General features: G+C 44.1%; 53 protein-coding genes, 3 pseudogenes and 1 other annotated feature (1 of these 57 cut by a window edge). Of the genes and pseudogenes, 8 read left to right on the forward strand and 48 right to left on the reverse strand.

Annotated features, from left to right (window positions below; all coding sequences use genetic code 11):
- From D5281_RS03705 to D5281_RS03760, 12 genes and pseudogenes are all read right to left on the reverse strand, one after another.
- Positions 1–640, reverse strand: partial view of a sugar transferase gene (locus tag D5281_RS03705; RefSeq protein ID WP_160558799.1) — the start only. Its footprint begins 779 nt before the window's first position; only the first 640 of its 1419 coding nucleotides appear in the window; the start codon lies at positions 638–640; the stop codon falls past the left edge of the window.
- Between the two features lie 52 nt (positions 641–692).
- On the reverse strand, positions 693–2012 hold the full coding sequence (locus D5281_RS03710; RefSeq protein WP_160558800.1) for a sedoheptulokinase: 1320 nt from the start codon (positions 2010–2012) through the stop codon (positions 693–695).
- A 240-nt stretch (positions 2013–2252) separates the two neighbouring features.
- Positions 2253–2519, reverse strand: coding sequence for a glyoxalase (locus D5281_RS03715; RefSeq protein ID WP_160558801.1), 267 nt, complete (start codon positions 2517–2519; stop codon positions 2253–2255).
- Positions 2520–2610: 91 nt separating this feature from the next.
- Positions 2611–3408: an HAD family hydrolase gene (locus D5281_RS03720; protein ID WP_160558802.1), complete on the reverse strand. Its 798-nt coding sequence runs from the start codon at positions 3406–3408 to the stop codon at positions 2611–2613.
- Between the two features lie 48 nt (positions 3409–3456).
- Complete coding sequence (locus D5281_RS03725) at positions 3457–4113, reverse strand: Maf family protein (protein WP_160558803.1); 657 nt, start codon at positions 4111–4113, stop codon at positions 3457–3459.
- Positions 4106–6247 carry an RNA degradosome polyphosphate kinase gene (locus D5281_RS03730; protein ID WP_160558804.1) on the reverse strand — a complete coding sequence of 714 codons (2142 nt, stop codon included), beginning with the start codon at positions 6245–6247 and terminating at the stop codon, positions 4106–4108. Before D5281_RS03730 ends, D5281_RS03725 begins: the two co-directional genes overlap by 8 nt.
- A 74-nt stretch (positions 6248–6321) precedes the next feature.
- Positions 6322–7866, reverse strand: a complete 1545-nt coding sequence (locus tag D5281_RS03735; RefSeq protein WP_160558805.1) for a Ppx/GppA phosphatase family protein — start codon at positions 7864–7866, stop codon at positions 6322–6324.
- Entirely contained in the window at positions 7857–9182 is a 1326-nt protein-coding gene (locus D5281_RS03740) for an ATP-binding protein (RefSeq protein WP_160558806.1), read from the reverse strand. Before D5281_RS03740 ends, D5281_RS03735 begins: the two co-directional genes overlap by 10 nt.
- Before the next feature lie 110 nt (positions 9183–9292).
- Positions 9293–10417 carry a prephenate dehydratase gene (gene pheA, locus D5281_RS03745; RefSeq protein WP_160558807.1) on the reverse strand — a complete coding sequence of 375 codons (1125 nt, stop codon included), beginning with the start codon at positions 10415–10417 and terminating at the stop codon, positions 9293–9295.
- A 155-nt stretch (positions 10418–10572) separates the two neighbouring features.
- The gene (locus D5281_RS03750; RefSeq protein ID WP_277935154.1) at positions 10573–11406 is read right to left on the reverse strand and encodes an ABC transporter permease; all 834 of its coding nucleotides are present in this window, start codon (positions 11404–11406) and stop codon (positions 10573–10575) included.
- Positions 11390–12181: an ABC transporter permease gene (locus tag D5281_RS03755; RefSeq protein ID WP_160558808.1), complete on the reverse strand. Its 792-nt coding sequence runs from the start codon at positions 12179–12181 to the stop codon at positions 11390–11392. The genes D5281_RS03750 and D5281_RS03755 overlap by 17 nt, the downstream gene beginning before the upstream one ends.
- A 107-nt stretch (positions 12182–12288) precedes the next feature.
- Positions 12289–12963, reverse strand: a pseudogene (locus D5281_RS03760) (ABC transporter ATP-binding protein); the annotation flags it as partial.
- Between the two features lie 769 nt (positions 12964–13732).
- On the opposite strand from D5281_RS03760, the gene D5281_RS03765 reads away from it, so the two are divergent.
- On the forward strand, positions 13733–14767 hold the full coding sequence (locus D5281_RS03765) for a DUF5050 domain-containing protein (RefSeq protein ID WP_160558809.1): 1035 nt from the start codon (positions 13733–13735) through the stop codon (positions 14765–14767).
- Positions 14768–14850: 83 nt separating this feature from the next.
- Here D5281_RS03765 and D5281_RS03770 read toward each other — a convergent pair whose 3' ends face one another.
- Both D5281_RS03770 and D5281_RS03775 read right to left on the reverse strand, forming a co-directional pair.
- Positions 14851–15048, reverse strand: coding sequence for a DUF6472 family protein (locus tag D5281_RS03770; RefSeq protein WP_277935162.1), 198 nt, complete (start codon positions 15046–15048; stop codon positions 14851–14853).
- A gap of 70 nt (positions 15049–15118) precedes the next feature.
- The gene (locus tag D5281_RS03775) at positions 15119–16402 is read right to left on the reverse strand and encodes a bifunctional folylpolyglutamate synthase/dihydrofolate synthase (protein WP_160558811.1); all 1284 of its coding nucleotides are present in this window, start codon (positions 16400–16402) and stop codon (positions 15119–15121) included.
- Positions 16403–16494: 92 nt separating this feature from the next.
- Here D5281_RS03775 and D5281_RS03780 point away from each other — a divergent pair, with 92 nt between their 5' ends.
- Positions 16495–16881 carry a putative ABC transporter permease gene (locus D5281_RS03780; protein WP_277935156.1) on the forward strand — a complete coding sequence of 129 codons (387 nt, stop codon included), beginning with the start codon at positions 16495–16497 and terminating at the stop codon, positions 16879–16881.
- Positions 16882–16911: 30 nt separating this feature from the next.
- Here D5281_RS03780 and D5281_RS03785 read toward each other — a convergent pair whose 3' ends face one another.
- From D5281_RS03785 to D5281_RS03820, 7 genes and pseudogenes are all read right to left on the reverse strand, one after another.
- A complete protein-coding gene (locus tag D5281_RS03785) occupies positions 16912–17286 on the reverse strand; it encodes a PH domain-containing protein (RefSeq protein ID WP_160558812.1) in 375 nt (124 codons plus the stop codon).
- 209 nt (positions 17287–17495) lie between these two features.
- Complete coding sequence (locus tag D5281_RS03790; RefSeq protein WP_160558813.1) at positions 17496–17660, reverse strand: hypothetical protein; 165 nt, start codon at positions 17658–17660, stop codon at positions 17496–17498.
- A 62-nt stretch (positions 17661–17722) separates the two neighbouring features.
- The gene (locus D5281_RS03795) at positions 17723–18082 is read right to left on the reverse strand and encodes an integrase core domain-containing protein (protein WP_160558814.1); all 360 of its coding nucleotides are present in this window, start codon (positions 18080–18082) and stop codon (positions 17723–17725) included.
- Entirely contained in the window at positions 18046–18474 is a 429-nt protein-coding gene (locus D5281_RS03800; protein WP_330584809.1) for an IS3 family transposase, read from the reverse strand. The genes D5281_RS03795 and D5281_RS03800 overlap by 37 nt, the downstream gene beginning before the upstream one ends.
- 18 nt (positions 18475–18492) lie before the next feature.
- The gene (locus D5281_RS03805; RefSeq protein WP_160558816.1) at positions 18493–19461 is read right to left on the reverse strand and encodes an aldo/keto reductase; all 969 of its coding nucleotides are present in this window, start codon (positions 19459–19461) and stop codon (positions 18493–18495) included.
- 12 nt (positions 19462–19473) lie between these two features.
- Positions 19474–20244, reverse strand: a pseudogene (locus D5281_RS03815) (aldo/keto reductase).
- A complete protein-coding gene (locus tag D5281_RS03820; RefSeq protein ID WP_160558818.1) occupies positions 20180–21337 on the reverse strand; it encodes an MATE family efflux transporter in 1158 nt (385 codons plus the stop codon). The pseudogene D5281_RS03815 and the gene D5281_RS03820 overlap by 65 nt, the downstream one beginning before the upstream one ends.
- 187 nt (positions 21338–21524) lie before the next feature.
- Between D5281_RS03820 and D5281_RS03825 the strand changes: the two genes are divergently transcribed.
- Positions 21525–22109, forward strand: a complete 585-nt coding sequence (locus D5281_RS03825; protein ID WP_160558819.1) for a TetR/AcrR family transcriptional regulator — start codon at positions 21525–21527, stop codon at positions 22107–22109.
- Between the two features lie 763 nt (positions 22110–22872).
- On the opposite strand, the gene D5281_RS03830 is transcribed toward D5281_RS03825, so the two are convergent.
- Positions 22873–24447 carry a M56 family metallopeptidase gene (locus tag D5281_RS03830; RefSeq protein WP_160558820.1) on the reverse strand — a complete coding sequence of 525 codons (1575 nt, stop codon included), beginning with the start codon at positions 24445–24447 and terminating at the stop codon, positions 22873–22875.
- A 402-nt stretch (positions 24448–24849) separates the two neighbouring features.
- Here D5281_RS03830 and D5281_RS03835 point away from each other — a divergent pair, with 402 nt between their 5' ends.
- The gene (locus D5281_RS03835; RefSeq protein ID WP_160558821.1) at positions 24850–25410 is read left to right on the forward strand and encodes an FUSC family protein; all 561 of its coding nucleotides are present in this window, start codon (positions 24850–24852) and stop codon (positions 25408–25410) included.
- Between the two features lie 9 nt (positions 25411–25419).
- Here D5281_RS03835 and D5281_RS03840 read toward each other — a convergent pair whose 3' ends face one another.
- On the reverse strand, positions 25420–26745 hold the full coding sequence (locus tag D5281_RS03840; RefSeq protein ID WP_160558822.1) for an MATE family efflux transporter: 1326 nt from the start codon (positions 26743–26745) through the stop codon (positions 25420–25422).
- A gap of 256 nt (positions 26746–27001) precedes the next feature.
- On the opposite strand from D5281_RS03840, the gene D5281_RS03845 reads away from it, so the two are divergent.
- Positions 27002–27628, forward strand: a complete 627-nt coding sequence (locus D5281_RS03845) for a hypothetical protein (protein WP_160558823.1) — start codon at positions 27002–27004, stop codon at positions 27626–27628.
- 16 nt (positions 27629–27644) lie between these two features.
- Here the strand turns inward: D5281_RS03845 and D5281_RS03850 are convergent, their stop codons facing one another.
- The 6 genes from D5281_RS03850 to D5281_RS03875 form a co-directional block, all read right to left on the reverse strand.
- Positions 27645–28118: a DUF4143 domain-containing protein gene (locus D5281_RS03850; protein WP_160558824.1), complete on the reverse strand. Its 474-nt coding sequence runs from the start codon at positions 28116–28118 to the stop codon at positions 27645–27647.
- A complete protein-coding gene (locus D5281_RS03855; protein WP_160558825.1) occupies positions 28106–28285 on the reverse strand; it encodes a hypothetical protein in 180 nt (59 codons plus the stop codon). Before D5281_RS03855 ends, D5281_RS03850 begins: the two co-directional genes overlap by 13 nt.
- 166 nt (positions 28286–28451) lie before the next feature.
- Positions 28452–29108, reverse strand: a complete 657-nt coding sequence (locus D5281_RS03860; RefSeq protein WP_160558826.1) for a precorrin-2 dehydrogenase/sirohydrochlorin ferrochelatase family protein — start codon at positions 29106–29108, stop codon at positions 28452–28454.
- A 21-nt stretch (positions 29109–29129) separates the two neighbouring features.
- The gene (locus D5281_RS03865; protein WP_160558827.1) at positions 29130–29750 is read right to left on the reverse strand and encodes a thiamine diphosphokinase; all 621 of its coding nucleotides are present in this window, start codon (positions 29748–29750) and stop codon (positions 29130–29132) included.
- Positions 29751–29752: 2 nt separating this feature from the next.
- Positions 29753–30403, reverse strand: coding sequence for a TetR/AcrR family transcriptional regulator (locus tag D5281_RS03870; RefSeq protein WP_277935157.1), 651 nt, complete (start codon positions 30401–30403; stop codon positions 29753–29755).
- The gene (locus tag D5281_RS03875; protein WP_160558828.1) at positions 30400–34725 is read right to left on the reverse strand and encodes an efflux RND transporter permease subunit; all 4326 of its coding nucleotides are present in this window, start codon (positions 34723–34725) and stop codon (positions 30400–30402) included. Before D5281_RS03875 ends, D5281_RS03870 begins: the two co-directional genes overlap by 4 nt.
- Positions 34726–34975: 250 nt before the next feature.
- Here D5281_RS03875 and D5281_RS03880 point away from each other — a divergent pair, with 250 nt between their 5' ends.
- On the forward strand, positions 34976–35680 hold the full coding sequence (locus tag D5281_RS03880; protein ID WP_160558829.1) for an ABC transporter ATP-binding protein: 705 nt from the start codon (positions 34976–34978) through the stop codon (positions 35678–35680).
- Between the two features lie 28 nt (positions 35681–35708).
- Positions 35709–39344: an FtsX-like permease family protein gene (locus D5281_RS03885; protein ID WP_160558830.1), complete on the forward strand. Its 3636-nt coding sequence runs from the start codon at positions 35709–35711 to the stop codon at positions 39342–39344.
- Between the two features lie 66 nt (positions 39345–39410).
- Here D5281_RS03885 and sigH read toward each other — a convergent pair whose 3' ends face one another.
- The 18 genes and pseudogenes from sigH to D5281_RS03980 all read right to left on the reverse strand — a co-directional run bounded on the left by sigH (position 39411) and on the right by D5281_RS03980 (position 55249).
- Positions 39411–40037 (reverse strand): RNA polymerase sporulation sigma factor SigH, encoded by a 627-nt coding sequence (gene sigH / locus D5281_RS03890; protein ID WP_160558831.1) that lies wholly within the window; start codon positions 40035–40037, stop codon positions 39411–39413.
- Between the two features lie 51 nt (positions 40038–40088).
- On the reverse strand, positions 40089–41762 hold the full coding sequence (locus D5281_RS03895; RefSeq protein WP_160558832.1) for an SGNH/GDSL hydrolase family protein: 1674 nt from the start codon (positions 41760–41762) through the stop codon (positions 40089–40091).
- Positions 41763–41766: 4 nt separating this feature from the next.
- A complete protein-coding gene (gene rlmB, locus D5281_RS03900; protein ID WP_160558867.1) occupies positions 41767–42504 on the reverse strand; it encodes a 23S rRNA (guanosine(2251)-2'-O)-methyltransferase RlmB in 738 nt (245 codons plus the stop codon).
- Positions 42505–42624: 120 nt separating this feature from the next.
- On the reverse strand, positions 42625–43077 hold the full coding sequence (locus tag D5281_RS03905; RefSeq protein WP_160558833.1) for a Mini-ribonuclease 3: 453 nt from the start codon (positions 43075–43077) through the stop codon (positions 42625–42627).
- The gene (cysS, locus tag D5281_RS03910; protein ID WP_160558834.1) at positions 43062–44471 is read right to left on the reverse strand and encodes a cysteine--tRNA ligase; all 1410 of its coding nucleotides are present in this window, start codon (positions 44469–44471) and stop codon (positions 43062–43064) included. Before cysS ends, D5281_RS03905 begins: the two co-directional genes overlap by 16 nt.
- Before the next feature lie 2 nt (positions 44472–44473).
- Complete coding sequence (gene epsC, locus D5281_RS03915) at positions 44474–45160, reverse strand: serine O-acetyltransferase EpsC (RefSeq protein WP_330584805.1); 687 nt, start codon at positions 45158–45160, stop codon at positions 44474–44476.
- Between the two features lie 279 nt (positions 45161–45439).
- Positions 45440–45679, reverse strand: a binding site (T-box leader).
- A 113-nt stretch (positions 45680–45792) separates the two neighbouring features.
- On the reverse strand, positions 45793–47088 hold the full coding sequence (locus tag D5281_RS03920; protein WP_160558835.1) for a type II restriction enzyme: 1296 nt from the start codon (positions 47086–47088) through the stop codon (positions 45793–45795).
- Positions 47081–47923: a DNA adenine methylase gene (locus D5281_RS03925; protein ID WP_160558836.1), complete on the reverse strand. Its 843-nt coding sequence runs from the start codon at positions 47921–47923 to the stop codon at positions 47081–47083. Before D5281_RS03925 ends, D5281_RS03920 begins: the two co-directional genes overlap by 8 nt.
- A gap of 635 nt (positions 47924–48558) precedes the next feature.
- Positions 48559–49089: pseudogene (ispF, locus tag D5281_RS26860) on the reverse strand (2-C-methyl-D-erythritol 2,4-cyclodiphosphate synthase); the annotation flags it as partial.
- Between the two features lie 221 nt (positions 49090–49310).
- On the reverse strand, positions 49311–49499 hold the full coding sequence (locus D5281_RS03940) for a hypothetical protein (protein ID WP_160558837.1): 189 nt from the start codon (positions 49497–49499) through the stop codon (positions 49311–49313).
- A gap of 255 nt (positions 49500–49754) precedes the next feature.
- Positions 49755–50339, reverse strand: a complete 585-nt coding sequence (locus D5281_RS03945) for a hypothetical protein (RefSeq protein ID WP_160558838.1) — start codon at positions 50337–50339, stop codon at positions 49755–49757.
- A 281-nt stretch (positions 50340–50620) separates the two neighbouring features.
- Entirely contained in the window at positions 50621–51001 is a 381-nt protein-coding gene (locus tag D5281_RS03950) for a YcxB family protein (protein ID WP_160558839.1), read from the reverse strand.
- A 207-nt stretch (positions 51002–51208) separates the two neighbouring features.
- Positions 51209–51424, reverse strand: coding sequence for an aspartate dehydrogenase (locus D5281_RS03955; RefSeq protein ID WP_160558840.1), 216 nt, complete (start codon positions 51422–51424; stop codon positions 51209–51211).
- Positions 51425–51447: 23 nt separating this feature from the next.
- Positions 51448–51852, reverse strand: a complete 405-nt coding sequence (locus D5281_RS03960; protein ID WP_160558841.1) for a lipoprotein — start codon at positions 51850–51852, stop codon at positions 51448–51450.
- 12 nt (positions 51853–51864) lie between these two features.
- On the reverse strand, positions 51865–52098 hold the full coding sequence (locus D5281_RS03965; RefSeq protein ID WP_160558842.1) for a HEPN domain-containing protein: 234 nt from the start codon (positions 52096–52098) through the stop codon (positions 51865–51867).
- Between the two features lie 3 nt (positions 52099–52101).
- On the reverse strand, positions 52102–52407 hold the full coding sequence (locus D5281_RS03970) for a nucleotidyltransferase domain-containing protein (protein WP_277935158.1): 306 nt from the start codon (positions 52405–52407) through the stop codon (positions 52102–52104).
- Positions 52408–52502: 95 nt separating this feature from the next.
- A complete protein-coding gene (locus D5281_RS03975; RefSeq protein ID WP_160558843.1) occupies positions 52503–53675 on the reverse strand; it encodes an alpha/beta hydrolase-fold protein in 1173 nt (390 codons plus the stop codon).
- Positions 53672–55249, reverse strand: coding sequence for a L,D-transpeptidase family protein (locus tag D5281_RS03980; RefSeq protein WP_160558844.1), 1578 nt, complete (start codon positions 55247–55249; stop codon positions 53672–53674). Before D5281_RS03980 ends, D5281_RS03975 begins: the two co-directional genes overlap by 4 nt.
- Positions 55250–55642: 393 nt before the next feature.
- Between D5281_RS03980 and D5281_RS03985 the strand changes: the two genes are divergently transcribed.
- Positions 55643–55975, forward strand: coding sequence for a winged helix-turn-helix transcriptional regulator (locus D5281_RS03985; RefSeq protein ID WP_160558845.1), 333 nt, complete (start codon positions 55643–55645; stop codon positions 55973–55975).
- Between the two features lie 112 nt (positions 55976–56087).
- Here the strand turns inward: D5281_RS03985 and D5281_RS03990 are convergent, their stop codons facing one another.
- Positions 56088–57503: an MATE family efflux transporter gene (locus D5281_RS03990; protein WP_277935159.1), complete on the reverse strand. Its 1416-nt coding sequence runs from the start codon at positions 57501–57503 to the stop codon at positions 56088–56090.
- Positions 57504–57671 lie beyond the last annotated feature (168 nt).

A 57671-nucleotide genomic window follows, 5' to 3' on the forward strand; every position in this document is an offset into this window, starting at 1 on the left:
CCACAATGATTTCATCCAGGGAAGCCCCTTTGCAGTATTCCACCAGATGTTCTTCATCTGTTACCACCTCAACATCCTCAAGTTTCTCCAGTCTATCCTCCATTCCCACCAAAACAATTCCGGTAATCTCATACCGGAAATCCTTCATGCCTTTCATGTCCTGTATCAGGGCCGCCGCATATTCTTCATCCGCCACCATCAAAAGCTTTCTGGTCTGTCCAAAATGCACATAGAGAAAAGGCAGTATCTTTTTCCAAAGCTGGTGCAGCAAAAACATCAGCCCACAGTCAAGTAACAGGAAATACATAAAAGCAAGACGGGAATAGGCATCTATCAGATTCAAAAAATACAAAATAGTTGCCGCGCCTGCAAACATAAGAATATTGTTTTGTATAATATGGACCACCTCATGCAAAGGCCCTCTCAAAAAGATATCTCTGTTTGTGTTGCGGAACAGATTCATTGCAAGAAAAACCGTCAGACTGGCTCCGAGAAGCATCCCAAAGTCCATGCGGGCATTATCACTGACAAATAACCTGCCATTCCTAATATAATTGGCCAGAATCAAGCTGACCGTAATACAGATACAGTCCAGCATGAGTATGATTAGACTTTGCAGTCTTGATTTTCTCTGATACATCTAGACACCCCCATACTTCCCATCACCGGCAAATGGCGTAACAGGCGCAAACTTATTCCGCCCTTTTTCTCTTATATAAACTGCTAATGGCTGCGCCGCTGGCGGCTTCTTCCTTATATTTTGCCAAATGCAGACTGGCTCCAAACATTTCTTCAAAAATATACTGTAACACCGTATTTTTCCGCACTCCGTTTCCGGAGGCAATCAGCTCATCCGCCTTGATACCCGTATGTTTTTGAATCACCTCAAACATATCGTACAGTTCTCCGGCAATCCCTCTTAAAACTCCATAGATAAGGCTCTGTGGTGTAAAATTATCTTTGCTTATGTTCCCAATGCTCCCCCTAAGCGCAGGGTCTGTGCGGGTGCCATTAAAGGTGGTTGTTACCACCATGCCATCCTGCATCTTGATGCCTTTTCCCGCCAGCTTTTCCATTATATCATATTGGGCGGTATCTTCAAAACCTGCCGCCACCATGTAGCTTCTAAAGAAATTTTCCAATATGGCGTAGGCCCTTCCGCCACAAAGGGATGAACCTGCCAAAAGGAACTTATCCTCCGTCAGCGGTCTTGCTTCGATACCATCCGTCTCAAAAAACCGGTCGGACATTACAGAAACCTGGGCGCCAGTCCCTACATTGAGCAAAACTGTGTTTTTCTGAAAGCCTACTGCCCCAAGAAAGCTTGCCTGATTGTCCCCAATTGCAATCGTCACCGGCCTCCCCTGATAGGTGCCAATCACTGAAAAAGCATCTGACACCTTCGGCAGCACATCCGTATGCATGCCCAGTCTGTTAAGCTTATCCTTTTGAAATTCCTTTTTCCTTCCATCAAAAAAGCCAAGGCTGGACGCCATACTGATATGTAAAAGCGGTTCCTTCCTGCCTGTCATTACCATTCCCAGGTAATCGGAAATGGTACAAAACGATACGCCCTTTTCAGGGAGCAGTCCCTTTTTACATTGATACAAATAGGTTACAAGTCCATATCCGGTAAAGACCTGTGCGCCGCTTTGCTGCCTGATCCATTCTACCAATGACAAGCCGTCAAACTGTGTAAGATTTCCACGCTGATCCTGCCATGTATAAAGGGGGCTGCAGCATTTCCCCTGGCTATCCACATACAAGATACCATGCATCTGCCCCGTAAGTCCAATGGCTGCCGCATCCGGATGTAATTGCAGCAGCTCATCCAATACATTTTTTGCTTTTTCTATTATTATATCTACATCCTGAATCCGTTCCCATTCATGCTCTGTGTGAATAAAGCTTCCATTTTCAATCGTGCGGGCATCAAGTACTTTTTCCTGTACATCATCCAAAACCACTGCACTGATTGTAGTCGTACCAATATCAATCCCTATTGCTTTCATCTTAATCCTCCACACTTTCCGCCATGATGCTTTGCGGCACGTACAATAAATCATTCAAATGAATCGCCACAAGGCATCCCTATCAATTGGTCAACAGTATAAAAATTGAAAAGGTGTAGAGTCCTATCATTTCATGAGACTTTACACCTTGTTTGTACGGTTACTATATTCAGTCATCACTTTATTTAGCCAATATCAGTAAGAATAACATTTATCTGTGAAAAATTTATTTTCACAGTATTATCCCTCAACAATCAAATACCTGCCATCTCCAATATCAAACACCTCATTGGCTTCAAGGATTTCATCCCCTCTTGCTCCGTCCACATCAACCCCCGCTTCTTCAAAGTAATCCCATACCTCATCAATAGAATTCACCACCACTGCCAGACATTCCTCAAGAAATGCTTCAGCCTCTTCCAAATTAGAAGCTACATCCTCCTCTGGAAACAACTGACCCTGATTGTCTAAAAAGCACTGTAATACAGCATCATCAAATTCATGCATACCCGTTCCTCCTATGACAATATTTATTGGTATTATTATCGTTTGAACTGTTATCATTATTATGCTGTACTACCTCTATATAAGTCAATACTTACTGAAAAATTTTTGCTTTGATGATCTGGTAAACCCCCTTTTCACGCCACCCAGGACAAATCGCGCCTGCCGCTCTCTTTACATGCTCCGGCGCCGTCTCCACTGCATAGCTCTCACCTGCTGCCTGCATCAAACCTAAATCATTGTCATTGTCTCCGAAAGCCATGGTCTCCTGCCTGTCGATCCTCAGATGCTCCTCCAGGATTTTAAGCCCATTTCCTTTATCCACCGACTTGTCCATGAAGTCCACCCATTCTTCCCCAGCCATACATGCCTTAATATTTTGCTCCCAGGCAGGGATAAAACAGCTCTCCCCCAGACTCCGAATGCTGCCTTTTTTATAAACTGCAATTTTTATAATCTCATCCTCCTGCGAGAGGACATCATTCACCTGCCTAAAAGTATTGTGATACCCATAAGTGATCAGGTCAATGAACGCCTGATTCTTACTTTCAACCAGGCTCCCATTAGGCGTAGAAATGATTGTCTCACATTCCCCATAATAAGGGCGCAGCATTTTCATAATTCCTTCGACATACTCCCGCTTCATGGGTGTTACAGAAATATTTTTATGCTGATAACGAATATGCGCACCGTTTTCTGCAATGTAGGCAATATCATCCGCCACATTCCGGAACACATTTTTAAGACTTTGATACTGCCTGCCGCTGGCGGCGCAGAACAAAATTCCTTTTTCTTTTAATCTCCGAATCATCTCCTCCATCTCCGGATACAAATTCGGAGTAGAGTCCTGAATCAGTGTTCCGTCCACATCAGATGCTATCAATCGAATCATTTTTTACCCCCTGTATACGATACCAAGCCTTTTACCATATATCTCAAACTATTCTTGCGATGCTGCATTCATATCCCCTCTGTGTTCATGTACCAGCGATATTTTTTTCATCTCCTGATACAGCCTTGCAATGGGCAGCCCCACCACATTATAAAAATCTCCATTTATCTCTTTCACATAAGCGGCACATTTTCCCTGTATGCCATAGGCGCCGGCCTTATCCATCGGCTCTCCGCTCTCCACATAAGCGCAGATTTCCTCCTCACTCATAGGATACATGGTCACGTCCGTCCTCTCATAAAAAGAGGTCTTTCCCATCTCCTCACCCTCTGTCTGCTGGGCGTGTTCCTTCCATATTAAAGTAACGCCCGTATAGACCTGATGGGTCCGCCCCTGCAAAAGAGAAAGCATCTCCTGGGCTTCCTTCTCATCCTTAGGCTTTCCCAGTATTTTGTTCTCCACAGCCACCACCGTATCGGCGCCCGCCACCACAGCCCCGTTTCTTTTTTCCGGGGAAAGCCTGTGAAAAATGTCCCGGGCTTTTCTTGCGGAAAGCTCCATCACCATCTCATAAGGCACTGTGCTTTCCATCTTTTCTTCCACACCGCTTGGCATTACCTCAAATTCCATTCCAATCTGGTCAAGCAGCTCCCGCCGCCTTGGGGAGGCGGAGGCTAAAATCAACTTATAACCCAATTTATTCATGATGCATTTCCGGGATAAAAACCCTGCTATTTACCAAAAGCTCCTGCTTTTTGGCAGCCTGGACCGCCATATTACAGAACTCTAGCTGAGAATTAAAATATCCCTTTCCTCTCTTATCTACTTTTTCATATGCGCCGCTTGGGGTAAGGATATGGGCCTTTACCGTATCCCGAAGCTGCATCTGAAGAATTGTCATCAGCTTCTTTTGTAATTCCGGGCGGTCTATGGGGAACATAATCTCCACACGGCGCTCTAAGTTTCTGGGCATCCAGTCGGCGCTGGCGCAGTAATATTCCGGCTTGCCGCCGTTTTCAAAGTAAAAAATACGGCTGTGCTCTAAGAAATTTCCCACGATGGAGCGGACGGTAATATTCTCTCCGATTCCGGGCAGCCCTGTTTTTAAGCAGCAGATTCCTCTGATGATCAACTCAATTTTTACCCCTGCCGCTCCGGCCTCATATAAAGCCTCTATCACATCCTTATCGCATAAACTGTTGATTTTGGCGATAATATGGCCTTCTTTTCCTGCCAGCGCATTTTCCTTTTCCCTGCCTATCAAAAATAAAAACCTGTCCTTAAGCCACAAGGGAGCCAGGGACAACTTATTCCAGCTAAGGGGTTCCGAATAGCCTGAGAGCATGTTAAACACTGCCGTTGCATCCTCTCCTATGTAGGACGCACACGTAAAGAGCCCTACGTCTGTGTATAGTTTCGCCGTTGCATCATTGTAATTGCCGGTTCCCAGGTGTACGTACCGCCTGATACCGTCTTCTTCCCTTCGCACCACCAACGTAATCTTACTGTGGGTTTTTAGGCCCACCAATCCATAAATCACGTGGCATCCTGCCTTTTCCAGCTTCTTCGCCCACACAATATTATTTTCCTCGTCAAACCGTGCCTTTAGCTCTACCAGCACAGAAACCTGTTTACCGTTCTCCGCCGCCTGGGCAAGGGCCGCGATAATAGGAGAATTGCCGCTGACACGGTAAAGAGTCTGCTTGATGGCAAGCACATCCGGATCCCCTGCCGCCTGTCTGATAAACTCCACCACCGGACCAAAGGACTCATAGGGATGGAACAGCAGCAAATCCTCTTTCCTGATTTGTTCAAAAATATTGCAATCCGCAGGAAGCTCCGGTACCGGCTGGGGACCTGCATAAGCCTTTTCCTTTAAATGGTCAAAGCCGGGCAGACCATACATTTTCATAAGGAAGGTCAAATCCAAAGGTCCATCAATTCTGTAAATATCCTCCTGTCTTACATGAAGGTCCTCTACCAATATCTTTAAGAGCTTCTTATCGATCCCTTCCTCCACCTCTAAGCGGATCGCCTGGCCCCACTGACGCTTTTTCAGCTGTTTTTCAATTTCTTTTAATAAATCCTCCGCCTCGTCCTCCTCTATGGACAGGTCCGCATTCCGCATAATGCGGAAGGGATGGGCGCATACAATGTCATAATTAAGAAACAGCTTATGAATATTCCTCTCTATCACTTCCTCCAAAAGAATAACCGCCTTTTCCTGCGTATTCCCGGAAGGGTTCTTTGTATGAATCTCCACGATTCTTGAAAGGACGCTGGGCACCTGCACCGTGGCAAACTCAAGCTCTCCCTTCCCATCTTTCTTTCTCACCAGAGCGCCAATATTCAGTGTTTTATTCCGAATCAGCGGAAAAGGCCGGGAAGAATCCACCGCCATGGGCGTTAACACAGGATAGACATTCTCCTCATAATATTCATCCACATAGGCTGCTTCTTTTTCCGTCAAATCCTCATGATGGGCAACCACCCTAAGCCCGTTTGTCTTAAGCTGGGGAATAATGGATCGGTTATAAACCAAATATTGCTTATCCACCAGATCATGGGTGGCTTCATTTAAAGCTAAGAGCTGCTCAGTAGGCGTCATACCGGCAATATCAGGCTTCGTATATCCTGCATTCACCATATCCTTTAAGGACGCCACTCTGACCATAAAAAATTCATCCAAATTAGAAGCCGTAATGCTCAAAAACTTAAGTCTTTCAAACAACGGATTGTTTTTATCCCTGGCCTCACTGAGCACTCTCTTATTAAATAACAGCCAGCTCAATTCCCTGTTGCTATAATTTTCCGGGTTCTCGTACCCCGCCTTGCTCATGATTCCCTACCTCCCCTTACTTAAATTTTTTATCTAAGAATCAATGAAAAATTTTTGTTATGAAAACATCTCCCTTACGGTATCCGTTTTTTCCTGATAACAGGTCTGACATGATACACCTCCTGGAAAAAATCAGCCCTGGCCCCAAACAACCCTTTTTCCAACGTAATATCCGCCTCTGTGTCTACCGTGATAAACAGCTCATCTTCTTTCAAAGCAATCTTCACATTCCTGAATTTTTGCTTATGAGTCCTGTCCAGCCCATTTGCCATACGCAAAATTGCCGTCAGCTTCGCAATTTTTAAATAGGAATCCTCATCTAATGTGCTAAGACTCCCGCTTTCCTCATCATAATCAAATTCTAGATGATTATATTTCACCACATTTGCGACAATCTCTCTCTCCATATGGGACAAGCCGATAATTTCCGTTGCCATAATAATGCTGTAGGAGCATTCCCCTAAATTGACCATACTGATATACTTCCCACAGTCATGCAAAATAGTGGAAATCTGTAAAAGAAGCCTTTCCCTTCTGCCAAGGCCGTGCACCTTTTTCATACTGTCAAAAATAGTAAGCGCGATTTTCTCAAGCGTCTCGCTTCTTTTCTTACTGCCCCGGTAACGCTTGCTTATGTTTTGGGCGCAGGCAACAATATCCTTCTCGAAGTCGTGTGTGGATGTGATGATTTTATTTTTTTCCGCATACTCGTAGGCAATGCCATCGCAGAGCGTCACCCCCGGCACCCAGAGCTGCTCCGCCCCCATATCGTCCATGATACTTTTCACAAGCTTAAGGGCAATGAACAAATGGGGCATATTTTCTTCCGGCGTATCAAGGGCCTTTGCCAGTTCCGTCAGGGTTTTGGTGTGGCAGATTTCCAAAAAGTATTCCATTTTTTTCTTATCCACAAAGCCGTTTGCCACACCATCGTTCATCTTATGTTTTACCAGCGTAGAAATATAGTCATCCACGATAATGATGCTTTTGATCTGCCGGTCTTTCAAATACAGCTTTTTGTACACATTCATCTGGGGGGCCAGCATTTCCTCCACCAGCCTGTCGTAATGGCGAATGCTTACCCCCAGCTGATTTAAATGTTCCTGTATCCGCAAGACGCCAAGCTTCATATTTTGTGTGGAAACCAGCGTATCATTGTCAAAAAGAGAAATCTGAATACTTCCTCCTCCGATATCCAAAATAGCGGTTCCGCTTTCGATGATTTTTAAAAAGCCTTCTCCCTGAAAGGCAATGGATTTATAGTCAAGAAAACGCTGCTCGGAATTACTGAGCACATTTATCTGTATTCCCGTTCTTAGCGCAATCTGGTTTAAAAGAATCGACCTGTTTTCAGATTCCCGGATGGCGCTGGTGCCATAGGCCACATAATCCTCCACCTGATAAGACTTCATGATATCGGCGAATTCCCGCAGCACACGGCACAGCTCACCTACCCTTTCATGGGACAGCTTTCCTTTCGTATAAGTTTCCGTTCCCATATCAATGCCGTGGCGTACATGATCAATCTCCCGCATTCCCCTTACTTTGGAAACCTCGAATATTTTCATGGCCAGCTCATAGGAACCTATGTCTATGGCGGCAAAAGTTTTTACTGACATGCATACCCCTTCCTTCCAAGTAAATAATCAATAAACTGCTGGGCGCATCTGCCGGAAAGCCCTCCGTGGGCAAGCTCCCACTTATTCGCCTCAAGCAAAAGCTCCTCCCTCGGCATGGTAAGATGATGACGCTTCGCAAGTACCTCCACTATATTTTGAAATTCCTTTTTGTCCGGCGCTGCAAAATAGATGGTAACGCCAAAGCGGGCGGATAGTGAAAGCTTCTCCTGCACAGTATCTTTGCCATGCAAGTCATCCCTTCCTTCTCCCTTATCTGAAAACTTCTCCCGTATCAGATGACGCCTGTTGGAGGTGGCGTAAATCAGCACATTAGGCGGCTTCTTCTCCAAACCACCTTCTATCACAGCCTTCAAATATTTATACTCTATTTCAAAATCCTCGAAGCTCAAATCATCCATATATATGATAAATTTATAGTTCCTGTTTTTAATCTGGGTGATCACTGCGTTCAAATCTTGAAACTGGTGCTTGTACAATTCTATGATGCGAAGCCCCTTTTCATAATACGCGTTGACGATTCCTTTTATGCTGGATGATTTACCCGTCCCCGCATCCCCAAAAAGCAGGCAGTTATTGGCTTTTCTTCCCTCCACAAAGGCCTCCGTATTTTCAACCAGCTTTTGTTTGGGGATTTCATAGCCTACCAAATTCTCCAGGTATACGTGGGCGATTTTTTGTATGGGCACGATCTCTACGCCCCTTTCCCTATGCGCTACTCTGAAGGCCTTATGCAGGCCGAATTTTCCCACGCCATATTCTTTATAAAATTCGGTAAGCGTATCCTTCATTTCTTCTGGCGTTTGATTTTTGGTAAACTGGACCGCCAAATCACAAATTCTGTCCCTGATGCGGCTGTTGTATACCCTGCCTGCATCATCGCCGGATCTATATTCCGTAATCAGTTCAAAGACTTCCACCGACAAAGTTCTTACCATATCTGAAAAATCATAGTCAAAAAGCTCTTTAAAGATAGCTATATCGTGAAGCACAGCCTGGTTGATGGTGCCTGTTGCCTTCCCTGTTACCTCACAGGCCATGCTATAGCTGTTTTCATTATTTACAAGAAGGTTAGCCAGATAGCAGTGCCATAAATTGCCGTAAAACCCATGATTTCCCGCCATTTCCAGCATGCGGTGGATACAGCTGTACAAAAGTGCCGCCTTATTCTCCCTGGTCTTGGCTTCCTTATCCGTGGGTTCTTCCTTATAATGCTCCATAAGCCACGCCATATCCTGCAGAAGGCGGCCTTCGTCCTTTGGAAACTCCTTATATACAATCAATTCCTGTTCTCGCATGATTTATGTCTTACCTCATTTCGAAGCTTTTATGTTTGCAAGCCTTTCACCAACACTCATCTCGAATCCTGAAATTGGTGATGCTGTGCATATCTCAACTTGGCATCTTACTAATAATTTCCCAGAATCCGCATATTCCGCGCTTCTTCCCGCAAGCCCCGCAGGGCATTTTTCACTGAGCTGTCCGACAGATTCCCGTCAAAGTCAATGAAAAACCGATATTCCCAATTTCTACCCTCTATGGGTCTGCTCTCGATCCTGTTCATATTCAGATTGTTATAGATAAAATGGGAAAGCATGTGATACAAAGAGCCGCTTTCGTGAGGCACCTCAAAGCATATGCTTACCTTCTTTGCATCCTTCAAAAAAACCTTCTGATTGGTCACAATAATAAAACGGGTGGAGTTGGTACTGGACTGGTTCACCCCTTTAGCCAGCACTTCAAGCCCATACAGCTTCGCTGCATGTTCACTTGCAATGGCCGCCTTATGCTTATCCTCACTGCCAGCCACCTTCTTAGCCGCAAATGCATTGTTCTGCATGCTGATTTGCTGCCAATTGTGTTCATTTAAGAACCGGGCCGACTGCATCAGGGACTGGGGATGGGAATACACTATCTCAATATCCTCTATCTTCGTGCCGGGCAAAGCCATCAGGCAATGCTCAATCTTAATAATCTGTTCCCCCACAATATAGTTTTCAAATTCTGCCAGCAAATCATAAATTTCACTGACAATCCCAGCCGTGGAGTTTTCAATCGGCAGCACTGCAAAGTCAGCACTGCCCTCGTCAATGGCAATCATTGCATCCCGAAAAGTGTCCACATGAAAGCTGTTCACCTGCTCCCCAAAATATTGAATCATGGCCGCCTGGGAATAGGCGCCGTCTGCTCCCTGAAAAACCACCCTTGCCTTTTCCTCATAGAGTCTGTCTACTCCTATAAAAGGAAGTTTCCCAATACTGCCATGCTCCGTCAAAAGGCCATACTGGAGCTTACGGCTCATGGACATAATCTGCTCAAACAGCTCCTCTATCCCATGGCTGTTGAACTCATTGTGGGTTAAGGCCTTCACCTTCCGGAGCTTTTCTTCCTCCCTGGCCTTATCAAAGACCTTTTTGCCGGTTTCTATTTTATATTCTGCAACCTGCCCGGATATATCCATACGCTTTTCATAAAGCGACACAATCTGCTCGTCAATCTCATCAATCTGCTTGCGTAAATTCAATAAATCCATCTCACTCCTCCATGCTTTTGTCCCAAAGCTTCCTGGCACCCTCAAAAAGTTTACAGTTATTCATTTACAAGCGGCGGTTTTTGGTAAAGCTTTCGATTATGCATATTATAGCACCTCTTTCACCCTTTTTCCATAAAATTGTGATTCCTTCCCTCCTATACCCGTGCTCCCATCAGGTTCCCGGAGGAATATCTCCGCAATCCCCTATAAAAGACTGTCACCGCCGCCACCGAAAGCGCACCGGCATATCCAATCACCACAAGCAGTCCCTTTAAATCAAAATCTGTCATAACGTGCACCGGCTGATAAACCATCATCCCGGTCGGTATCATAAAGTAAAGCAGCGTCTTCACAGCTCCCTTAAAAATCCCATCGGGGTAAGTTGCAAAGCTGATAACCACATTCACCATCTGGTCTCCAAAAAGCTCCATCCGCACAAGCCAAAATGACAAGCTCCCCAGCAAAAGGGCAAAAGCCGTTATCATCACCGCACCTGTCACAGTAAATAAAAGAAACAACAGCATCCTTTTTACCTGAAAGCCGGAAAGACTGGCAACAATCAATCCATAGGCCAAATCACCGATGGCCGAAGTATTGGTGGATGAGGTCATCACTCCCAGCAGTACATTTTTCGGCAGAACCAGGTAGGCATCCAGCTTGCCGTTTATGATCAGCTCCGGCAGGGAAAATACCCTGGCAAACAGTATGTGAGAAAGTCCATAACTGCTGGCGCAAAGCCCCCACAGCAGCATAATCTCTTTTAAGGTATATCCCCCAATCTCATCCTTAAGCTGAAACAAAATAACCCATTGCACGAGAAAAGACGCATTGTTCAGTATCATAAAGCAAATATTGGTAAGGAAAGTAACCTTATTTATCATCTCCCGCATAATATTATACTGAATGGAAAGCAGACACACCCGCAGCTGATTCCGCATAGACATAGTCCGCGAAGTATGCCGTCCTTTTCCTTTAACCGCCGTTAACATATAGCTTTTTAACCCCCTTTCCATAGAGAAAGAACATCAAAGAAGTTCCCACACCCAGATACAAAAGCTGTGCTGATAGAATTTCCGGATACTGCTCCATATGGAAATCCACTACCAGCTTTGCAGGGCCATAGCACACCGTGTAAATCGGTGTCAGTTTCATAAAAGGCCTCATGGCTGCCGGAAATATTTCTATGGGGAACACTGTTCCCACAATCAAAATCAGCTTATCATACATCCACTGGAAAGGATGTACGTCCTCAATCCAAAAGGACACCAGACTGATACATAGCTTAAAAATCCCATTAATAGTAATCCCAAGCACAATGCTTATCGCGGATGGAAGCAAAGCAAGAAGTCCGAAGCCTTCTATCTCTCCCACCATTGTAAGCCCAATTGCAGCTGCAAAGAGCGCATACATAGGAATCCGTATACACCACTCTCCCGTATGCCTGGCCAGAATATAAAGCGTATAATGATAGGGCTTATTCATCAGATACGCAATATTCCCGCCTCGTATATCTGCCGTAACCTGCCCTACTACTGCCTCAGAGCGACTGCCAAACCAGATCATTTCCGTAATCATCACATACCAGATCATCTGCTCCTTCGTATACCCGGCAATCCGCATTCCAGGCTCTGCATACAAATAGTCCCAAAGATTGATAAACACAAAGATAAAAATAAAATAACTGACAAATCCCAATGCAATATTCCCAATATATTGCAGGTTTTCCATCAATACAGACCGGTAGATTACCACATACTTTCTCATAAAGACGCTCCTCCCTTTCCTCAAATTATAACCGATTGGCTCTACCCAGCTATTTTCCGCCAACTGATTGTCTTTCAAACTCCTTTGAATCCCAAGTTTATTTAAAATCATCTGCTGCGATAAATTTCCATAATAATATCCTCTAAGGATGCATCCGAAAATTTCAAATGTGCCATGGAATCGTCTAACACAATCTGCCCGGAATTTACAATAATAACACGTTTGCATAGCTTTTCTATGTCCCCGGTGTCATGACTGGTCAAAAAAATCGTAGTATGAAATTCACGATTCATCTGCTGAATCAGAGAACGAATATTTTCTTTCACCACAGGGTCCAGTCCTATGGTAGGCTCATCCAAAAACAGCACCTTAGGCTTATGAATCAAAGAAGCGGCAATCTCACACCGAATACGCTGCCCCAAAGAAAGATTTCTAACTGGCGTGTTGATAAAATCCGAAAGTACAAAGGTATCCGAGAGTTCCTCGATACGCTTTTCAATTTCCCCATCCGCTATGTCATAAATAGCCCCAAAGAACCGAAAATTATCATAAGGCGTCAGGTGCGTCCAGAGCTGTTCCTTTTGCCCAAACACAGTTCCAATCTCATAAGCCAGCTGCTTTCGTCTTTTCGTAGGATCAATTCCCAACACCTTCACATTGCCACCGTCCGGATAAAGAATACCCGTCAGCATTTTAATCGTTGTACTCTTTCCTGCTCCGTTCGGCCCGATAAAGGCTAACATCTCACCCTCCTCCACCGTAAAGGAAACTCCATCCACCGCCTTTATCTCCTTCATCTTCGGTTTAAAAATTGCCTTGATACTGCCTCTCATTCCTTTTTCCTTTCGTTTCACTCGAAAGATTTTTGACAGATTTTCCACTTCAATCACCTTCATTGCTTCTCCCTCCTCATCAACATATACGCAAACACAGCCACCTTTCGCAGCCAGATTTATGAAACAAAAAAACCGCATTGCCATATACACTGTTGTGTATACACCATGCGGTTTCCCTATTACCCTGATTACCGCATAGCCAAATAAGACTTTTCATCCCATGGCCATGCACTTTCCGATTTTACCAGTTGCTATCAGCTTGTTGCCGCTTTGCTGCTCTTTACCAGTTTCGGGTTGTTGGCCATAGTCTGAAAAACCTGAGACGCCGCCATAATCAGACTAAACAATACACTATTTCTGTAACACATATTTGCTCCTTATTCTGTACTTAAGAAATCAATTATTCTATTTACTTTGAACTTCATTTTCACTTTAAATTTCCAAACAATTTATCACAATGCATTATTGTTGTCAAGTTTTTTGTTTAAAATTTAAAAATAATCGTAACAGTTCGGCCGAATGCTGAACTGTTACAAATAATCAAAAAACCCCTAGAGGTTTCCCCTGTTTCATCTCCTGATGAAGGACAAAATATTTTATATTAAACATTTAGATTAGTATTGCACAAAAAATTTTGTCTGATTATAATAGAAACAGAATTGAAAGCGCCTTGATTTGTACAGCCAAATCAGGACGCAAGAATGGGGGAATTTCTATGAAAAAAAATACGAAAATATTAATTGGCGCCTTTGCGCTATTGCTCGTAATCTTCACAGCATTTTTTATATCAGAACTGCTCCATCGGGTTCCGCCCAATGATATTTCTGTCACCGGCAATACCGCAGGAAACTTAAACAATAACGGCCTTTATGCCGAATCAAACGGCAAGGTTTACTTTTCAAATTCATATGATAACGGGTGTCTTTATTCTATGAACTCAGATGAAACGGATTTGCAGAAACTAACCACCTCGCCGGCAAATTCTATCAATGTAGGCGGAAAGCATCTTTATTTTTATATGGATAGCTCAAGTGGAGGGAAAGGGTTAGGTTACGTTATCCGCACCTACGGTGTCTACCGTTCCCGGTTAAATGGCAAAGGTGTTACATGCTTAGACCGCACCGCTTCTGTCACGATGCAGCTGGTAGGGGATTATATTTATTACCAACACTATAATAACAAAGATTTTACCCAGCTCTATAAGGTGAAAACCGATAAATCCGAAAATGTAATGGTGTCCGAAAGTATTATCAATCCAGCCGCCTGCTACAATGGTGTTATTTATTTTAACGGCACGGAAAGAGACCACTTTCTCTATGCTCTTGACACAAGAACCGATACCATATCTACTGTATTTGAAGGAGATCTCTGGTATCCTGCTTACCAGTATGGATATATTTATTATATGGATGTATCTTCCAATTACCGTTTGTGCCGTTATTCTCTTTCTGATAACTCTGTAGAGATTCTCACCGATGACCGGGTGGATACCTTCAATGTAGGGGAAAGCTACATTTACTACCAGAAAAACTCCGCCACTGAACCTGCTCTAATGCGCATGGGACTTGATGGAAGTAATCCTGAAGTGGTTGCAATGGGTAACTACGAAAAAATCAACCTCACATCAAATTATGCATATTTCAATGCCTTTGATGAGCCTACTCCCGTTTACCGCACACCTGTGAACGGTTCCATCAATGTAACACCTTTTACCGCCGCTGAAGATGCGGCAGCGAAGAATGCCAAATAATCTTCCAGGTCATACTATGCCTTTGTAAATGACAGTTGCAGAATCAAAAAACAGATGTAATTGATAAAACTGTTTTTCATCAATTACATCTGTTTTCTTACAATCAAATATTCATCTCCTGGCCGATAATATGGGCAGTCCGTGTAGGAATTTGACAGAAACCTCGCCATCTCATCTTCATCCAAATCCACCTCACAGGTGTAGCACTCATAATCTTCATCATAAACATAATTACCACACTGTTCACAGCTTCCCACAGATCGTTTTGTTTTCTTTTTCATCATTATGCCCCCTTCATATCACAGGCAGTGCTTGCGATACTGCTGCCAATACCCTCAATACTTCGTTACGCTAAATTTTATAATTATCCCTTTTCTTCCCATGCGAATCTTTTCCAATGTTATTTCTTTCCTCGTTTTCCGACACCTTCTCCACAAATTGAATCAGGCTTCCCATACCGGAAAGGCTGCCAAAGGCAACGATAACGGTCTCTTTATCTGCAAGAAGGCAGGCAAGTTCCACTGCTTCCTCCATACTATCTACCGCTGTCACACTCTCGTGGTAATCCCTCATGATACACGCCAGCTCATAAGAAGAAAGACCGTTCTCTCCTCTGGTGGGAATCGTCAAAATCTGCTCCGCCAAAGAGTAGATTTTAAGAGGACAATTCTCCACATCCTGCAGCATTCCCATGATATAAATTACTTTTTTACCGGTAAAATAAAATTGAATTGTCTCTGCAAGCTTTTGGACTCCCTCTGCATCCTTAGCTCCATCTACAATAAAATAAGGCTTCTTTGCCAAAATCTGAAACCGACCTGGTAAGGATACCTCCGCAAAACCTTTGTAAACGGCCTTTTCCGATATAGAAAATCCCATTTCCTTTAGCTGCTTTATCACCTGAAGTGCAAGTACACCATTTTCAATCTGATAAGCTCCTAAAAGTGGAATCGTCAGATTTTTGTATTCCTGATAGGAAAAAATCTGCCTCTCCAGATTTCTTCTTACCCCTGACACTTTAAAAGTATCTGACTTGATAAAAGGTGACTCGGTAAAAGGTATTTTGAAGTCTTTCATCCTTTCCCTCTGTTCTAAGCTGGTGGAGGTTAAAACGTTCATCCATATATTAGGCGTCAAACCAGCCATAGCCTCCCATTCATCAAAGTCTATTTCCCAAACCACAATCTGGCAGCCCTGTTCCTTAAAATGTTGAAAGGCCATTGCCATTTCAAGTTCATGGAATGTGGGATAGGATTTTCCTTCCCACGCCAGCTCCTGACCAAGTGCTCTTAACCGTGTTATCTGCCCACAAAACTCCTTTTTACTAATTGGACGCCCATTCATTCGTATCTTATCCCGTTGGTCAAACACTGCAGGGGAACGATATCCTCCTATGCGATATCCGGCCGCCTTTAACACTTCGGAAACAAAGGCAAGCACGGAACTTTTTCCATTCTCTCCCATAATATAGATAAAGGAAAGCTCCCTTTGGGGATGCCCAAGCTTCTCACAAAGGCTTTCTATATTTGAATGTGAAAGTTCCTTCTTATTTCTTTCCTCCCTTTTCACTTCCTCTATATAATCCATAGCTTCCTGATATGTCATGCGTTTTTCTTCTTCCACTGAGTCCCCCATACTTCCAGCCACCAAAAAATTGGGGCATTGTCGTTACTTACTGCATAAATTTTACCTTTTTATCCCATACTGATACCATGATGAAAACTTTTTTGAAAAAATTTTTAAAATGCGGCCTGCTTGGCTGGTGCCTCGAAATCATATTTACCGCCTTTAGCTCTCTGAAAAAGAGAGACATGCGCCTGCTGGGAAAAACCTCTCTTTGGATGTTTCCCATCTATGGCAGCGTATGCCTGCTTGGTCCTTTATTCAAAAGTTTAAAAAGTCTACCCTCGTATGTCAGGGGGAGCATTTATGCTCTGTGTATTTTCATGGGAGAATATCTGACCGGAAATTTTTTGAAGACCCACAGACTTTGCCCCTGGAATTATGAGCGCTCCCGCTGGCATATTGGCAAGGTTGTGAGACTAGATTACTTTCCGGTCTGGTTCCTGGCAGGACTTTTATTTGAAAGGCTTTTGTCAGACAAAGCCTCCTAAGCCATTCGTTGGCAGATTAATCTGTCCTGCTTAATCTGCGTCCTCCATATCGTCCGCCTCGGTGCCAATATTCAATGTATTTAACGTGCGGCGCCTCATTCTGGCCTGCTCCGATGCCTCAAGAATAAAATTTTTAATCTCTTTGGCATTTCTGATATGGGATAAAATCAATTTAGGGTGCGTTGTATCACCTGTATAGCAAACCACCGTTCCAATTCCCACCAGCCGCTCTCCAAGGGTAGCAACCAGTTCCACATCCTGTACCTTGTACATATAACAGTCATTTTCCGACCTTTTCAAAAAACCACTCACTATGGTGAGCATATCTTCCTTAATATAGTATTTTGTGAAGGTAAAAGGGAGCCCTAAAAACAACCATCTTTTTCTCTCTGTATATTCTGCCATATCCAACCTCCATTTAAAAACTTTGCTTTCTAATTTGTAGTATACTAAATTCATGCTTCTATTGCAAATCATAAGCAAAATCTGGTAATTTATAACAATCGCTATTAAATTAAAATAGGGATAATTTATATAGAATAAATTTAAGAACATATGAAATATTGGTACTATGTCAAGAAAAAGTACAAGTTAAACGTAGGCTTTTTGCAAAATCAATGGAATTCTATCCCACAGTTTTCTGTAATCATGTCTTCCAGATCATCCAATCCGGTTAACATTTCTTCACGGAACTCCTGGTTCCGTTCCATGACGTCTTCCAGCAGATCATATAAATCTTCTTTCTCCTGGAGCAGTGTCTCCACGTTTTGGGGCTTCATCCTGCGCTACCTCCTCTCATTTTATCCATCACTCCCCCTGGCTCTGCTTTTCACAACAGTACTTAACCAGTTTCCTGCATTTTCCTTTCCAGATATTGTTTTTCATATTCGCTGGGGGAGTGGTATCCACAATGGCCGTGGATCCTCACTGTATTGTAGAACGCCTCTATATATTCAAATACAAGCCTGTATGCATGGTTATAATCTATGATACAAAACCGGTTTATCCATTCCCTCTTTATCAGGGAGTGAAAGCTTTCTATGCAGGTGTTGTCCCATGGGCAGGCTTTCGCCGAATAACTGCGTTCCATCCCTGCGGTCGCTTCTTCATAGTCCCGGCACGTATACTGCACTCCGCAGTCGCTGTGGATGACCAGCGGCTGTGTTACATGCCTCTGTTTTCCACAGACTCCAATATCCACTTCGTCTCCAGCGTCTCCCCCAGTGTCCAGGCATTGTTCTTCCTTGAATACAGGTCCATGATGCTGGCCAGGTATACAAAGCCTCTGCAGGTCCATATGTAGGTGATATCCGTACACCATGCTGCATCCGGCCTTTGGGGCTGGAAATCCCGGTTCAATATGTTTTTTAACCTGCTGCTGAAATCAGGGTCCCTTGTTGTACGGGTCCTGTGTTTCCTGTAACATGCCCGGATCCCGATCTCCTTCATGTACTTCCCCACGGTCCTCCCGCTTACGTTGTCGCCTTTCTGCCGCATCTTTTCTGCTATTTTAGGTGCTCTATAGATTTGGTGTGATTCCTCATAGATTCTATACAGCCGAACGGCGATGCCCTCTGCGATGGTTTTTCCTATAAAGCTGCCACTCTGCCGCTACCTATGAAATCCCCGGTGGCCATATACCCTGCACCCATCCAGCGCTTCCTCCAAAGAGCGGAGTTCTTCGTCTGTCAGTTCCACTTTGGACGCATCCAGATTCTCAACAATACGCTCCTTATTTTTTGAACCCGGTATTGGGACTACATTTGGATATTTGTGCAGCATCCACGCCAGGGAAATCTGTGCGTTGGTCGCATTTTTCATCTCCGCATATTTTTTCAAAAGGTCAATGATCGGCTGGTTCCCCGCTATGTTTGCTTTGGAAAGCTGCGGGACCCAGTTCCTGACATCATCGTTTTTCTCAAATTGTGTATCCACCGTAATCTTCCCGGAAAGAAGCCCGCTGGCAATCGGTGAAAACGGGACAAAGCCGATGTTGTTCTCCAGACAGTAAGGGATTACACCCTGTTCCGCGTCCCGCTCCACCATGGAATAAATATTCTGGATTGCAGAAAGAGGCGTCACCCTGTTCGCCTTTTCAATAACAGGTACATCTACCTGGGACAATCCCCAGCCACGGATCAGTCCATCCTCCATAAGCCTTCCCATAGCTTCCGCAATCTTTTCCACGGACACGCCGCCCATTCTGTGGAGATAATATATGTCCACCCAGTCCGTCCCAAGCCGCTTTAGCGAGCCTTCCAAATGTCTGCGGACTGCATGGTAAACAGAGCCCCTTCCGATCGCTTCAAATCCATTTAAGAACAGCTTCGTGGCAATCACCACCTGTTCCCTTACCCCATGTAGCGCTTTTCCCACAATGCGCTCATTATGCCCAATACCGGAAAGGTTCGGGCTGTAGATTTCTGCGGTATCAAAAAACGTACATTTGTTCCGGCAGGCATTCCGGATTGCTTCCACGCTGTATTCCTCCGGCGGTATCTGCCCATAGCCGTGTGAAAACGCCATGCATCCCATGCCGACCTCAGATACTTCAATATTCCTTAATAATCTTGTCTTCATTGCCGCCTCCTATCAATAACCTGCAAACCTCTGATCCCTGTTAAGATCCGTTATCCTCTGCATTTCTTCCTCCGACAGTTCAAAATCAAAAATATCAAAGTTTTCCTGGATATGCGCCTCTTTGCTTGAGCCGGGGATTGCGATATTGCCCGCCTGCAGATGCCAGCGCAGGATCACCTGTGCAGAAGTCTTGCCTTGGGCTTCAGCTATGCTGCTGTTCGTTTCATCATGAAAAAGTGTCTACGTATTTCTCCTTCCGCCCAATGGGAACCAGGATTCCATGACCGTCCCGTACTGGGCAATATGTTCCTTCATCCCCATACTCTGATGGTATGGATGCGTTTCGTTCTGGATCAGGGCAGGGAGAATCGTTGTCGCGTGCACCAGGCGGTCAAAATCCTCCGGCTCATAGTAATTGGACAGCCCGATGGTTCTCAGTTTCCCATCCGCAACGGCCTGCTCCATTGCCTGGTATGCCTCCACATCATTTTCCGGCTGTGAGTGGTGGAGGATCATAAGATCGATATAATCAAGTCCAAGCCTGTCAAGGGATGCATCAACTGCCGCTGCCCCGTCATCGTAATCATCTGTCCACATCTTGGTCGTCACAAAAATTTCTTCCCTGGTTACAAAACCTTCATCAACCGCCCTCTGTATCCCACGCCCAACGCCGGCTTCATTCCTATAAATCCGGGCCGTGTCAATCAGGCGGTATCCGTCACGGAGCGCCCAGTAGACAGAGTTTTCCGCTTCTTCCTGTGAAAAGAACCGCCTCCGATGCATCAAACATGGCAAGCAGAAGCTGCGGCACTGCCAGAAAGACCAGGGTTCCGAAAAACGCAATGACAAGGTTTACCAGGATACTCTTTTTCAGGGTTTCCATAATCCGTTCCCTGTTCCCCGCCCCGAAATTATAGGCGATGATGGATATACCCGCCGTACTCATCCCACCGGCCGGCATAATGACAAAACTCTGGAGCCGGATATAGATCACATAAATTCCAGGGGCCACTGCGGACAGTGACAGAAGAATGTTATTCATGCCAAATGCAAGGACGGATATCAGGCACTGTGACAGTGCCACGGGAACCCCGACTTTTATGATCTCCGCAATCATGCTTCCATCCGGCAGGAATCCTTTTCTCTCGAAACGGACTTCTTTGTTGAAATGTAAATTCATCCAAAAACCCACCGCCGCCGCTACAGCCTGCGCGATCACAGTCGCATATACCGCTCCTGCGATTCCCATGGCAGGAAGCCCAAACCAGCCAAAGATCATGACAGGGTCAAGCACAATATTTACCACTGCTCCTGTCAGCATGGAAACCATGGTGAGATTTGCCTTTCCGGTCGCCGATAAAAGCCTCTCCATCATGACCTGATGCAGGGCGGCAAAGGCCAGCACACTGATGATCTCGCAGTAGGAAATACTCATCTCCAGCACTTCTTCAATATCCGTCTGCATACGGTAAAACGGCTCCATGGCAAACAGTCCTATCAATACAAAGACAATGGATACAAGCCATATCAGCAGCATACCGTTTCCCGCCGCACGGTTTACCCCCTGTTTATCCCCTTCTCCAAGTTTTTTTGACAATACGGAATTAACGCCCACGCCAAGTCCGCTCCCTATGCCCACAGCCAGATACTGGACGGGCATACAAAGGGAGATTGCCGTCAATGCAGAATCGCCTAGCCTTGCCACATACATACTGTCCACAAGTCCGTACAAAACCTGGACGAGCATGGAAATGATCAGCGGCAGGGACATCTTCCTTAAAAGTTTTCCTATGGGAAGCGTCCCCATCTCATTTTCCGCTGCGGTTTCATCTCCGGCATTTCTGCTTAATTCCGCGGTTACTGTTTTTTCTGCCATATATAGACCTCCTTGACTTTTTTATTTATCTGTGATATTCTTATATTTTGCAACTCAAGTTGCTTATCTCTGTACAGTTTATTATATCCGTATCGAGAAGTAAAAACAATGGACGTTTTTTCTGATAAAGTGAGTTATGCCACACTTACAGCAAAAAGGTTGCACAAATCCCAAGGAGGTAATAAAAATGCTGATCAATGGCACAGAAGATTTGAGGGTACAGAAAACAATAGACGCCATACAGAAAACGTTTGAAGATATGATCTGTGAAATGGATTATGAAAAGATTACGGTCAAAGAACTCTGCGAAAGGGCGCGGATCAATAAAAAAACTTTTTACCGATATTACTCCGTCCTTGATGACCTGCTGGCAGAGTTGCAGGGAGTCATGATAGAAGAATATCTGGAACGGGTCAAAAACTACCGGATTCCAGAGGACCTGGATAAGATCAACCGTGAATTTTTTCTCTATTCCGCAGAAAAAGGGTCTGTCTACGAAAAGATCACCTGCAGCGGGAATTACAGATACATCCGAGGCAGGATGATCAGTAATGTAATGGATTCCACCTGGAAAAGCTCCACATGGCTTGGGCTGCTGGAGTCTTCCAGGCAAAAAATCCTGCTGCATTTTATCCAGACCTCTACTGTAGAAATGTACAGCAAATGGGTTGCGGATGGGAAAAAGATCCCTCTGGAAGAAATGATAAAAATATCAAACCAGCTTCTATGTACCGGTGTAAACGGCTTCGTAGAATGCAATGCCCCAATCTGATAAAACATTTTGATTTTGCCTCTAGGGGAGTCAAGCTTGTTTCAATCAAGCTCTACTCCAAGCAATTTCCCTTACCAGGCCACCCGGCCTGCCCGCGGAAATAACAGACCGCCGCATATGGTGGTGAGCCATAGCAGCGGTTAGCTTTTGTATAATTCCTCATCCTAAAGATTTCAGGTTTCTGCGGTATTCCGCCATTTCCTCCTCACCTACCGTATCCATGACGTGCTGCAGCTCACTGACCACGGAATCCCTCTCCTTGGGCAGCTAGGCAGTGACCGGATAAAAATTTGAACTGGAATTGGCAAACAAGTGTGTCCGTATCCGTAAATTCTGAATAAACACCTGCAGTTCCTGCAGGCGCTCTTTCTCCCCGGCGGGAATAAACCTGCCCTCCTGCTCCATACGGTACAGTTCCGTGTCCGGGAACAGCGTAAGAGAATCTACAGATAAAATAAGGATTTAACTGGCTGAACAGCTTTGCACCGTTTACCGCATTCCAGTATCCCCTGCCTCTCCCCGCAAGCCCGGTCATGTAGACAAAATAATATTCAATCCCCGCTCTCCGTCCCGATGCTCAGGCTGTTTATCCCCATTGCCCGGAGTTTCTTAAATCAAGTACTGTCTTTTTTAGTCGGTAGTACACTTTTCGTACTTCTGATAGCTTTCCCTGTAGCCAGAGGAGTAGTTCCTTCTGCATTTGCATCGAAAGGCTGACCGCCTGCACAAAGATCGCTCCTGATGCAGTGAAACGTTATTGTTCTCAGTTCAATTCTATCCTGTATTCATATGGATAATAATTTTGCAATTCCTCAATAGTTACTTCTTTCCCTGCATATGCTCTGAACCAGTTTTCATAGTTTGGATTATTCCAAATGGCGCCATCCTCAAAAACAACTTCTTTTAAACAAATCAGCGCGTAAGTCACTTGATTAGGCTCTCCATTTCCGACTTTCGGGAAATCTTTCATAATTTCACCATCATATAATGACCAGCCGCCATGGTATTCTTCTGTCTGATTGGATAGAAGATTCTCCCTTGACCGGACAATATTTTCAAAGCTATTTTCCGCACTGCTATCCAGAAAATTCCAAACAAGCTTTAAGGGGAAACCTTCTTCGTTATAAGCCAGCATACAGTATTGTGTTTCTGTGATAGTTTTATCCGTATTATTTGTAAGTATGTCATGGATATAAGGGCTCCCATCTTCATAGTAGAGAATATCTGCACTTTCATGAGTAATTGACATAGGGCTCTTTTTATCTGAAACAATATCTTTTGTATTTGTCAGCAGGATGTCTGTTTCCAAAGTGCCTGTTTGCAGGACATTAACAGCAAGCATACCATCAAGGCTGCTGTCCGTTGAGGCAATTGCAGAGGTTGCGAACAAACTAACTGTGACTATAACCGTAAGGCAAGCAAAAATAAGCCTGGCGGGGGTTGTTTGCTTTGTATTCATAAGCACGGTAATTCTTTCTTCGATAGCATTTTTACTAAAATTGCTGCAAAAGGGTAACAGTCCACTTCTCTTTGCCTCCATATGGATAAGCATGCGCGAGTAGGCAGATTTTGACTTTTCGCCAAATTGTCTTACAACGCTTTCATCACATGCCAACTCAATATCACGGTTGAAAAGAATATACATTATCCAAACAAAAGGATTGAACCAATGTAAACAAAAAACAAGTACTGCCGCCAGTTTTTTAACGGTGTCAAAATGACAGATATGTACATATTCATGTGAGAAAATATATTGTAAATGGTTGACATTCTCCCAATCTGTTTTTTTCGGCATTAAAATAACCGGATGAAAAATACCATATGTCAGCGGTGTGGAAATTCTGTCTGATTGCTTGATTGAAATTTGACGTTTCAATGGCCGCTCCTTTAACCATTGCTCTACATAAGTATTTTTGACAGGTAACGCTGTCCGAAATTCCATCCGGCAGCGCAGATACGATACCGTGAAAAATACAGCGAAAAATAGCATTCCAATGCACCAGATGACAGACCAGGCAGAAACGGATAGGCTATTTACATCTGCCGATTCTATGCTCTGCTCTATCCAAAAATGTTCCTGCGATAGGGTATGCGATATAGTGGAAGTCATGTTATCCATTTCAGCTTTAAGCAATGGGGGCCTGTTTATGCTGCGGCCAAGAAACGTATACACACTGAACACAGACGGAATGGTAATCGGAATCATAAGTCTCAAAATTACCATTTCCCATAATACCAGAAAGGTTTTTTTCGGTAGATAATTCATAGCCATCGCCCGAATTATCATGACTGCAGCCACAAAAACAGCTCCGTAAACGCTCACTTCCGGTAAACCCATATTAACCCCCCATTCTTGCCAATGCCCTCAAATTTGGGCAAAAGCACAAATTTGTTGTGTGAAAAATTCATTTTTCACACTAATCCCATGCATATCGCAAGCCTGCTTGCGATACTGCTTAAATAGAAGATTGATAAAATCAGCCGCCAGGATGATTTTTCAATCTAACCTCCAATCGCGATCTTTATGATATAAGACAGCAGTAGTATCTAATATTCATACTACTATTGTCTTATGCGAATGTCAATAGTCAATCCTTCATTCCCACTCACTGTATTCACGGGCTGGATTTCCGTGTTCACCCCTGTAACATTGTTGACTTTGGCAAGCGGTTCTTTTATGATGATATTGTATCCAAACAGAATTCAAACATTATTTGCAAATATGGAAAGGAATCATTTTATGGAACAGCATAATCCGGTGCACGCTCCCATTCCCGGCTTGGGACTGCGAAGTCTAAAAACTGCTTTAGCGGCAACACTTACGGCCCTTCTTTATGCTCTCATCCCAGGCAGGAACCCTACCTTTGCCTGCATTGGCGCAATCTTTGGCATGGGCGCAGACATGACAGACTCCCGGCGCAGCGGTGGAAACCGATTTTTTGGAACAATCATTGGCGGTTTCATAGGCCTTGGGCTTTTCTGGCTGGAACATTTATTTTGGCCGGAAGGCTGTTATTGGATAAGGCTTCCGCTGGTTTTTCTGGGAATTATTATATTGGTTGCCCTGTGCGTGCTTTTTCATTGGCCAGGCGGCGTACAGCCGGGCGGTGTGGTACTGTGTATCATTCTTTTTAACACCCCTGCCAATTATATTAATTATGCCTTTTACCGCATGCTCGACACAGGTGTGGGCGTACTCATTGCCCTTCTGGTCAATTATGTGTTTTCCAGAAAAAGAATCGAGGACTGGTTTCATCTAAAAAGCAGTAAACCGGAAATAAAAAGGGACTCCGAAGACTAAAATATTTCATCATAAATCTGTAATTTTCTCTTTCCAAAATAAACAAACAGCCAATACCGCAGTCAGTATATCCGAAACCGCCTGCGCCAGCAAAACGCCATAATACCCGATTATCCTGGATGCCAAGATAATCACAATCGCAAAAATCACGCCCTGCCTGCTGACCGATAGAAGAAACGCTCCTACGGCTTTTCCAGCCGATTGGAAGGTACAGGTGGTTACCAAAACCACCGCCACAAACACCATCCCAATCTGCTGCATACGCAGCATGGGAACTCCAAGTGCAATGATAGAGGCATCCGGCATAAACAGCCCAATCATAGCCGGAGCCGCAAGGGAAAGAATCACCGCAATCACAGCTGCCATACTGCACTCAAACCCATAACAAAAGCGCAGGATTTCTTTTAGCCTGACTTTATTTTTTGCACCGTAATTATAGCCAATCAGCGGCTGGGCTCCAAAGGCAAAGCCCACCAGAATCAGAACCGCAATCAAATTCACCTTCATTACAATCCCCATAGCCGCCACCCTATCGTTTCCATAAGGAAGCAAATACCGGTTCATCAAGGTCATACCTATGCTCTGCATCAGATTTGTAATACATGCAGGAATACCGATTGCAAAAATCTGTCCAACTTCCGCAAATGTTATATGGAATCCTACAGGGTTAACAGACAACCGCTGACTTTTTGCCAGCAGAAACCACACAAAAAAGAGATCCGTGCAAACATTTCCCAGCACTGTTGCAATGGCGGCGCCTGCCGCCCCTAATCCCAGCGCCGAGATAAAAATTGGGTCAAGAATTATATTCACAACTGAACCCAATATAGTTCCTGTCATGGAAGCCGTGGCAAATCCTTCTGTTCGAAGCAGGTTAGACGGTGTTAATGCCACGATAATAAATGGTGCGCCAAGCACAATATACGTATAATACTCTGAAGCGTAAACCATGGTCTCCCCATTGGCTCCCAATAAATGCAAAATCGGCTGCCTGAATAATAACATTACTGCCGCTACCACAATTCCGCATAAAATTGCTGCATAAAAGCAAAACACACTAAGGCGCTTACCATCATCGTCCAGTTTTTGTCCGAACAAACGGGAAATAACGGAGCTTCCGCCCAATCCGAAAATATCACCCAGCGCAATCATCAGGGTGAAAACCGGTGCGCCAATGGAAACTCCGGCTACCAGATTGGTATTTCCGGTCTGGGCAATAAAGTATGTATCAACCATATTATATACCAGTGAAATTACCATACTAAACACCACCGGAAGGGCAAACTTAAAATAAGCCTTATGAACCGGCGCTTTTTCAAATAAGTCGTTCTGCATTCTAATCCTCCATTCCTGCCCGCATCTTGCAAATTGTACACATATAAAGCATGCTATTTACAACAATATACATAAGCACAAATATCAACTTCATTTTTTCATTTTAACAAATCCTCTTGCATTTTATTGTGTCACATGTCACAATAAGACAATAAATTTTAAAAACGAGAAAAAAGCAAGCGACACGCTTTGTGAACTATCCTGATATTAATCAAAAACGAAAGAAACAGCCCCCCTAATGAGGTGAACTGTAAATATGAAACAAATCTACAATAACAAGCTTTTAAATCTTTACTTAGAGCGACATAAAATAGAATCCTTGTTTGATACCAAAGCACTTTCCTTCCGCCTTTGCCAGTATGAGCGTGGAGAGATTCTAAATAATATTCATAGCCCTTCCCTTTTTCTCCAGTTTGTCGTAGAAGGGGCAGTCTATATTTATTTCATCAGAGATGACGGCAGTCGCTCCCCTGTCTGCCTGACCACCGAATTTACTTTACTTGGTGATATGGAATTTTGTGGTGAGACATCCCTTTCCTTCCTAATAGAAGCACATAGAAAAGTGATATGTGTTGAACTCCCGTTATATGAATACCGCAATACCCTTTTAAATGATAATAGGTTCCTTAGGTTTTTGCTGCAGTCCATTTCACACAAAATGGCTCTGATGTCTAAGGCAGAAGTACCTTTTACGAATCTTGAGGAAAAACTACTTCACTATTTGAGATGTGGTTGTCCAAGTCATCAGTTTCAGGGCGTTGAAACTATGGCTATCCATCTGCACTGTAGTAGACGACAGTTACAGAGAATACTCAAATCACTAACAGCGCAGGAAATTTTAGAAAAGCAAGGCAAAGGAATATATAGTCTTAAAAACATATGAGCTATCACAATTTATTCTATATCGCTGCCGCCGGGAAAAACCATACATCCCGACTATAAGGCAGCATTTCGTCCGCCATGCACAAGATTACACCTGACTGCACCTCCATTTTTAATTTATTTAGGACAGAAAAATTTTTATCAGCATGATTCGGCAATTTTGCTTTTTTTATCTCTACAGGATAAACCCTGTTTCCTTCAACAAACAACAAATCAATCTCTTTTCCGTCAATATCCCGATAATAATATAAATCCGGTCTTTTTCCGTTATGATAATAGCTTTTTATAATCTCGCTGACCACATAAGTCTCAAAAAAAGCACCATCCATAGCATCGCTTTCTAGGGTTTGCGCATTAGGCCACCTACATAGATATGCTGCAAGACCGGTATCTAAAAAATATACCTTAGGTGTCTTGACCAGCCTATTTGTTATATTCGTATAATATGGGTACAAAATAAAGATAATCCCTGAGCGTTCTAAAATAGACACCCACTCTTTTGCCGTAGGTGCCGATATACCGATGCATTGGCAATCTCACTATACTTTAGTTCCATGGAGGTTCTTGCGGCCATAAATACCAAAAAATCATAAAATTCGCCAAGCTTTCCCACTAATGCCAGCTCTTTGATGTCGCGTTCTAAATAGGTAATTGACAATGTCAATCCACAGCTTTAAACTTTGATTTCAATCTTTCTGCGAAACTTTCACATAATATCCTGAATTTTCAGCCTTTCAAAATCCACAATCAGCACAAAGCTTTTCCGACAAAAATGCCCTTTTTTAAGGCATTCTTCTATGTGTGAAGACGTTTGTTTATAAATATTAGTCGTTCTTAGGCGGCGTATTTTGGGCATTTTCCATACACTCTACCGCCGCTTTCTTCAAAAATCGGGCCCGCTCTCCGGCATCGGGAATTTCATTTCGGGCTATTTCCCGAAGCTGCGAAAGATACTCTAAAATTTCCTCTATTTTATCAGGCATCTCCTGCTCTATTTGCCTGCGCAGCATTGCTGCTGCCTGTGGACTTGCCCCTTCTGTGGAAACTCCCACCGTAAGTTTTCCCTTCTTTACCATGGCAGGGAACAGGAAATCACACTCTTTTTTATCATCCACCACATTAATGAATATATTTTTTGCCCTGCAAAGCTCGGCCACATGGGCATTCAGACACTGATCATCTGTTGCGGCAATGACGAACATTTTCCCCTCCACATCCTCATCCTGAAAGGCACGCTCTATACAGGAGAGAACCGGATTTTCAACCAGCTCCCTCAAAATGGTTGGCGCTATCACTGTAAGAGAAGCTTCAAATGGCAGAAGTTTTTCCACCTTGTGAGCGGCAATTTCCCCTCCTCCCACTATCAGGCCTTTTTTTCCTTTTATATCCATAAAAAATGGGAAATATCCCATTGTACTGCTCCTTTCCGGGTTATCGAAAACAGACTCCATGCCAGTGGCTTCATCTCCGCTAACCAACATACTTAAGGCCGGCGAAAAACCTTATGCCTGTTTATCCTCCTGAATCAGCAAAAGCATGCCCTTTCGCACTGCAACTCTGCTTTCTTTTCCCACAAATTCATTGCTCACGCCTACAGGATATTCTTTTCGTAAAACCGCATCCTCAAGCGCGTATTTAAATCCCTCCTCGTAAACGCCGCTGGCAGTATCCCCAAGGCAGAACACCGACAAAAATCCGCTCTCCTGTGCCCCAAAATGAATTTCTCCATCACAAAGCACCCGATACCAGGAATGCGCTCCGATCAAAATACCGCTGGCACCCTTTCCTGCAAGGTCCGCCAAAAGCTGAATATTGGCTATGGTATGGGAAATCCTTCCACCTGTTCCTCCATAAATGACAAATTCACGATACCCCTTTTTCCATCCTTCCGTTACCGCCCAGCCTGTGTCCGTCTCGTCTTTTTCCGGCTTTAGTGTAATCACTTTAGGATGTGCGGGCGCCTTTCCCAGAGAATCAAAATCTCCCACCACCAAATCCATCTTAATACCTTTTCTCTGACAGTGGGCATACCCGCCGTCACAGGCAATCACCATATCCTCACCAGTAGGGCAGGGCAATCCACGGCCAAACTCACCGGCCCCTACAATATAACAAATTCCCATCTCTATTCCTCCACATCACCGGCAAGCATAACTTTGAAGTTTTCTATTTCCCGGCAAGTGCTCCTGCAAATCATCTCCCGCATGGCTTTCCGCTCCGGCTTTGCCCCATTGTTCAGGTTAAACTGGTACATAGCGTAGCAGATAATTTTGGACAATACTGTCATCTCCAAGTAAGCTTTATCTTCCTTGGTCAGTTCTCCTTCAAAAGCAATTTCCTCCTCTATCACCCTGCCCAGCATGTCCATAACCAAAAGCTCATCCTCTCCCTTGGATTTCACCATCTCCTTAAGCTTGCTGCTTATAGCGGAATTATCCATCATAATGTGAATTGCCCTGAAAAAGCAGCTGGTATGCGATAGTCTCTCCTCCATACTGAGTAAAATGGCGTTCATTTTTCCATATAAATCCTTCTCCTGCTTTAAATGATCGTATAAGCTCTGGCATGAATCTTTCAGTTCGTAAAAAATAGCTCCCGCAATCATTTCTTCTTTATTGGAAAAATACTCATAGACAGTGCCTTTTCCAATTCCGGCTTTTCCGGTTATCTCCGAAACCGTCAGATTATTTAAATCAATGCCTTCCCTAAAAAGCTGCACGATCGCCTGGTAGGTAGCCTTAACTTTTGGCGCCAGTTGTGTATTTTCCATCATCATAATCCCCCATTTTTTCCAGCCTCAATTTCCTTTTTGTGAAACAATTGATTGATATGAAACAGCCCCTCTTTCTTTTCTTCAATTTCCAATGGCTTTTTAGCGGAAAAGTCTCCAGGCTTCTTTTTCTCCCTTGAAAAAATGTCATAAATGCAGGGGATTACCACCAGCGTAAGCACTGTACCATAGACCAATCCCCCGATGGTAACAACAGCCATGGGCCTTCCCATCTCGGATCCCATATCCTTACCGGCCACCATCGTACAAAGCGCAAGAATCGTTGTAAGCGCTGTCATAAGCACCGGACGCAGTCTGGTTCTTCCGGCTGTCAGAATTGCTTCTCTCTTTTCCATGCCTTCCCCGCGCAGCTGGTTGATATAATCAACCAACACAATACCATTATTTACAATAATACCGGAAAGCATGACAAATCCAATCAGTGCAATTACGCTCAGCTCGCTGTCGCTGATTACCAGTCCAAGAAAACCGCCTGTAAAAGCAAGGGGTATGGTAAACATAATGATAAAAGGAGATAACAGCGACTGAAATTGGGCAACCATAATCAAATACATGAAAATAAGCGCCAGAATCAGCATTAAATATAATTGCTCCATTGCATCCGTGATGGTTTCGTTCTCACCGGTCATCTCCAAGTAATATCCGGCCGGCAGCTTATAATCTTCCAATGCTTCTTCCACATCCGCAGATACAAGCCCCACATTATAACCGTCTGCAATTTCAGCCGAAACCGATATGTATCTGCTCTGGTCAATCCGGTTAACTGCTTTGGGTGAAATTGTATTTTCAAAGGAAGCAACCTCCGATAAAGGGAATCTTTCTTTGGTATCGTCCTTGGTATTTCTCTCAATCTCCAAATCTTTAATCAGCGCTCTGGTAAGCTCTAAGTCCTTGGCATCCTTTACATAAACGCCATATTCACTTTCTTCCGTCTCAAGGGTTGTGGTACTGGCGCTTTCCGCAAGTTTAGCCGCCACCTGTCTAAATACTTCTGCAACCGTCATGCCGTGCTCTATTGCCTTATTCCTGTCAATAACAACCCGCATCTCCTCCATGGAATCTTCCAGGCCATCCGAAACATTAGCCGTTCCCTCCACACCGCTTACAATAGACGCCACATCCCTTGCCAGCTCCTGCAGCTTATCAATATCCCGTCCACGGATCTGTACGGAAACACCGCTTCCGCCCATAGCGCTCATATCCATAGACGAAGTGTCAATCACCATTTCCGCTTTATTTTTCTCACAAATTTCCGCGGTTTCCTTCATAATTTCATCTGCAATCACTTCATTGGTCTTTTTCTTATCCATGTTCAATGTGACATATATGACGGTTTCGTTCGCCACAACATCGCCTCCTCCTGTCAACATGGAAAGAGATGATGTAGATGCCATTGCCCCCACATCCGACACATCCTCATGTGCAATCAGTTTTTCCACAATTTCATCTGTCACCTGCGCCGTTTCGCTTAAAAGCGCATCCTCCGGCATAGTCAGCGAAATCGTAAACTGTGTGCTGTCCATATCGGGCATGAAAGCCGTCCCCTTGGCATAAGAAGCCATAGCACTGGCAACCAGTAATACAATCACCAGCAAAACCACCACCGGCTTAGCCTTAAGAGACAATCCAAGCAGCTTTTCATATACATCCACCAGCTTTGTAAAAAATTTGCCATCCGTATTTTCCCTGGTCTTAACCAGCACTTTAGATGCCATCGCCGGCACCACCGTAAGGGCAATCACAAGACTTGCCAACAGAGAGTACGCAATGGTTAGTCCCATATCCACAAACAACTGTCTGGTGATGCCTTCCGTAAATACAATCGGTAAAAACACGCAAACCGTAGTCAAGGTGGAGGCCATAATAGCTCCGGCCACCTCCCCGGCCCCTTCTGTGGCTGCTTCCTTTGCCGAATAGCCTTCCCGGCGCAGGCGGTAAATATTTTCAATTACCACAATTGAGTTATCCACCAGCATGCCAATTCCCAGGGCAAGGCCGGATAAGGAGATAACATTTAACGTTACGCCGCTGAAATACATGCACACAATTGCCGTAATCAAACTGATGGGTATAGAGCAGGCAATCACCATCGTAGGCCTTAAATCCTTCAGGAACAGAATCAGGATTAAAATTGCAAGACCGGCCCCAAAAAGGATATTGTTCATGATGGAATCCATAACAAGGTCTATGTATATACCCTGGTCCATAAGGGTAATCAGCATCAAATCCTCATTTTCATCCATAAGCTCCTTGAATTTATCTAAAATCTTATCTGACACATCACCCGTGGAATATCCGGTCTGTTTCTGGATTGTGACCATGATACCCGGCGCCCCATTTACATTGGCGTAAATATCCGCGGAATTATCGGTCATAAATACATCCGCCACATCCCCTAAAGTGATAATATCCACGCCATCCATTTCCAGATTCATAAGGGGCATCTTCTTAAGCTCATTTATTTCTTCCGGTTTATCCCCTACACGAATCAGGTAAGAAATGCCTTCCTCCGTTACATATCCGGCAGGCATAGAGAAGTTCTGAGCCTGTAATAGCGCTTCTACCGTCTCTACCGTCAAAATGCCTTTCATGTTTGCCTTGTCATAGGCATTTATTCTGTTTTCTTCTAATTCTTCCTCCCCATCCAAAATCTGCTGCAGAGCATCCGCCAATTGCTCCGCCGTATCCTTTAGCTGTTCTTCGCCGTCTGCAATCTGCTCCCACCCGCTGTCAATCTGCTCCTGTCCGGATTCTAACTGCTTCTCACCGCTTTCAAGCTGCTTTTCACTGGCCTCTAGCTGGGATTCTGCGGTGGTTATCTGCAGCTCTCCTAAGCTAATGGCGGTCTGGGCATTGGCAAACTCCGATGCTGCCTGCAGATTTCCTTTGTACAGCTGGTTTAATCCATCGTCAATTTGGGAAATCGTATCTTCCAATTCAGATATTTTCCCGGCCATCTCCACAATTGTCTGTTCGTAGGTGGCAATCGTCTGTTTGATAAATTCCTGTGCGGCAATTTGCTGCTGATAACCGTTATACACCTCCTGCATGGCTTCAAAGCTGCTTTTTTTGTTGTCAATTAACCCCTGCACCGCACCTATCGTCAAGTCCGGCTCATCATAGGGGAAATCCGGCGCCAGATATGCCTCAATTCTTGATTTCAGACTGCTATCCGATATCGTATCATATAAGTCGTCAGCGCCATATCCGTCAAGGGCACTGCTAAGAGCGTTCCCCTCATCGATCCCAGCCTGAATCTCATCCGCCGATATCATTCCGTCCGGGGGCATCACCCCATTATCCTCAAGCCCTTTTTTCGCCTCCTCCAGCATCATCTTTGCCTGTTCTAACTCCAGGGTCAGATGTATTTTAGCTGCCTCCGCATCCGCCTTTGCCGTAAGGAGCTTGGTTTCCGTCTCTGCAAGCTCTCTGGCTGCCTCCTCTTTCTTATTTGCAAGCTCTGTCTTTCCTTCCTCCAATTTAATCTTGTTTTCGGAAATCTCCGCCCTGCCATCCGCAATCTTTTGCTTTCCGTCCTCAATTTCCTTGCGACTGTCTTCAAGCTCCTGCTGGCTGTCCGCCAGCTTTTGTCTGGACTCCTCCATCTCGCTTCTTGCATCCGCAAGCTCAGCCTGTCCCTCATAAATATCCTGCTTATTCTCGTTGAGTTCCTCTTTTACTTCATCTATTTCCTCATCAATCGCCCCGAAGACCTGCTCATTAATTTTGTCAATCTTCTCCTGGCGAATCACCACGCTTACACTTTCTTCCATAAGGCCTGTGGCGCTGACGGAAGCCACGCCCTCAATGCTTTCTAGCTCCGGCATAATGGTGTCCTGTGTCATACCGGTAACCTGAGCGGCATCCATACCGGCCCCGCCTACGGCTGCAATCATAACGGGAAGCATATCAGGATTCAACTTCATAATAATCGGATTTCCTACGGAATCGTCCCAATAACTCTTAATCTGGTCCAGATTTTCACGTATTTCCAGGGAAGCCGCATTCATATCGGTTGACTGTGCAAACTCCAGAATAACCGTGGAATAATTTTCACTGGAAACAGAACTGATACTCTCTATATTGCTGACCGTTGCCATAGAAGCCTCCACCGGCTTTGTGACAACCGTCTCAACCGTTTCCGGGCTGGCTCCCACATATGTAGTCATTACAATCACATAAGGCAGGCTGATACTTGGCAGTAAATCCGTGGTCATTCTGGTAAAGGATACCACTCCAAGCACGATTGCAAGCACCACAGCCACCAGCACGGTATATGGCTTTTTTACACTAAATTTTGAAAGCATAGACTTTACTCCTTTTCCCTTTTCGGTCCCATGATGTCAATGGACAAATTGAATACAAAGTTCTCCGTCCGACCGGTCGGTCGGTCGGTTCCACCGAAAAAAGTATATTGGCAAAACCGGTCTTTGTCAATATACACTAAAAATTTAATAAATTTTAATATTTTATATTTTTTTTAGACTTACATTATTTTAGTGTAAAAATACATATGCTAAAATATTTTAGATAATAGATATAGGAAAGAAGGACAATATGAGTGCATTTGTAGAGTTTAAAAATGTTGGAAAAATATACCACATGGGCGAGGTAGATATTGAAGCGCTCAGGGATGTGAATTTTGTAATTGATAAGGGTGAATTTTGTGTTGTAGTGGGCGCTTCCGGTGCAGGGAAAACAACCATTTTGAATATATTAGGCGGTATGGACGGCCTCACATCTGGAAAAGTTTTGTTAGACGGGGAAGAAATTTCCGCATACAATCCCAAAAAGCTGACAGCCTACAGGAGGTTCGATATCGGGTTTGTGTTTCAGTTTTATAATCTTGTGCAGAATCTGACCGCCCTTGAAAATGTGGAGCTTGCGGCACAAATCTGTAAAGAACCGCTGGACGCAATGACCGTCCTTGAAATGGTGGGTCTGAAGGAACGGGCAGAGAACTTTCCGGCGCAGCTATCCGGCGGCGAACAGCAGCGGGTGGCCATTGCAAGAGCCCTTGCCAAAAACCCAAAGCTTCTGCTTTGTGATGAGCCTACGGGAGCTTTGGACTATCATACCGGAAAGGCAGTTTTGAAGTTATTGCAGGATGCCTGTAGAAAACAGGGCATGACAGTTGTGGTCATCACCCACAATCAGGCGCTGACTGCTATGGCGGACAGAGTCATCACCGTCAAAAGTGGGACTGTCTGGAACATGGAGATGAACCAGCACATTGTACCGGTGGAGGAAATCGAATGGTAACTCAGATGATGATACAGGAGTCATGTCAATGAGAAATGGAATGTTCAAAACAACAATCAGGGAAATTAAGGGAAGTCTTGGGCGCTATATGGCAATTGTAGCCATTATCACGCTGGGCGTAGGGCTGTTTACAGGATTGAAAGCAACCACACCGGCAATGATCGTGACGGAAAATGACTATCTGGCAGAACAGGATTTTTTTGATTTCAGATTATTATCCACCGTAGGTTTTGATCCTGAAAGTGTGGCGAAATTCTCGGAATTAACCGAAATCGCTACGGCGGAAGGCGCCATTTCGGTTGACGCACTTTGCGCTATGGAGGAAGGAAATGAATCTGTCTACAAATTCCACACAGTTCCGGAGGTTATTAACCGTGTGGTGGTCACTGCCGGAAGAATGCCAGAGCGTGCAGATGAATGTGTACTGGATGCCGCTTTGTTTGATGAAAGTGCAATTGGCACCCAAATTACTGTAACAGACAGTAATGATGAGGATACTCTGGAGCTGTTCAAAAACCGCACCTTTACAGCAGTAGGAATTGTAAGGTCTCCTTATTATATCAATTTCGAGCGGGGAACTACTTCCATTGGAGATGGTAAGGTCACTGCTTTTCTCTATGTGCCAAAGGATGCCTTTGACTGTGATTATCTGACGGAAATCTATGCCACCACCAAATTAAAATATAAAGTCTATACGGATGAATACGATGCTTATATTGACAGTCTACAGGGGAAAATGGAGGAGGAAGCCCACCAGCTTGCAGCAAAGCGGTACCACCGTCTTATTACAGATGCCCATGAAAAGATAGAGGAGGCCCAGACTGAACTAGACAGTAAGAAGGCGGAGGCAGAGGCAGAATTGAATGACGCCTGGCAAAAAATTTTAGAGGGCCGGCAGGAGCTTGTCGATGGGGAAAAGGAAATTCTGGATACAGAAAAAAAGATTGCCGATGGAATAAAGGAAATCGCTGACCATGAGCAGGAAATTCTGGACGGTCAGCAGGAGCTTGCCGATGGCGAAAAGGAAATCCAAGAAAAGGAGTTAGAGCTTGCGGATGCGGAAGAAGAAGTCCGTTATCATGAGTGGGAAATTTTTGACGGTGAATTAGAGCTTGCCCGTGGATGGGATGAATTAAATCAGGGCAAGGAAGAACTTAGGGTCCAGGAAGAACAGCTCTTAGCTCAGGAGGCGGATCTGCTGGCCAAGGAAGATGAACTGGTACGGACCAAAGAAAGCTTACAGGAGCAGTTAGCGGCGTTACCTGCCCAAAAAGCGGAATTAGAGACCCAGGTGGCGGTATTGGAGGCCCAGGCCGCCCAGCTGCAGGCAGCATTAGAAGCAATGGGGCAAACGGATGCCGGACAAACAGCACAATCTGATGCGGAAAGCGCCAATACAACTCCTTTTGAAGAACTAAATCATGAAAATCCTGACCGCCAACAGCTTGAGGGGCAACTGGCAGAATTGAATGCAGCTCTTGCATATATAAAAGGCATGCAGGCCCAGCTTGCAGCCGGCGAGCCTCAGCTTGTCTCAGGCCTGGCGCAGATAAATGCAGGTTTGGAACAGATCCGCTCCGGCAAAGGCCAGATTCAGGATGGAAAAGAACAGATTGCGCAGGCCTGGCGGGAAATCGAATACAATGAGCAGGTTCTTATGGATGCGGAGACAGAGCTGGCAGAGGGTAAAGCGCAGGTTATGGATGCAAGAGCCCAGTTGGAAGATGGGAAGGTAAAGCTGGAAGATGCAAAGACGGAGCTGGCGGATGGCAGAAAAGAATTAGAGGATGGCAAGGCAAAGCTGGCCAAAGCCAGAAAAGATCTGGCGGATGCACAGGTGGAGCTGAAAGATAGAAGAATAGAATTAGAGGACGGGAAATCGGAACTGGAAGATGGGAAGGCAGCATATGAAGATGCCAAAGCTGAATTTGAGGAGGAAGTTGCAGATGCCCAGCAGAAAATCGATGATGCACGGGCAGAGCTGACAGATATTGAGGCGCCAAAGGAATATGTACTGACCAGAGATACAAATATCGGCTATGCCTGTTATGAGAGCGATTCTAACATTGTAGCGGCCATTGCCAATGTATTCCCTGCCTTCTTTTTCCTTGTTGCCGCGCTGATTTGTATGACCACTATGAACCGGATGGTTGAGGAGCAAAGAACCCAGATTGGCGTATTAAAAGCGCTTGGATACGGCAATGGAGCTATCATGGGGAAATATCTCTTTTATGCCGGTTCGGCGGCAGTGCTTGGGGCTGTCATTGGCTGCGCCGGCGGCACATGGCTGTTCCCTAAGGTAATTTGGACCGGTTACGGTATTATGTACAGCATGGGAGAGATTCAGTATCTTTTTGATGTCCCGATGGCACTGCTCTCCTTGGCTGCGGCCCTGCTGTGTTCCATGGGTGCGGCATACTTTTCCTGCCGTTATGAGCTCTACAGTGTTCCTGCAAATCTAATCCGCCCTAAGGCGCCTAAAAGCGGCAAAAGAATTTTTTTGGAAAAGCTTCCTTTTATCTGGGGAAGGTTAAAGTTCCTGCACAAAGTTTCCATCCGGAATATTGTCAGATATAAAAAGCGTTTTTTTATGATGATTCTGGGCATCAGCGGCTGTACGGCCCTGCTTCTTACCGGCTTTGGCGTAAAGGATTCCGTTACCAATGTTGCCGACATGCAATATGACGAGATACAAATTTATGATATCGGAATTACTTTCTCAGAGCACATACAGGAAAACGATATGGATGCGCTGGCAAATCAGATGCAGGCTCTGCTCTCGCAGACAGCTTATCGCTATGAGGAAAGTGTGGATCTGGATTTCGCCGGCAAAACAAAATCAATTTACCTGGAAATCCCGGAAAATACGGATGAAATCAGCACATTTTTAAATCTCCATACACCGGACGGGGTAATGATTCCTTATCCTGCCAAAGGAGAAGCTGTCCTGACAGAAAAAATGGCGGAAAATATGGGCATTCAAATTGGAGACCAGGTGGTCCTGCGTGACAATGATAGGAACAGTTTTACTGTGACCATATCGGCATTGTGTGAAAATTTTGTATACAATTATATCTATATCAATCAAGAAACTTATGTAGAACAGCTTGGTACAATGCCGGAATATAAGAGCGCATATGTTATGGTAAAGGAAGGCGTGGATGTCCATGAGGCGGCCGCCGCTCTTTCCGATTTGGACAATGTGCTTGCTGTTTCCGTTACGGCTGATATGCGCCAGCGCATTGCATCCATGATGGAAAGTATGGACTACATTGTCTTATTGATTATTGCCTGTGCCGGAAGCCTTGCCTTTATTGTACTTTATAATCTGACGAATATTAATATTACGGAACGGATCCGCGAGATTGCCACCATCAAGGTACTTGGCTTTTATGCAAAGGAGACCGCCGATTATGTTTTCAGGGAAAATCTGGTTCTGACAGGAATGGGCGCAGTAGTCGGATTGGGGCTTGGAAAATGGCTGCATTGGTTTGTCATGTATAATATTAACATAGATATGATTTCATTTAAGACCACCATCGCTCCTGCAAGCTATGTATGGAGTTTGCTCCTTACCTTTGTTTTTGCTATGTTGGTTAACGGATTTATGTTTTTCAAGCTGGAAAAAATCAATATGGCGGAATCCCTGAAATCGATAGAATAGTTCCTCTGCTTTTCTTCACAAGACAGCTTCTTGAAATAAAAAATGCCTCATAAAAAGAGGCATTTCTTATTTTAAAATTGCTTTTTTCAGCTTTGCTTTAATCCTTTGGAGGGCATTATCCGTAGACTTACCATCCCGCCCCAAAACCTTTGCAATTTGGCTGTATCGCATGCCAGTCAAATATAAATCCAGTACTTGCTTCTCAAAGCCGCTCAATTCTTTCTCTATGATTTTTTCTAAAATTTCAACATTTTCCTTGTCAATGAGAAGCTCCTCAGGGCTTTTTTCCAGCTGGGAACTGATGCTATTTAACAATTCCCATTCCTCGCTGCCGGCCTTGTTATCTCCTTCAAAGCCGCCCGCATAAAGCGAAATATAAGTGTTAAGCGGCGCATGTTTCTGTCTGCCCGCCGTCTGCACAGCGGTATACATCTGCCTGGACACACAAAGATCGGCAAAGGTATAAAAGCTGGCATCACGTCCTGTATCATAATCCCTGATGGCCTTAAACAAGCCGATCATTCCCTCCTGTATCAGGTCTTCCCTGTCAGCGCCCAAAATATACATAGACTTTGCCTTGTTGCGCACCAGATTTTTATACTTATCCATAATATAATCCGTAATAGCCGCTTCCCCATCCCGCAGTCTTAAAATCAGCTCGTCATCGCTATACTTTTCATAATCTCTTTCCATAAAGCATACCGCCTTATACCTAATAAATTTCCTGCACTGTATCTGAATCTTCTATCCATTTTTATGCGGTTGCGGATCATCTTCATAATCCCCTGAGTCTTCATCTGTATTTTCATCTATGCCTTCATCCGTATTTTCATTTTCATCTATACTCTCATCCGTATTTTCATTTTCATCTATACTCTCATCCGTGTTTTCATCTCCATCTATACCTTCATCTGTGTTTTCATTTTCGTCTACGCTTTCATCTGTGTTTTCATTTCCATCTATACCTTCATCTGTGTTTTCATTTTCATCTATGCTTTCATCTGTGTTTTCATTTTCGCCTGTGCTTTCATCTGTGTTTTCATTTTCGTCTATGCTTTCATCTGCATCCTCCTCCATAGCTGTCTCATCTTCATACAGTTTGATAAGCTCCGCCGCAAAATGCTCCGCCAACAGGGAATAGCCTGCCGGGTTGCAGTGTACGCCATCCGGCATATAATTATAAATAACAGCTGCATCATGGGTATCCAGTATATTGGAATTATATAGATCAATTACAGGAATTTCGTGCTCCTGTGCCAATTTTTTAATAGCATTTACAATCACCACCTGGGGAAGCAGATAATCCCTTTCCTTCCGCAGCACATCATGCAGTACGTTGGGAAGCGGTGTTGAAAACACAATGGTTGCCTCCGGGTAATCTTCCTTAAGCCCACGCATCAGCTCATCTAAATCGCCGATAAAGGTGTTTTCCGCTCTTTCCTCCATGGTCCCAAATTCTTCCTGACTCAGGCAAAAACCATCGTTGGTCCCGCCCATCACAATGATCAAATCCGTGTCCTTGGGAATCTCCCTGTACCTGTCCACAAAAGCCTTATCCCAATATCTTCCAATGGAAGAACCTCCAATGCCCAAATTGGTTATGCTCTCCGCATCCAGTATTTCCTTAAGCTTCGTAGGATAAGCATACTGCTGATAATCTTCCATACTGTCAAGATTGGACGCCTCGGTAATACTGTCCCCCAGACACGCAATCGAAATATCGGAAAAATCTATCTCATTGTTTTCGATAATTTCCTCATCAATATTTTTCTGCATCTGCGTTTCAATATAGGAGCCGCGGATTTTTCGCTTTTCAAGCAATGAATTTCCTGATACGGTAGACCAGCCCAGCCTGGCTATTCTATTTGCAGACACCCCGGCCTCATTGCCGGATACTTCTCCTGCCATATTGGCGGATACATCCTGCAGAGCATTATCCGATACGTCCTGCAAGGCATTTTCCGATACATCCCCAATTTCATTGTCCGACACACTTCCATGTCCATTTTCAAGGCCGCCTTCCATGCCGCTGCCCCATACATCCGCTGCGGCATCTCCGGTCTCATTTTCCGTCTCATTCCCAGGCAGATTTTCCTGCATTTCATTGAAAGAAGCTGCCTCTTGCACTTCCCCGTCAAAAAGGCCGGCTTCATACAAATCCACATCCAGCACTTCGTCAAAATAAGCCCTGTTTTCCTCAATAAATGCTTCAATCGCTGCCGGATCCTCCGATAACTGGCTGATTGTCATCTGCATATCGGCTGCATCCGCATAGGACTGCCTGTACCGCTCTATCCGCTCTTTTTCCCATTTTCTGCTATTATAAAACTGTGTTCCCTTGTCAATTCCCACAGCAGTTATCATAATAACCACCATGGTAATTACCATGAGTAAAAATTTATTAACCTTTTCCATCATAATCCTAACTATCTAATCTTTGTCTGAGAATTTCGTAGGCCATCACCCCTGCTGCCACAGAGGCGTTCAGGGAATCAATATCTCCCTTCATGGGGATAGCCGCCACCATATCGCACTTTTCCTTTACCAGCCTTCCTACGCCTTCCCCCTCGCTGCCAATCACCAGTCCAATGGGGCCCTTTAAATTTAAATCGTACATTCTGGTACCGTCCATGTCCGCGCATACAAACCAAAGTCCTTTTTCCTTTAATTCCTCAATGGTTTTAGCAAGGTTTGTAACTCTGGCAACCGGCGTATAGTTTAAAGCGCCTGCAGAGGTTCTCGCCACCACGGCGGTCAGTCCCACCGCACGGTTTTTGGGTATGACAACGCCATGTGCGCCCGCTAAATTAGCGGTTCTTATGATTGCCCCCAGATTATGCGGGTCCTCAATATTATCTAAAAGAATCAAAAAGGGGGGCTCGTCCTTTTCCTGTGCCCGCCGCAGAATATCCTCAAGCTCCGCATAGCCATATGCTGCGGCACTGGCAATCACGCCCTGATGCTTTCCCGTCTCTGACATCTGGTCAAGGCGCTCCTTCGCCACATATTTTATCGGCACGTCCTGCTTTTTTGCTTCCCGCCTTATGGTCATAATCGGGCCATCCTGACAGCCGTCCAATAGATAAACCCTGTCAATAGGCCGCCCTGCGCGAAATGCTTCTATGACCGCATTTCTTCCTTCTATGGTAAATGTTTCCATGAAGCCGTTATCTTCTTGCTTTCTTTCTTCCACTTATTTTTCCTCCACCCACGCCCGCAATTTTCTCCGGCAGATACAAAGTCTGTGTGATTGCACGTGCCGAATCATTACAGTTCATTCTCATGACGGACCACCCGGCGCCGGCTTAATCTTATGTAAACCTATTTGAATTAATTCAAGTACTCTGTCCATCTGATCTGTCAAGTAAAGATAGCCCACCAGTGCCTCTAAGCCGGTAGCCTTTTTGTACTCTGTCATGGTAGCATTTTTTGCCATAGTATAAGGCTTTGCATTTTTTCCTCTTTTATACACGGCAAATTCCTCCGGCGTAAATTCTTCCATAAGAACTTCTGCCATGACCGCCTGGGCAGGCGCCTTCACATACTGAATGGTCCGATTGTGCAGTCTGTTGGCCGAAGTGTTTCCCTTCTGTACCACCGCTGTCCTAAAAACCAAATCATAAACCGCATCTCCAATATATGCAAGCGTAAGAGGTGAATATGTCCTGATATCCACCTCTTTTAGCCCAAAGCTCTTTTTGATCAACGTTAATAAACTTACGCTTTCTTCCATTTAACCCCTTCTCGGGTATCCTCCAAAATAATACCCTTGCTTAAAAGCTCATTCCTGATTTCATCCGCTCTTTGGAAATTTTTGGCCTTTCTTGCCGCCTGACGTTCTTCTATCATAGCCTCTATGTCCTGCGCCAGCATTTCCTGCTTTTTCTCCACAATCAGACCGCAAATATCGGAGAGCATCACGATTTCATCTTTAAGCGCCTTAAGAAATTCCTTGCTGCACTCTGCATTTGCATGGGTATTTGCAAACTTGACCAGCTCAAAGATTGCAGCAATCGCATCCGCTGTGTTAAAATCGTCATCCATCGCCTGATCAAATTTGTCGATGTAGCCCTTTGCCTCCCCGGCAAGTTTCCTTTCTTCTTCACTCATTGTATCAGATACCGCATTTTCAAGCAAATAGTTTAAATTGCTGACACTAGTCACAATTCTGTCATACCCGTTTTGCGCCGCCTCCATCAGCTCGGCGCTGAAATTTAAGGGGCTTCTGTAATGAGCCGAGAGCATGAAAAACCGAAGCACCTGCAAATCGTACTTTTCGCTGATATCCCGCACCGTGAAGAAATTCCCCAGGGATTTGGACATCTTTTTGTTGTCGATATTTAAAAAGCCGTTGTGCATCCAGTATTTTGAAAAGGGCTTTCCATTGGCAGCCTCTGACTGGGCGATTTCATTTTCATGATGAGGGAAAATCAGGTCCTCGCCGCCTGCATGAATATCAATCTCATCTCCCAGGTATTTTTTGCTCATCACAGAGCACTCGATATGCCATCCGGGACGGCCTTTGCACCAGGGAGACTCCCAATAAGGCTCTCCTTCCTTTTTGGGTTTCCAGAGCACAAAGTCAAGGGGATCTTCTTTCTGGTCTTCCCCTGTCACTAAAAGAGAACGGTTTCCGCCCTGCAAATCGTCTAAATTCTTGTGGGACAGTTTGCCGTACCCTTTAAAGCTTCTGGTCCGGAAATAAACCGTTCCGTCTTCCGCCGCATAAGCATACCCTTTTTCCATCAATTTGTTTATCATATCCAGCATACCGTCAATTTCCTCGGTTGCCTTGGGATGAGTGGTTGCCGGCTTTACATTCATGGCCTGCATATCCTTCTTGCACTCCGCGATGTAGCGCTCCGAAATAACGGAGGCGTCCACCCCTTCTTCAATCGCTTTTTTGATGATCTTATCATCTACATCGGTAAAGTTTGACACAAAGTTTACCTCATATCCTCTGTGCTCCATATACCTTCTTGCCGTGTCAAACACAATCATGGGACGGGCGTTTCCGATATGGATCAAATTGTATACGGTGGGACCGCACACATACATCTTTACTTTGCCTTCCTCTAAAGGTACAAATTCTTCTTTTCGCTTGGTTAGTGTGTTATAAATTTTCATTCTCATCCTCCAATGTCTGATTTTTCCTGCTTCTTTAGTACTCTGAGCTCTCTTTCCAAATCAATGATCCGATTGGTGAGCTCCGCATTTGCATGGTGCAAACTGCTTAAATCCTCCTTGACCGGATCCGGCAGGTTCACCTGGTCAAGCTCCTCCTGAGGGAGGGCGTGATTGTCCCGCTTCACCACCCTGCCCGGTACGCCTACCACCGTTGAATTAGGCGGTACCTCCTCAAGCACAACGCTTCCTGCTCCTATTTTGGAATTGTCCCCTATGGTAAAGGAGCCTAAAACCTTGGCGCCGGCGCTGATCATCACATTATTTCCAACGGTAGGGTGACGCTTTCCCTGTTCTTTGCCGGTTCCTCCTAAGGTTACGCCCTGATACAGGGTTACATTGTCGCCTATCATTGTGGTCTCTCCAATAATAACACCATTTCCGTGGTCAATAAAGAACCCTTTTCCAATTTCCGCGCCGGGATGGATTTCAATTCCGGTTTTCCGAACGCCCCGCTGGGAGACCCATCTTGCCAAAAAATAATGCTTTTTCAGATACAGTTTATGGGCAATACGGTAATGAAGCATCACCTTAAAGCTGGGGTAGAGAAATACCTCCATGGCGGAATGAATTGCCGGGTCCCGCTGCCTGATCACTGCAATTTCTTCCTTTATTCTTTTTATAAATCCCACTTAAATTACTCCTTTATTCCGGTTTCAGGGCATTTATCGAGACTGAATCCGCTCCGCAGGCCGGCTTATCGCACAGCATCCGGGACACGCTGCGAACTAATCTTATGTCAACAAACGCTGTCGTGCTTTACGGGCCGGCTTACCGCAACAAACGCTATCACGCTCCGCGAGCTGGCTTATCGAAGCAAACGCTGTCACGCTCCGCGAGCTGGCTTATCGCAACAAATGCTGTCACGCTCCGCGAGACAACTTATTGTAAAAAAAAGATAACTTCTCTCTGCTAGAGACGAAGTTATCCGCGGTTCCACTCTATTTAGAGATACTTTTCGTATCTCCACTCATTGCACGTAACGTGTGAATACGTGTCTTGCTACTAAGGGTTCTCAAAGCCCTCTCCTTCACAAGGCCTGCTCCCGGATGCACTTCCATTACCCTTATGCAGGAATGCTTTCAGCTGATAACATTCCCTCTCTGTGCATATCGCTATGATAATGTACTCTTTCCGTTCCTGGCATTTTCCCTTTATAATCCTGCTCTGATTCGCCGGAAATTCTTTTTACTATATCAGCATATTCAAAAGTTTTGATTTTGTCAACCTGATAATTGAGCAAACATGTATTTTAGTTACTTGTTTACTCCTCTATTAATCCAATCATCCAATTTATCCAGCCGCTGATTGTTGAAGAACGCCGCACATATGTACTCATACTCTCTACTTTGTAAAGATCGGATTTCTGCATAATCCCAACTATCGTTGGCGTATCCGGTATTAAGCCTGTTTTCATACAGAGATTGAAAGTTTCTTTGAATGCCTGATGTCTTAAAATAATTTCACAAAGGGCCAGCTGTCTTTGTTTATAATTTAAATTCATGATGCGTTTACCGCATGCACTTAAGGAATACACCGGCTTACGCCCATCTCTATAATGCTTTTCCAATAATCCCAAGTACCTTGCGGCATCTGTATAATAATTTGTTTGTCTGATATCGAAAGCATATTCTTCTGTGACTTGTTCACGGCTCAATTCCTGTGCATTTAATAGTTCACAAAGATTAATAACCCGTTCAAATCGATTGGCCTGGGGGAAAGAAATATTAGGTTCCGGAACCGTTTGGGTACGAAAAGCAACTTCTTGCAAGTCTGAAAGTGTTATCAGCGTATCTTCAATGGAATAATTTTTGTGCTTTATAAGCACAAGCGAATGATAAAAATCAGGATTTTGAAATTCATACTCATACAAGCTGAAGATTCCGTTTGAATAAACAAGAAAAACAGGTCTCACTTTCTTTGTTACACGATTGCTCCACACCCGATACGGATAGTACAATTGCCGCACAAGAAAATCCTCCGCCAAATCCCGCTTCGCTTCAAGCAGCGAAAGACTATGCAGCCCCTCAAAGGCAGCGTCTATTTCAATTTGAGAATGATGCACCGAAACTGCCATTGGAGTTTTCGTGAGCGTATTTTCAATATTAAAATCAAACTGTCCTGACCCCATACGGCCTGACACCGTAGGATAAAGTACGTCTTCCTCTAAGAAATCTGCAAGCATACCCGAAGCCAGCGCACAGTTTATGGCGATTGCCTCACTTGGAATATTGTTTGCATCAAGACTCTGAAGATTTGCCGGTAGGGAAACTTGTATAATAGATTTGTTTAACACTTCAAAAGGCTGGTATGCTTTAAAATGAGAAATCACATAATCTCCACGGGAGACTGGCAAAATGGCAAGACTATTCTTAGCAAAAATCTGCGGCAAATTGATATTGTGATCAAACTTCGCCATTAATCGGGGCTCACGATATTCTTTTATTTGAGATGCCGAAACGAAAAATTTCCCATCTGATTCGATACGGGACAAAATATCATACTTTTCAAATAAAATTTCCCATGCCCTGTCATTTTGGCTCTTTATTTGTTCACTCATAATTTCTTACCACCACTTCATCAACTTGTCCTCTCTTTGCCCCATTAGAATTAATCGCGCGCTTTGCTTTTACAATCGTAATATTGTAAGCCTCATACTGTTTTTTAATAAAATCTGTTGCAGAATTAGAAAGCATAAATTTGATCCCTCGCCGGTTTAGCTCATCACAGCATTTCCGTAAACGGATTTGCTCTGAATGGTCGAAACCACCTTTGGCATAACCGGTAAAATTAGCTGTGTCAGAAACAGGATCGTATGGAGGATCCAAATAAACAAATGTTCCTTTTTTCACATCAGCAAGTACTTCCGCATAATCAACACTGCTAAAAGTTAATTGTGCCTTTTGGAAATAAGCGCTAACAGCCTTTAGTGTGGGTGCATTCACAATATTAGGGTTTTTGTAGTGTCCAAAAGGGGTATTAAACTCTCCGGCATTATTGACTCTAAAAAGGCCATTATAACATGTCTTATTCAAATAAATCACACGTGCTGCCCTCTGCACTTTGGTAAGCTTCTCATACTTCTTTTTATCCCTATCCCAATCACGAACACTATAAAAATGTTCTTCCTCGTTTGGATGTTCACCTAAAATCGTAATAAGCTCATCCACCTCATCTCTGATAACCTCGTACATCTGGATAAGTTCTGAATTGATATCATTCACATATGCGATGTTGGGCTGCAATTGAAACAAAACGGCGCCTCCACCTAAGAATGGTTCGCAATAAGAAGGAATATGTTTTGGAAACAAAGGCATTAAATCATCTAAGAGTTGCCGTTTACCACCAACCCATTTTACAACAGGCGCAGCGGCAGCAAGGCAGTTTTTTCGCATATTTTCCCTCCCATGTAAATTTCACGAATCCATTCTATCACGGCTCGCAAACGACTTCAATCAAAAAGCCATTTACCCAAAACAAATTCTTAAAAATATTTATCATATTTTCCATCAGGAAAAGAGTTTTCCAGTCCTAAGACTCTTGGCCATAAGCCCGTATCATCTATTATAAATCCCATAATCATTCCCATATGACTGTGTAAATGCCGCATTTGGGCTAAAATCAAAGTGAATTTGCAGTACTCGCATTCCGGAGGATATTCTAAGAGCTGGGCATCTATCAAGCCGGAAAGATACATCTGTATTTTCTTTTCAATACAGGTGAAATACTGCTCTATCTCTTTTCTTGAGAGAACTTTTTGGGAAACAACATCTAAGTTATTCAAATCTTTTTCATGGATAACGGGTTCATGAAAGTTCTTATCCCGCGGATTCATATACCATAAATCCAGAGAATGCAGCATATGATAGATATGTTTCCAGCAGGGCATCTTACAATATTCCTTGTTCCACAATTCATCAGGAACACAGTCAACCACATTTTTTACTTCCCATAAAGCCCTTTTGGTTTGTTCTTCAATGATTTGGGTCAAAGTGTTTTGGTCCATTTTGACTTCTTTCGCATTTTGTGCAGGGCATCCCTTACATCCTTCGCATCCTCTTGTCGTCACATCCTCACATCCCAGATTCACAGGACTTGTCAAAAGGCAGATTGCCTGCGAGGATATTCCCTCCCCCGTCCCGGTAAAACCAAGTCCTTCCTCGGTGGTGGCCTTAATACTGACCTGGTCTATGGTAATGCCAAGGGCTTTTGCAATATTTTCCCTCATAGCATCAATATGGGGACGCATTTTAGGCGCCTGGGCAATAATCGTTGCGTCAATATTTTCTATCAAAAATAAATTTTCTTCCAAAAGCCTTCCCACATGCGCGAGTAGTTTAATAGAAGAAATTCCTTTGTACGCAGGATCGGTATCCGGAAAATGCTTGCCAATATCCCCCAGGGCCGCCGCCCCTAAAAGTGCATCCATAACCGCATGCAAAAGCACATCCGCATCCGAATGGCCCAGAAGCCCTTTTTCATAAGGGATCTCCACTCCTCCAAGGATCAAAGCCCTTCCTTCCACCAGTCTGTGTACGTCATAACCCATTCCTATTCTCATTTTGATACCTCCTGCATACCGCAAACGCGGCTTTCGGTACTGCCATCAATAAACAAATCCGCCGGGTATTGGCTCTCGCGGCATTCTCCAAATGTCTGCTTTGCAGCCGCTTGGCGCATTGCTCGCGGAAATAAATACAATTGAGATATGCTTAGCTACATTGTATTATATGCGATAACACCCTTAATAAATATATTAATCCCCCATTCTTGCCAATGCCCTCAAATTTGGGCGAAATCATAAATTTGTTGTGTGAAAAATTTATTTTTCACACGAATTCTATTCCCCTTTGCCTTATCTCCCGAACGCATCGGTGCCTTCTTATCTTTCACTCTCATTACAACAGATGTACGCTTTGAAGCTGGAATGCAATTTTCTTCTATCATTTTTCTTTTTGTATCTTCGCTCAATCCTTGGGTTATCTTCTGTACCATCCCCGGATCGTTTGATATACATCCGAGAGTTTTCAAACCACCTTGATTATTCTACCATAAAACCGCCCATATTTGGAGACAAATTTAGAAAAAAACGCAGCAAGGGCAGATGTCCGGTCATTTTACCGATGTTTCCTGCCTTCCATTGCCTCTATTGACCGTCTGCACAATGAGCAGATATGGATAATATGGAGTAAATCATTGGATGCCAGGATAAGACCTGGTTTGTTTTCAGGCCGAGGCCATGGCCATCAGCTCCTGAATATACCTTACATCCTCCTGCCTGATATATCCTACTTTATTATAAGACAAAGCAAAATCCCCCTGGGTCACCGCATACCCTCTGTAAATATATTCTCCAAAGCCACAGTATACCGCAGCCGTATCCGTTAATACTTCATTTTCCCACGTATCCTTAAGATGGATTCCTTCATAATATAAATGAAGGTGGATTGCCTCATGGGCCAATATGGCAATTACCGTGTCCAACGTATACCGCGCCCTTAAATCCAGGCGGATGGTGGTAAAAGCAAGGTCCGTGGAAATCTGCCCTGCCCAGTCTGTCATAAGCTCGTCTATCACCACCAGTTTAATAAAATCCCCGTTGATGCCCAGATGCCCGCAGATACTGCACAAAAGCGCCTTCAAGTTTTCCTCATCCCTTATATTTTCCTTAAGAGCCCTAAGAATATCATCGGGTACAGTATACGCCTCGTACTCACGCTTTTCTCTCTTTTTTAAAAGTACTACACACTTCTGCAAAAGCTCCTTTGACACCTTACCAAAGGCACCGGAGGGAATCGGTGATTTATGCAAAATAAAACGCCTGATTATAAAATATGCCAATCCTATATAAGGTAATATGTTTAAAATATCATAAATTGATATATGATATAAAAAATATTGCAATCTATCCATTTTTTATACACTTTCCCGTTTTCGTCTTCCCGCAGCACAAACCATCGCCCTTTTGCTTTTTATCCTTCTGCATTTCCCACCAGTAAACCTGCATGCGGTACGCAGGCGCTTTTGCGTTGTAAGATTTTCACCACTGAAAGAACTTTCCTCCCTGCTTTTACAGCCCCGTTCACAGCAAGCTAAAATTCCGACCAAAAAATTGATACAAACAGCACAAAGGCCATTACAGCCGGAAGATACCGGATTATTCCGTAGATTTTCGATTGAAACGGTCTATGTTCCTTGATAAACTCCTTCAATTCAGCCAGGGTACCCTTGCGAAAGCCTGCCTTGTGGAGAATCACAATTCTTCTTTCTGTGAAAAAAAGAAGATACAAGCTGCGTGTCTGTCCTGTCCGTTTCAGCTCTTTGTAGGGAAGTTTTTGACTGAATTTTCCCTTTACTTCCACGTATTCATCATAAAAATTGATACTTCTTTTTGCGCTGGGAGCAAACAGCATCCGCTCTTTAAAACGTTTATCTCCCACCAGCTGTGGGAAGGATTTGATTAGAAGTATCATAGCGCCAGTCAGAGATGTGGACAGGCCAAAAAGCCATATTTCACGTCCCTTTGCGGAATCCCTGTTGCTTTTCGCAGATTAGCCAATAAACAGCTTGGAATATTTGTTTTTTCTAAGCGCCCTATGGCCAATGTGTGAAAAGAAGTGAATCCCTTTCTAAACGCAATAAGAAATCCACTCCTGTGTTGCAAATACTTCGCAAACATTCTAATATATTTTCCTTATCTGTGCAATCCCATACTTTTCCTGAAAAGCCTCCAGTTCCCGCACGCCCTTTATCAGGATTTCCTCCCTAAATTCACCGGTATGAATATTTTGAAAGCCTGCCACCTGCTCTCCGTTACAAATACTGCATTTTAGCACAGGTTTCCAGTTTTCTTTATCATACTCCACCACTGCTGTCTTTTTCTTTTTTCCAAACATTTCTCTCCCATACCTTCTCTTTGTCAGAACCTATTCCACCCATAATCCGACACAAGTCCGTCTGGAGCCTCCGTCACATTGACTTCCCGCAAAATCATTCCTTCGTTACAGTTGTTTTGTTCCAAAGACTCAATAATCCATTCCTCCGAAGAATACCCTTTCAATTCAAAAATATATACTCTTGCCCCATCCGAATATGCATCCGCAGGAATATCACAATACCCAATGCAACTGCCTGCATCTTCACTTTCATATGCACAATAAGGGACAAAGACTTTGTCCCCATAGAATAAATATGCGTATCCTTCTTCCTCATTTATCCCCTGCTCATATACAATAGGATGCTCGGGCAGCCGCGCCTTTAAGCCACATCCCCCAAGCAGACATAACGCTCCTATCATAAGCGCAAAAAAACTCCTTTTTCGCATATATCGCCTCTCCTATTCAGCCTGAAACATCCTCAGGCAGCGTTTGGATTCGCTTGGAATCCTATGTGTATTCGGAACTGTAACCCCAACACACTCAAGAACTCCTTTTATAATTTTTTCAACACTTTGCTGCAAATGATATGCGGCACTGTTAAAAAACATCTCATCGTTATGCTGCGTTTGATAGATTGTCCTGGCAACCTGATAATCCATATATGCACTTTTAAACAGTCTCACATCACACATTTTCTATTTCCTTTTTCGCACCTTACAGTTCCTGCAACCTGAATCCTTACTCTCATACAGCCGTAAACCTGTTCTGTCAATTTCCTCATACAGCCGGCTTTTGTGGTTAAGGTTTGTGATAATATCTACCTCACAATCAATCACCGGCTCCTTTTCCAGAGGTAAATTTTTATTGAATTTTTCAATATACAAATCAATATCACTGTTGCTGTTACAACTAAATTCCAAAGAGTTCCCATATAATACTATCTTTTTTAAATTACTGTCACCGGATAACTCTTCCAAAATTTTTTGTACTCTTTTCTGCATGATTGGATGCACACGGTTTGCGTGGTTAAACTAAACATCTTCTTTTACTTCAAAATCCCACATATTTTCAAAGTCATCCATCCAAACGTCCCCTTTTATTCCTGAAAAATCAACTGTGCAAAATCGTAAATACACATTCTCCAAACATTCCAGTCATGGGCGCCCGGATATTCTTTTCGGATATGGGGAATCTGTTTTTGCTTAAGCATTTCATCATCCGCCGCAAAATGCTCCCAATAGGGATCCTCTGTACCCATGGCGCGGAAACAGATGGGATACTGTCTTACAAATTCTTCTTTATTCTCTAAAAGCGCCAGATGAGAATTTCTGCTGGGTTCCCCATGGCTCATATCCATCTCGCCGCCTGATATAATATCCCTCATAAAACCGCTGAATATCCCTAAAGCACAGAAACAATCCGGATGTGTGAGTCCTATCATACTGGTCTGCATAGAACCCATAGACAATCCCGCCATAGCCCGCATCTCCTTCGTCTTTCCCACGCGGAATTTCTGTTCCACAAAAGGCATCACGTCCTGGAACAGCTCCTTTTCCAGCAAACGGAAATTTACCATCCGTTTTCCATTTTCCACGGTCTGCACCATGCCATTGCACATAACCACCACAAAGGGGACGGCCCTTCCTTCCGCTATCAGATTATCCAAAATAAAATGCATCTTTCCTGAGTTGGTCCAACCTATCTCATTTTCTCCATGCCCATGCTGTAAGTAAAGCACAGGGAATACCCGCTCCGTTTCCTTCTCGTAAATATAAGGCGTATAAACAATGCAGCTCTCCCATTCCCCTGTAACTTCTGAAAAGAAAAACTCCCTTCTCACACTGCCATGAGGCACATCCTTAATCTGGTAAAAGCTCTCCTCCGGTTTAGGCAGCGCCACATAGTTATAGGGTCTGCTATAACCATAAGTGATGGGCAGCATAGGCGTCAAAAATTCTGTTCCGTCCACAAGAAGCTGTACATACTGGATGCCTTTTCGGGAAGGGTAATCCATTTCCCATACCCCATCCTGATTCTTGGCACAGGGATACTCTTTTTCATCTATAAGAACCGCCACCCTTTTCGCATCCGGTGCGCTAAATTGAAGGCAGTAGGAGCCATCCTCCTTTAAGGCCACCGCCTCTACCTGCCCCTCAAAAGGCAGTACCCGGTCAAAGGCCAATATCTGCTCATTAACGTTGCTTTTTCCATCCTTCATTCCCATAAATTCTTTTCTCTCTTTCCGCGTTCGAATATTCTTAGATTTCATTCCGTTTCCCCTGCTTCTGCCGCCGGATCCGCCATAGTGCTATCTGGTGTTTCCATCTCCGCTCCTGGCTCCGCGCCCTGCGGCTCTACCGTTTCCTCCGCCGGCGGTGCCTGCTCCGTTCCGGGCAGCTGATAACAAATGACCGGCGTATCTTTCTCCACACAATGATAAATTTGCTCTGCAATGGAATAGGGCAGATTGATACAGCCATGGGAACCATTGGTCTGATAAATATTACCGCCAAATTCACTTCTCCATGTAGCATCATGCATCCCTACGTTATTATTAAAGGGCATCCAATAGGAAACCGGCGTCCTGTAATTTTCTCCCTTTAATGTGGCGTTCCTCTCCTTATAAGTGATTCCATAGATTCCTGTGGGCGTTCCGTTTCCTTTAGAAGGATTACCCGATACGAAATCGGACTCAAGGACACACACTCCATTTTGATATAAAAACAAATGCTGGGCCGTCAGATTAATTTCCACATAGGAATCCCCATAGTCCGGCGTTTCATAGGAAGCCGCCTTCTGTCTATAGACCGGAACCCGCTCTCCGCTTTCTCCGCGCTCCAGCATCCCGATCAGTTCTTCCGTCTCCTGTTCGGTATTCATCCACCAGCCATAATCTCCCAAGTCAATCGTCACTTCCTCTCCATAGCTGGTCAGGAATTTTCGCGGACGGAAAATGGTGTCATACTTTTTCCGCAAAGATGCCACATATCCCTCCGCCAAAGTCCGGTCAAAGGTCACCTTATCTCCATCTACCCCAATCCAGCTTACTATGGTATCTCCGTCCAAAACTTCCTTTTCCATTCCAAAAGTATAGGTAATCACAACATTCACATAGTTCTGAAGCTTTGCATAAGTTTCCTGAAGCTTTGCATCTTCCAGCGTGATCTCCGGTTCTTCATAGCAGCCGGCCTGATCGAAATCCACCTGTTCTTCCATCCCATCTACCGCTGCTTTTAGCACCTCTACGGTCTTATCACGGTTCAAACGATTTCCCTGGCTTTCGGCTACCAGTTCAAATCCGCTCCCCTCCACATAATCCGCTATGTACGCATCCGCCGACTCTTTGATGAACTCCTTTTGAAACCCTCGCAGTGCACCGATTCTTTCTAATAATGCCGCCTCATCGTAAAAAGGAAAGGCCTCTGTTTCATAGGAGGCGTCCTGCTTCAAAAACCACAGGTAGGTATTTTGCGCCTGCAAAATGACCTGCAATGGTTCTGTGGATCCATAAGAAATTCCAATCTCACTTCCCCGTATTTCCTCCTCTAAGGTTGTACCGTCCGCCTGACGCTCTATCACCCGGAGCGCATAATTTTGAATCTGTTCCTCCAGTTCCGGAATCGTCATGCCCGATACATCCACATGGTCAATCACTGTGCCGTTTAAAAACCGGTTCCGGTAATAACTCACCCCTGCCAAATAGATTACAAACAAGCACAGAACAGGCACAATGATCCCTGCTGACAAAATCAAAATATATTTTTTCCCTCTGCCCCGTTTCTTTCCTTTCGCCCCTTCTTTTCGCTTTCCGTCTGCTTTGATCTTTCCACTCTGCTTTTTCATTGGTACACCCCTACATGCCGCAAATACGGCTAATGTATTTATTTTAATAGTAACGCTCCAGCCTGGTCCGACTATTATATTTAGTATACCATAAAATGAACAAACTGTGTATTCCTATATGTGTTTATATCAGAATGCAAATAACGGCTCTGCCTTCAGCCAAACTGTTACTGAATCCGGCCACTCAAATTTTTCTGTTACTGCTGCCTGGCTTGTGCTTGACCGTAATATTGACTTTCAGATTAAATTATATTATAATTTTAGCAAATATAAGTTTAAAAACAAATACACTTATTTAAGTATGATACTTGTATAAAATCTTATACTTACATAAAAAAGTATATTAAAAAATAAAAGTTTTTCAACATACTACTGACAAAAAGGGGGATTCCTATGGGAGAACGCTGCATTTCTACCGAATGTCTGAACGATACCGGTTTCAGCTATACTTTATCTTTAATTAATGGGAAATATAAAATGACCATTCTTTATACTTTGATGGAATTTAAAGTCGTCCGCTTTAATGAAATGAAAAAATATATTGGAAATATTTCTTATAAGACCTTGAGTTCCACCTTGAAGGAATTGGAGGCTGACCAGCTTGTCCATCGGAAAGAATACCCGCAGATTCCTCCCAAGGTGGAATATTCTCTTACAGAGCGTGGAAAATCGCTGATTCCCATTTTAGATGAGATGTGCGAATGGGGATTGAAAAACCGAATTTGAAAAATCAGGTATATTTGGGAGCTGCCAAATCAGCTTCCATCCCAAGCATTGTCCTGCAGATGCCTTTTCCTGTTTCTGTCCTGAAAATTTTTCTAATCGTTTGTATCTTGTGTTACACCGTTGCTTTTGTTTCTTTCTCAGCTTCTATCACTTTACCTGCTTTTTTCTCTTTCTCCGCCATCTCTCGAAGCTCCTTTACCACCATCACAACAATCACCTGCGTCAAGATAAAGGTAAGTCCATCCGCTATCGGCTGAGCCAGTTGAAGTCCTCTCACCCCAAAAAGCTTTGGCAAGAGCAAAATCGCCGGGATAAAAAACAGTCCCTGCTTGCTGATGGCAGTCAGTGTTGCCCGAAAGCTGTAACCAATAGATTGGGTCAACATATTTCCAATTATCACATGTGCCTGAAAGGGAAGCAGGCAGCATTGCATTTTCAGTGCCAGTGCTCCGATGCGGATTACCTCTGCGTCCTCCTTTCTGAACAAACGCATAATCGGCGTGGAAACAGCAAACATGACCACGCCCATAACCAGCAAAAATACAAGGGCTACACGCCGGCAAAAAAAGTATGATTCCAGAACCCTGTCGTACCGCTTTGCTCCGAAATTAAATCCACATACCGGCTGGAAGCCCTGGCCAAAGCCAATCAAAGCCGAATTGATAAACATCATGATTCTTGTAACAATGGACATCGCCGCCACTGCCGCATCTCCAAACCCGGAAGATGCCACATTCAGAAGCACAGAGGCCACGCTGGCCAAACCCTGCCGCCCTAAAGTGGGTAGACCAGCAGAGAGAATTTCTTTGTATACCCAGCCCTGAAAAGTAAAATAGCCCGGCAACGGCTTTAATACATTTTTTGAGCGGACTACCAAAACCAACAAAATCATAAAGCTCACGAACTGGCTAAAAATTGTGGCAATAGCCGCCCCGGAAATTCCCATTTCAAATCCAAAAATCAAAACAGGGTCCAAAATAACATTGAGCACGCCTCCCGTTGTAATACCTATCATGGAAAGAGTCGCATTTCCCTGTGAACGGAGATGATTGTTAAATACAAAGGAAACCGTCATATAGGGCGCTGCAATCAATATGTACCTGCCATAGTCCTTAGCGTAAGGAGCAATGGTTTCCGTTGCCCCTAAAACCCGAACCAGTCTGTCAATATTAGAAATGCCCAAAACAGCCAGGGCAAGCCCAAAAGCAAAAGCCGTGTACACCGCCGTTGAGCAAGCTCTTTGGGCCTTTTCCTGCTCTCTGGCGCCAAGCATTCTAGACATATAATTTCCACTTCCCATACCAAGTGTAAAACCAATGGCCTGGATCATAGCCATCAGAGAAAAGTTCACACCTACCGCACCGGAAGCGCTTGTGCTTAGCTGGCTCACAAAAAAAGTGTCCGCCATATTATATATAGAAGATATCAGCATACTGATAATCGTTGGTACTGCCAGTCTTGGTATCAGGCGGCTGACAGGCGTCTCTACCATCATCTTGTACTTTTCTTCATAACTCATTGCTTTCATCCTAATCCTCCATTCTTGCCGGTAACACTCAAAATGTATACATGCCAATCTGCTCCTTTATCATTTTTTCATTATAATACAAAATTCCTAAAAATAACAATGCAAAATACGCCCTAAATATCCTTCTTTCATCATGGGATTAAGAAAATATTTAGAGCATATATTATC

This window comes from Parablautia muri (assembly GCF_009917485.1).
Lineage (GTDB): Bacteria > Bacillota > Clostridia > Lachnospirales > Lachnospiraceae > Suilimivivens > Suilimivivens muri.

What these genes read in the sequence shown, in the direction of transcription:
- D5281_RS03735 (WP_160558805.1), bottom strand. Translation starts at nt 7,866, where the DNA reads ATGTCAGTAAAAACTTTTGCCGCCATAGACATAGGTTCCTATGAGCTG.
- D5281_RS03885 (WP_160558830.1), top strand. Translation starts at nt 35,709, where the DNA reads ATGAGAAATGGAATGTTCAAAACAACAATCAGGGAAATTAAGGGAAGT.
- D5281_RS03980 (WP_160558844.1), bottom strand. Translation starts at nt 55,249, where the DNA reads ATGAAAAAGCAGAGTGGAAAGATCAAAGCAGACGGAAAGCGAAAAGAA.
- rlmB (WP_160558867.1), bottom strand. Translation starts at nt 42,504, where the DNA reads ATGGAAACATTTACCATAGAAGGAAGAAATGCGGTCATAGAAGCATTT.
- D5281_RS03990 (WP_277935159.1), bottom strand. Translation starts at nt 57,503, where the DNA reads ATGAAAGCAATGAGTTATGAAGAAAAGTACAAGATGATGGTAGAGACG.
- D5281_RS03880 (WP_160558829.1), top strand. Translation starts at nt 34,976, where the DNA reads ATGAGTGCATTTGTAGAGTTTAAAAATGTTGGAAAAATATACCACATG.
- D5281_RS03720 (WP_160558802.1), bottom strand. Translation starts at nt 3,408, where the DNA reads ATGATTCGATTGATAGCATCTGATGTGGACGGAACACTGATTCAGGAC.
- D5281_RS03820 (WP_160558818.1), bottom strand. Translation starts at nt 21,337, where the DNA reads ATGGCAGAAAAAACAGTAACCGCGGAATTAAGCAGAAATGCCGGAGAT.
- D5281_RS03770 (WP_277935162.1), bottom strand. Translation starts at nt 15,048, where the DNA reads ATGAAAAAGAAAACAAAACGATCTGTGGGAAGCTGTGAACAGTGTGGT.
- D5281_RS03975 (WP_160558843.1), bottom strand. Translation starts at nt 53,675, where the DNA reads ATGAAATCTAAGAATATTCGAACGCGGAAAGAGAGAAAAGAATTTATG.
- D5281_RS03785 (WP_160558812.1), bottom strand. Translation starts at nt 17,286, where the DNA reads ATGGCAGAATATACAGAGAGAAAAAGATGGTTGTTTTTAGGGCTCCCT.
- D5281_RS03790 (WP_160558813.1), bottom strand. Translation starts at nt 17,660, where the DNA reads ATGAAGCCCCAAAACGTGGAGACACTGCTCCAGGAGAAAGAAGATTTA.
- D5281_RS03865 (WP_160558827.1), bottom strand. Translation starts at nt 29,750, where the DNA reads ATGGGAATTTGTTATATTGTAGGGGCCGGTGAGTTTGGCCGTGGATTG.
- D5281_RS03825 (WP_160558819.1), top strand. Translation starts at nt 21,525, where the DNA reads ATGCTGATCAATGGCACAGAAGATTTGAGGGTACAGAAAACAATAGAC.
- cysS (WP_160558834.1), bottom strand. Translation starts at nt 44,471, where the DNA reads ATGAAAATTTATAACACACTAACCAAGCGAAAAGAAGAATTTGTACCT.
- D5281_RS03805 (WP_160558816.1), bottom strand. Translation starts at nt 19,461, where the DNA reads ATGAAGACAAGATTATTAAGGAATATTGAAGTATCTGAGGTCGGCATG.
- D5281_RS03905 (WP_160558833.1), bottom strand. Translation starts at nt 43,077, where the DNA reads ATGGAAGAAAGCGTAAGTTTATTAACGTTGATCAAAAAGAGCTTTGGG.
- D5281_RS03835 (WP_160558821.1), top strand. Translation starts at nt 24,850, where the DNA reads ATGGAACAGCATAATCCGGTGCACGCTCCCATTCCCGGCTTGGGACTG.
- D5281_RS03960 (WP_160558841.1), bottom strand. Translation starts at nt 51,852, where the DNA reads ATGCGAAAAAGGAGTTTTTTTGCGCTTATGATAGGAGCGTTATGTCTG.
- D5281_RS03725 (WP_160558803.1), bottom strand. Translation starts at nt 4,113, where the DNA reads ATGAATAAATTGGGTTATAAGTTGATTTTAGCCTCCGCCTCCCCAAGG.
- D5281_RS03920 (WP_160558835.1), bottom strand. Translation starts at nt 47,088, where the DNA reads ATGAGTGAACAAATAAAGAGCCAAAATGACAGGGCATGGGAAATTTTA.
- D5281_RS03895 (WP_160558832.1), bottom strand. Translation starts at nt 41,762, where the DNA reads ATGATGGAAAAGGTTAATAAATTTTTACTCATGGTAATTACCATGGTG.
- D5281_RS03730 (WP_160558804.1), bottom strand. Translation starts at nt 6,247, where the DNA reads ATGAGCAAGGCGGGGTACGAGAACCCGGAAAATTATAGCAACAGGGAA.
- D5281_RS03875 (WP_160558828.1), bottom strand. Translation starts at nt 34,725, where the DNA reads ATGCTTTCAAAATTTAGTGTAAAAAAGCCATATACCGTGCTGGTGGCT.
- D5281_RS03775 (WP_160558811.1), bottom strand. Translation starts at nt 16,402, where the DNA reads ATGGGGGACTCAGTGGAAGAAGAAAAACGCATGACATATCAGGAAGCT.
- D5281_RS03715 (WP_160558801.1), bottom strand. Translation starts at nt 2,519, where the DNA reads ATGCATGAATTTGATGATGCTGTATTACAGTGCTTTTTAGACAATCAG.
- D5281_RS03870 (WP_277935157.1), bottom strand. Translation starts at nt 30,403, where the DNA reads ATGATGATGGAAAATACACAACTGGCGCCAAAAGTTAAGGCTACCTAC.
- D5281_RS03755 (WP_160558808.1), bottom strand. Translation starts at nt 12,181, where the DNA reads ATGAGAAAGTATGTGGTAATCTACCGGTCTGTATTGATGGAAAACCTG.
- D5281_RS03740 (WP_160558806.1), bottom strand. Translation starts at nt 9,182, where the DNA reads ATGCGAGAACAGGAATTGATTGTATATAAGGAGTTTCCAAAGGACGAA.
- D5281_RS03950 (WP_160558839.1), bottom strand. Translation starts at nt 51,001, where the DNA reads ATGATACTTCTAATCAAATCCTTCCCACAGCTGGTGGGAGATAAACGT.
- D5281_RS03955 (WP_160558840.1), bottom strand. Translation starts at nt 51,424, where the DNA reads ATGTTTGGAAAAAAGAAAAAGACAGCAGTGGTGGAGTATGATAAAGAA.
- pheA (WP_160558807.1), bottom strand. Translation starts at nt 10,417, where the DNA reads ATGGATTTATTGAATTTACGCAAGCAGATTGATGAGATTGACGAGCAG.
- D5281_RS03710 (WP_160558800.1), bottom strand. Translation starts at nt 2,012, where the DNA reads ATGAAAGCAATAGGGATTGATATTGGTACGACTACAATCAGTGCAGTG.
- D5281_RS03830 (WP_160558820.1), bottom strand. Translation starts at nt 24,447, where the DNA reads ATGGGTTTACCGGAAGTGAGCGTTTACGGAGCTGTTTTTGTGGCTGCA.
- D5281_RS03970 (WP_277935158.1), bottom strand. Translation starts at nt 52,407, where the DNA reads ATGCAGAAAAGAGTACAAAAAATTTTGGAAGAGTTATCCGGTGACAGT.
- D5281_RS03840 (WP_160558822.1), bottom strand. Translation starts at nt 26,745, where the DNA reads ATGCAGAACGACTTATTTGAAAAAGCGCCGGTTCATAAGGCTTATTTT.
- D5281_RS03765 (WP_160558809.1), top strand. Translation starts at nt 13,733, where the DNA reads ATGAAAAAAAATACGAAAATATTAATTGGCGCCTTTGCGCTATTGCTC.
- D5281_RS03925 (WP_160558836.1), bottom strand. Translation starts at nt 47,923, where the DNA reads ATGCGAAAAAACTGCCTTGCTGCCGCTGCGCCTGTTGTAAAATGGGTT.
- D5281_RS03965 (WP_160558842.1), bottom strand. Translation starts at nt 52,098, where the DNA reads ATGTGTGATGTGAGACTGTTTAAAAGTGCATATATGGATTATCAGGTT.
- D5281_RS03860 (WP_160558826.1), bottom strand. Translation starts at nt 29,108, where the DNA reads ATGTTGGTTAGCGGAGATGAAGCCACTGGCATGGAGTCTGTTTTCGAT.
- D5281_RS03845 (WP_160558823.1), top strand. Translation starts at nt 27,002, where the DNA reads ATGAAACAAATCTACAATAACAAGCTTTTAAATCTTTACTTAGAGCGA.
- sigH (WP_160558831.1), bottom strand. Translation starts at nt 40,037, where the DNA reads ATGGAAAGAGATTATGAAAAGTATAGCGATGACGAGCTGATTTTAAGA.
- D5281_RS03750 (WP_277935154.1), bottom strand. Translation starts at nt 11,406, where the DNA reads ATGTTAACGGCGGTTAAAGGAAAAGGACGGCATACTTCGCGGACTATG.
- D5281_RS03985 (WP_160558845.1), top strand. Translation starts at nt 55,643, where the DNA reads ATGGGAGAACGCTGCATTTCTACCGAATGTCTGAACGATACCGGTTTC.